Below are 57,671 nucleotides of genomic sequence, written 5' to 3'. Positions count from 1 at the left end.
CATCGGCCAGGCCCGCGCCGCCGCATCGTCGGCCGAAGAACGGGAAAAGACCGCGCAGATGGCTGGCTATGCCTTTACGGCGGTCGGCCGCTACGCCGAAGCCGCGGCCGCGCTGCAGGACGTGGGCGCGCCGTGCAACCAGTTGGCGCCGCTCTATTATCAGGCCGGGCAACTCGACAAGGCCGTCAGCATCGCCAAGAGCTGCGGCGGCGAAGGCATGCAGATCCTGGTGGCCCAGGCCTACACGCGGCAGGGCCGCCACAAGGATGCCATCGCATCGTACAACAAGCTGATTGCCAGCAACGGTGCCAAGGCGCTGTATCTGGAAAACCTGGCCGGCGCGCAGTACAAGTCAGGCGACAAGGCAGGCTATCTGGCCACCACGACCAAGCTGATCAAGGTCGATGCCTCGCCGGCGCGCTGGAAGGCGCTGTTGACCAATTTCCAGCAGACCAACATGCGTTCGGAATCGAAACTGGCGCTGTATCATCTGATGATGACCACCGGATCGCTGGATCGCGCCGCTGATTATCAGGATTTCGCCCGTCTCGCCCTTCTGAACGGCCAGGCCGCTGTCGCCAAGACCGCACTCGACAAGGCCGGTGGCGGCAGTGATGCCATGAGCCAGAAGCTCGCCGCAGCAGCAACCAAGGCCGTTGCCAGCGAAGGCGCGGAAGCGGCCAAATTGTCCACCGCGCCGGCCACCGCCTTCAAGGGCGGCAACGCCTGGCTTGGCTTGAACGAATATGCCAAGGCCATCGCCGCCTATGACAAATCGATTGGCGCAAATGGTCCCGAAGCCGATTATGCCCGCGTCTTCAAGGGCATCGCGGCAGTGAAGGCCGGCCAGAAATCCGTGGCCGTTGCCAGTTTCAAGGGCGTGCAGGACAAGAGCGGCATGAAGGACATCGCCGATCTGTGGAGCCTTTACGCCTCCAGCCGCGGCTGAGCCTGATTGCAGCATGATCCGGGCCGCCGTGGGACACCACGGCGGCCCGTTTCGTGTCGGTCACGCCGGATATTGCCAGCCTTCGTCATCGGCAATGGCAGCGGCAAATTGCGCTTCGGCGTGGCGCCAGTTGGCCAGATTGCCAATAAACGCCTTCAGGAACGCGCCGCGATCGTTGCGCCAATCGATATAATAGGCGTGTTCCCACACATCACACACCAGCAATGGCATCACCGGCTGTTCGACCCACACCGGCAGCGCATCGTGGGTGGAACAGATCGACAAGGCGCCATCAGCATCGCTGACCAGCCAGACCCAGCCCGATCCGAACTCGGCCTTGCCGGCCGCCACAAAGGCCTCGGCCATGGCATCAAACCCACCGAAATCCCGCGTGATCGCTTCGGCCAGCCCGCCGCCGGGCCGCGCATCGGACGGCATATCAGACGGGGGGGCCGCCAGGCTGGCCCAGAAAAACCCGTGATTCCACGCCTGCCCCGCGGCATCAAACAGCGCGACATGGTCGGCCTCGTCGGCATTGTCGATGATGGTTTCCAGATCGGCCGACGCATCATCGGTGCCGGCGATCAGTTCGCCCACCTTGGTGACATAGGCGGCGAAATGCTTGCCATGGTGATAGGCAAAGGTTTCGGCCGAGATGAGGGGAGCCAGCGCATCGGCGGCGAACGGCAGGGGCATCAGGCTGATCATGGTGGTTCCTTCCAGTTTACCCGCCACCAACAGCCGAGAAGCGATTTCGTGCCATCCTGCCGTCGGTGCCGACTTGATCGTCTGATCGTCTGCCCCTATGCCGGCGTCTGTGTCGTGCGTCCGCCTTAAATTCTGGCGCGTTTTGCCGATCATGCTGCTGTGCATGATGGCCAACGCGACCGCGCCCCGCGGCTATATGCCAAGCATGACCGCCGACGGGTTTCATCTGGTGCTGTGCGCCGGCGTGGTGGACGCAGCGACAATTGCGGCCATGGCGGATGAGCCGGCTGCTGCGGCCCTCGTCAATGCGCTGAAGCAGGCGCAGGATCAGCATGGCAGCGACGGCGACGAGGCGCCGACAGCCTGTCCGTTCGCTGGCGCCGCCATCGCCGATCTGCCGACCCTGGCCTCGGTTTCGGCGCCAATTGTTCATGCGCAAGCAGCGCTGCCGTTCCCGCCTGGCACGATCATCCGGGCGCGCCATCACGCGACGACACCCCCGGCGACGGGTCCTCCGCACCTGATCTGAACCTTTGCACCATCTGGCGGTCCTTGGCCGGCCAGATTCTCATGCTGTTCTGATTCAGGATCCATTCCATGTCTGTTTACACTGCTCGCGGGGCCATGCTGGCCACGGCCGCTGCTGCCCTGTTCCCAATTTCTGCCCGCGCCCAAGCCGAAGCCAGCCCCGCCTGGCGCACGCCGGAGATCGTCGTCACGGCCCAGCGCCCCGGCTATGCTGCCGCCACCACCACCGCCTTGCGCACCGATGTGCCGCTGATCGAGGTGCCGCAATCGGTGCAGGTGCTGAACGAAACCCTGATCCGTGAACAGGATCTGCGCACGCTGGCCGATGCCCTGCGCAATATTTCGGGCACCGTGCCGGCCCAGCCGGGCGAGGCGGTGCTGGCGAACCCGATTGTTCGCGGTTTTGGTGCGGATATCTTCATCGATGGCCTGCCGGCCTATGGCGCCACCGCCGTCATCGATCCGGCCAGCCTGGTCGCCTACAGCCGGATCGAGGTGGCCAAGGGGCCCACCGCCACATTGTTCGGCGGCGGGCTGGGCGCGCCGGTGGGCGGCCTGATCAATCTCGTCAGCAAGACCCCGACCGACACGGCCAGCTATCGCGCCCAGCTGCGCGGCGGGAGTTTCGATACGATCAGCGGCAATGTCGATCTCAACCAGCCGATTGCCGGCATCGGGGCTTTTCGGATCACCGCCGAGGTGCAGGACGAGGGCAGCTGGATTGCGGCGGTCAACGCCAACCGCATCGCCATCAACCCCAGCCTGCGGCTGGATCTGGGCGCAGACACCAGCCTGACCCTGATCGGCAGCTACAGCCTGGTGCGCCAGCTGGAATATGCCGGCCTGCCGCTTGGCCAGATCGACACGCCGGCGGTGGACCGCCGCCAGTTCGTTGGCGCGCCGGCCGGCCAGCCGCGCACCCGTGTCCGCAACAGCGTCGGCACCGCCAGCCTGGATCACCGCTTTTCCGATGCGGTGACCGCCAATATCCGGGTGCGCCATTTCGACAGCCGCTTCGACGAATATGGCAGCACCTTCTTTGCCGGCTTCTTTCCGCCCACCGGCACGCAATATCCGATCATCACCGCCTATCTGCCCACCGATGTGTCGGAAACCACTGTGGATGCCAGTCTCACCGCGAAGCTGGCGACCGGCCCGGTTGACCATGTGCTGGTGGCCGGCGTGCAATATGATCACACGCGTTATGATGCCGGTATCGGATTCAACTTCGTGCCGGTGGGCGTGCAGGATCTGGCCAACCCGGCGCAGCCGCCGCTGAATTTTGGCGCGGTGCCTGCCTTGGGCCCACGCCGCCAGACCGACCGCTATCGCACCACAGCCGCCTTCGTGCAGGATCAGGCCAGCATCGGCCCGGTGACGCTGCTGGCTTCGCTGCGCTGGACGGAATTTGCCTATCAGGAACGTGCGGGCGGCACGGTGGACAGGGCCTATCGCAAGGTGAACCCACGGCTGGGGGCGACGGTGAAGCTGGCCGAAGGGGTGGCGCTGTTCGGCGGCTGGGCCACCGGCTTTCGCGGCACCACCAATTTCTTCGGGCTCACCGCCCCGGTGCCGGAAACCTCACGCAGTTTCGAAGCCGGCGTGAAATTCGATGCCAAGGCCATCGGCCTGTCAGGCAGCATCGCCGCCTATGATCTGAGGCGACGCAATGTGCCCACCGCCGATCCCGCCAACCCCTTCCTGCAAATCCAGACCGGGGAGCAACTGGCGCAAGGCATCGAGGCCGATCTGATCTGGGAGCCAACACCGGCCTGGTCGGTGATCGCCAATTATGGCTTCACCGATGCACGGGTGACGCAGGACGGCGTGTTTGCCGCCGGTGCTCGCCTGGCCCGCGCGCCGCGCCATGCCGGGCGGCTGGCGCTGCGCTATCGGGTGACGGAGGGCAGCCTGAAGGGCCTGGGCGTGGGGGCTGGCATCAGCGCCGCCTCGTCCGCGCCGGCGGCACTGGGCGGCGCGCCGGTGCCGGGCTGGGCCACAGTGGATGCCCAGGCCAGCAAGCAGTTCGGCCCGGTGACGCTGGGCGTGAACATCACCAACCTGCTGAACCGCCGCTATGTGCTGCCCTGGCAGTATCTGGCGCAGGATGTGGTGATGCCGGGCGCGCCGCGGGCGGCCTTCGTCACGCTGGGCGTGGCGCTGTGAAGGGAGAAGACGCGATGACGAACCGACGCGACATATTGGCCGGCGGGCTGACGACGGCGGCGCTGCTGGCGCCATTCCTGGCTCTGGAAAAGGCGATAGCGGCGCAGCAGGGACAGGGGGCGGCCGCGCCGGCCAATCCCAGCGCTGCCGAGCAGAAGGCCATGGCCGACAATCATATGGGCGAAATGGAAAAAGTGCTCGGCCTTGGCCTGTGGGGCCAGGAGGAGGTGGGGATGATCCTCTACCCCGGCTTCACCGCGCTTGATCTGGTGGGGCCGCATTATTTCTTTGCCTGCATGTTCGGCGCCAAGGTGCATCTGATCACGCCGAACCAGGATCTGGCGCCGGTGGCGTCCGATCTCGGTCTCGCCATCCAGCCGACCATGACGATGGCGTCCGCCCCGCGCAATCTGGATGTGATCTTCATCCCCGGCGGCACCGATGGCACGCTGAAGCTGATGGCGGACACCGCCGCCATGGCCTTCATCCGCGACCGGGCGAGCCGCGCCAAGCACATCACCAGCGTGTGTACCGGTTCCATGGTGCTGGGCCGCGCCGGCCTGTTGAAGGGCAAGCGCGCCACCTCGCACTGGGCGGTGCGGCCGGTGCTGGCCGATTTTGGTGCCATCCCGGTTGATGAACGGGTGGTGCGCGACGGCAATGTGCTGACCGGGGCCGGCGTGACGGCGGGCATGGATTTTGCCATTGCACTGGTCGCCCAGCTTCGTGGGCCGGCCTATGCCAAGGCCTTGATGTTGCAAGCCGAATATGCGCCGGTGCCGCCCTACAATGCTGGCACCATGGCGACCGCGCCGGCCGACGTCGGCGGCATGATGGGCACGATGTTTGCGCCGCTGGCCGACAAGTTCCGGGCGCTGGCCTGAGGCTGCCGATCAATCGAAGCCGGCGGCGGTCACTCCCCCGCCGGCTTCGATTGCAGTTGGATATAATTGTGCAGCCCCATCTGGCTGATCATCGTCTGCTGCGTCTCGATGAAATCGACATGCTCTTCCTCGGCGCGCAGGATTTCGGCGAACAGGTCGCGCGACGGGTAATCGCGCACGGTTTCGCAATATTGGATCGCGTCGCGCAGCAGGGCGATGGCTTCATATTCCAGCGCCAGATCGGCGGCGAGCACTTCCTCCACCGTCTCGCCGACGCGCAGGCGGTTCAGCGCCTGCATGGCGGGGAAGCCGTCGAGGAAGAAGATGCGCTCGATCAACTTGTCGGCGTGCTGCATTTCCTCGATGGATTCGTGCCGCTCGTAATGGGCCAGACGCTTGATGCCGAGATTGTCGAGCAGGCGGTAATGCAACCAATATTGGTTGACCGCGGTCAATTCGCCCTTGAGCACGGCGTTGAGAAAATCGATGACCTTGGCGTCGCCCTTCATGGCGTGTCTCCTTCGTTGATGCCGGAGTGATGCCATCCGATTTGGCGCACGTCAAGAAAAAGCGTGGGATTTCTGATACTTGAAGGTGCAACGCACTCGCAGTAGCAGTGGGGAGCCGCCGTCAGGCGAACGGGCTGGCCTGGGCGACAACTTCGCGCGCAAACGGCAGGCACTGGCCGCATTTCACCTTTGCACCCAACTGGGCATAGGCCGCGCGCGGGCAGGATGTGCCGGCGGCGCGGGCGGCCTGCTTCACGTCACGTTCCTTAAGGGCATTGCAGACACAGACGTACACGCCAGTTCCCCACTCCGCCCGCTGATCATCCAGCGGCTGTTGCGAAGCGTTATCACCCAGGCGCACGGCAAATGCAAGTGGTTCGCAACAGCAAATGCGCGCTTCAGCGCCGCCCGAACAATTTTTCGATATCGGTCTTGGCCAGGCGCACCCAGGTCGGACGGCCGTGGTTGCACTGGCCTGAGTGCGGGGTGATTTCCATCTCGCGCAGCAAGGCGTTCATTTCGGCGACCGACAGGCTGCGCCCGGCGCGCACGCTGCCGTGGCAGGCCATGGTGGCAGCAACCGCATCCAGTCGTTCCTTCAACGACAGCGCCTTGCCGAAGGCGGCGAGATCATCGGCGAGATCGGTGATCAGCCCGCGCACATCGCAGGCGCCGAGCATCGCCGGGGTCGCACGCACCAGGATGGCGTTGGGGCCAAAGGCTTCGATGTCGAGGCCCAGTTCGGCCAATTCGGGCGCACGGGCGGCGATGCGGCCGGCCGCGATCTCGTCGAGCTCGACCACTTCGGGGACCAGCAGCGCCTGCGCCGGCACCGCGCCGCCGGCCAGCGCCTTGTTCATGCGCTCCAGCGTCAGCCGTTCATGGGCGGCGTGCTGATCGACGATGATCAGCGCGTCCGCGGTTTCGGCGACAATATAGGTGGCGGCGATCTGGCCGCGCGCCGCGCCCAAGGGATATTGTTGCGGAAACTGCCCAGATGGCGGCGCAGCCGGGGCTGGCATGTGCGCGGCGAAGGCCGGCGGGAAGGCTGGTGGCAGTTCGGTGAACAGGCGCGGCGGTTCGGCAAGCGCGGCGGCCGGAGCATGGGGCGCAGTAGCACCGAACGCCGGCAGCTGTGGTTCCGCCACGAACGCCGAGGCCACAGGCTCGGCGACGAACGCCGCCAGCGCCGATTGCGCCACCCGGCTGCTGGCGCGGATGCCGGCCTCGTCCAGCGCGCGCCGCAGCCCAGACACGATCATCCCGCGCACATGTGCCGCATCCTGAAACCGCACTTCCGTCTTGGCCGGGTGCACGTTCACATCGACGAAATCGTGCGGCACATCGAGGAACAAGGCCACCACCGGGTGGCGATCGCGGGCCAGCAGATCCTGATATGCGCCGCGCACCGCGCCGACCAGCAGGCGGTCGCGCACCGGGCGGCGATTGACGAACAGATATTGGTGATCGGCGACGCCGCGGTTCCAGGTCGGCAGCCCGGCGAGACCCGCCAGATGCAGGCCATCACGCGACAGATCGACCGCCACGGCATTGCTGGCAAAATCCGCGCCGATGATCGCTGCCAGCCGCGCCAGGCTGCTGGCCGGGGACTGGTCGGGCAGCGGCGGCAGATTGAGCAGGCGGCGGCCTTCATGTTCCAGCACAAATCCCACCTGCGGATTGGCCATCGCCAGCCGGCGGATGTGATCGTGGGCGGCCGCCAGCTCGCTGCGCGGCGATTTCAGGAACTTGGCCCGTGCCGGCACGTTTGCGAACAGGCCTTCGACGCGCGCCACCGTGCCGGGCGCAGCGCTGGCCGGGCCATCGGCGATGATGCGGCCGTTATCGACCACCAGTTCCCAGCCTTCACCGCCCGCAGCCCGGCTGGTCAGCGACAGCGTGGCGACCGAGCCGATCGACGGCAGCGCTTCGCCGCGAAAGCCCATGGTGGCGATGGCCGACAGATCGCCGTCGGGCAATTTGGAAGTGGCGTGACGCTCGATGGCCAGGCGCAATTGGTCGGGCGCCATGCCGCTGCCGTCGTCGGCGACCTCCAGGCCATCAATGCCACCATTCGACAGCACCACGCGGATATGGCGCGCGCCGGCATCCAGCGCATTTTCCACCAATTCCTTGGCGGCGCTGGCCGGGCGCTCCACCACCTCGCCGGCGGCGATACGGTTGATCAATGTTTCGGGGAGGCGGCGGATGGGCACGCGCCCATGTTTAGGCGCAAACCGCCCCAATGTCAGCCGCTGCGGACGCCCAAGGCTACGCTTCGCACGCCACATCGGTACAATCGGACGGAAATGATGCGATCATACGCACTTTTCAGTGGTTGACGGCCGGTGTTGACGCTTGCCGAATCGGACGTACAGGGCCAAAGCCGAGTCGGTTGTTCGCGAGCCCCCGCGACCCGTCTTGCTCATCCTCCTGCCTGCGGTTTCCTGTAGTATGTCGGTCTTTTCGCGCATGTTTTCGTTCCTTGCCCAGGACATGGCCATTGATTTGGGCACGGCCAACACGCTGGTCTATGTGCGTGGGCGCGGCATCGTGCTGAACGAACCCAGCGTGGTGGCGATCGAGACCATCCGCGGCAACAAGATCGTCAAGGCCGTCGGCAATGAAGCCAAGGTGATGATGGGCCGCACGCCGGGCAATGTCGAATGCATCCGCCCCTTGCGCGATGGCGTGATTGCCGACATCGATGTCGCCGAACAGATGATCAAGCACTTCATCAAGAAGGTGCAGACCAGCCGGTTCGGCCGTTACCCGGAAATCGTCATCTGCGTGCCATCGGGTTCGACCAGCGTCGAAAAGCGCGCCATTCGCGACGCCGCCAACAATGCCGGCGCCACCCAGGTCTATCTGATCGAAGAGCCGATGGCCGCGGCGATCGGCGCCGGCATGCCGGTGACCGAACCAATTGGATCGATGGTTGTCGATATCGGCGGCGGCACCACCGAAGTCGCCGTGCTGTCGCTGAAGGGCCTCGCCTATACCACCAGCGTGCGCGTTGGTGGGGACAAGATGGACGAAGCCATCGTCAACTATGTGCGGCGCAACCACAATCTGCTGATCGGCGAAATGACCGCCGAGCGCATCAAGAAGGAAGTCGGCACCGCCAAGCGGCCGGCCGACGGCATCGGCGTCACCATCGACATCAAGGGCCGCGACCTGATGAACGGCGTGCCCACCGAAATCCAGATCAACCAGGCCCAGATCGCCGAAGCCCTGGCCGAACCGGTGGCCACCATCGTCGAAGGCGTGCGCGCCGCGCTGGAAAACACCCAGCCCGAACTGGCGGCCGATATTGTCGATCAGGGCATTGTGCTCACCGGCGGTGGGGCGCTGCTGGCCAATCTGGATGTCGTGTTGCGTGAAGCCACGGGCTTGCCGGTGAGCGTTGCCGACGAACCCTTGACCTGCGTTGCCATCGGCACCGGCCGTGCGCTGGAAGATCCGATGTACCGCGGGGTGCTGATCACGGCGTAACCCACTATATTGCCAGCAACGGGGACCTGCCGGCACATGGATTGGACTCAGACACCGCGCCGTTCGAGCGCCATGCGCCGCGAGCAGAATCTTGCGCTGGTTTCGGCGGTGATGTCTGGCGCGGTGATCGCGGCCGGTCTGTTGCTGCTGTTGGTGGCGCGGGTGAACCCTGAAACCGCCAGCGGCATCCGAACGATAGCGACCGATCTGGTGACGCCAGTGTGGGGCGTGGCGCGCGCGCCCATCGATGGCATGGCCCGGCTGTTTGTCAGGATCGGCGATTATTTCGGGGCGGTGTCACGCGCCGAGGCGCTGGAAACCCAGCTTGATCTGGCCAATGCCCGACTGCGGCAATCCCGGGCGCAGGCGCGGGAACTGGTGCAATTGAAACGGCTGATGGCGGTGCGCGAACCAAATCGGCAGGTGATCGCCACCACCCGCATCGCCGCCGCCACGTCGGGCAGCGTGGTGCGCTTTGCCATGCTGGCCGTCGGCGCCGCCGGCGGGGTGGCGCGCGACATGCCGGTGATCGGCGCCGATGGCCTGGTGGGGCGCACGCAGGACGTTGGCCAGGTCAGCAGCCGCGTCCTCCTCATCACCGATCCGCTGAGCCGCGTGCCGGTGATCGTCGAGCGCACGGGCCAGGCCGGGCTCGCCGCCGGGCGCAACCAACCATCATTGGTGCTGATCGACCGCGTCGGCCCCGATTTGCCGCTGCGGGTGGGCGATCGCATCGTCACCTCCGGGGATGGCGGCGTTTACCCACCCGGCGTGCCGGTCGGCGTGGTGATCGAACTGCGCAGTGATGGCCCGGTGATCCGCCCGGCGCAACCGCCGCTGGGCGCCGGTTTTGTCACTGTGGAAACCGCCTGGCTGCCGATGCCGGCCGAAACCGCCCTTGGGCCGGTGTTCGATGCGCCGGTGCCGGTGGAGGCGCGCACCCGCGGCGCGCCAAAGCCGCGGCTGCGCAGTGCCGAACCGGGGGCCGAGCCCGCAGCGACTGCCACGCCGGTTGTGCCCCCAACTCTGCCCGTATCATGATTGCCTCCCCGCCGCCCCCTGCCCTGCTGATGACCCCGGCCGAGCGCCGGCGCTGGGTGCTGGCCAGTTGGCGCTATGCGGTGCCGGCGGTAACCAGCATTGTCATGCTGATGCTGATGCTGGCGCCGCTACCGCTGGTGGTGCCGATCATGCCGCATCTGGGCCTGCTGGCCGTGCTGGCCTGGGCCATGCTGCAACCCGGCCTGATGCCGCCCTGGGTGGCCTTCTTTGTCGGCGCGATTGCCGATCTCTTGTTCGGCCAGCCACTTGGGGTCAATGCCACGCTGTTTGCTGTGGCTGCCAGCGTCATGCGGCTGCTGGAACGGCGGGTCGGGCGCCATGGCCATGGCTTTGATTGGGCGCTGGCGACCATGATCATGCTGGGGGTGATGGCCGGCACCGGGCCGTTGATGGCGCTGGCCGGGCGACCGGTGCCGATGGCGCCGATGCTGTGGCAAGCGCCGGCCAGCCTGATGGCCTGGCCGCTGGTGGTACGCCTGGCAGCGGCCATCCAGTTGCGCCTGGTGGCGTCGATGCCTGGTTGGCGCCATGGATGATCCGGCCCGTCGCCTCGGGTTCTCGCGCCGCGCTTTGCTGCTGGGCGCTGGGATGGCTGGCACCGGCGCATTGCTGGCCGGGCGGCTGGCGTGGCTTTCGCTGTTCGAAGGCGAACATTATCAACTGAAGGCGCAGGAAAATCGCGTCCAGAACCGGCTGATCCCGCCGCGGCGGGGCTGGATTGTCGATCGCAACGGCAAGCCGCTCGCCATGAACCGCCCGGATTACCGGCTGGAACTGCGCCCGGCCGAGGTGGAAGATCTTGATGCCACATTGATCGCCATTCGGCAGGTGATCGATCTGGACATCGCCGACGAATATCGCATCCGCGACGATATCGGCAGCCAGCCCAGCTTCATGCCGGTGGTGGTGCGCCAGAATCTGACATGGCCGGAATTTTCCGCCTGCAACGTGCGGCTGGCGACCTTGCCCGGCGTGTCGGCGGTGCAAAGCTTCTCGCGCTATTATCCCGAAGGCGATCGCCTGGCGCATCTCCTCGGCTATGTCGGGGCGCCGACGCCTGAGCAATATCGGACAAGCCGCGATGCGCTGCTGATCTACCCCGGATTCCGCATCGGCAAGGATGGCATCGAACGCCATGAGGACAAGCAGCTGCGCGGCACCGCCGGCGCATCGCGCGTGGAGGTGACGGCGCGCGGCGAGCTGGTGCGCGAACTGGGCACCCGCGCCGACGATCCGGGTGACACGCTGAAGCTCACCATCGATCGCGAACTGCAAAGCTATACGGCGCGGCGGCTCGCCGACAATTCGGCCAGTGTCATCGTTATCGACTGCCAGACCGGCGACCTCCGGTGCATGGTCTCGATGCCGGCCTATGATCCCAATATCTTCTCCACCCGCGTGCCGGCCAGCCTGTGGAAGGCGCTGCAAGCCGATGATCATACCCCGCTGCTCAACAAGAGCGCCATGGGCCTGTACCCGCCCGGATCGACCTTCAAGCTGGTCACCACGCTGGCGGCGTTGGAGGCCGGGGTCGATCCCGACGAGATGATCGGCTGCAGCGGCGCCTATCGGCTGGGCACCAACACCTGGCATTGCCACGCCCGCCGCGGCCATGGCGGGGTCAATATGCACCGGGCGCTGCCGCTGTCGTGCGACACGTATTTCTATATCATGGGGCGGCGCATCGGCATCGATGCAATTGCCGCCATGGCGCGGCGGCTGGGGCTGGGCCAGGAATATGATCTGCCGGTGCCGGGCCAGGCCAGCGGCATCGTGCCCGACAAGGCGTGGAAACAGCGGCGATACGGGCCTGATCCAAAAAAAGGCGGCTGGCGCGAAGGCGAAACCCTGAATGCCGCCATCGGCCAAGGCTATATCATCACCAACCCGTTGCAATTGGCGGTAATGACGGCGCGGGTGGCCAGCGGCCGCGCCGTGTTGCCGCGCCTGATCGCCAATGGTCCCGCGCCCGAATTTCCCTCGCTGGGTATCCCCGAAGCGCATCTCGCGCTGGTGCGGCAGGGCATGATCGATGTTGTCAATGCCCGCATCGGCACGGCGCGGGCGGCGCGCAGCGCGGTGCCCGATGTGGTGATCGCCGGCAAGACCGGCACGGCCCAGGTGCGCCGCATCAGCATGGCCGAACGCCGCCGCGGCGTGATCCGCAACGAAGCCCTGCCGTGGAAACAGCGCGACCATGCGCTGTTCGTCGCCTTTGCCCCGGCCGGCGCCCCGCGCTATGCCGCTTCGGTGATCCTGGAACATGGCATTGCCGGCGGGCGCTATGCCGCGCCGATCGCACGCGATGTGCTGACCTACATGTTCGAACCGGAACGCGCGCTTGCGGTGCTGCCCGCCATCGAAGCCGATGCCGCCAAGCGCCGCGCCGAACGCCACATCAGCGAAACCGCCGCCAGCATCGCAATGGAACGCCGGCAGATGATGCCAAGCTGGCTGAAGATCGATCTGGCGCCGCCCGAATATGAAATCGCCGACGCCGACGCGCCGCAACCACCCAGAGACCCGGAATAATGGATCTGCTCAACGGCCCCTGGCGACGTGAGCTGGCGCGCCTGCCGTGGGGCATCGTGCTGCTGGTGGTCGCCATCGCCGGCTTTGGCCTGGTCGTGCTCTATTCGGCGGCCGGCGGCTCGCTCAATCCCTGGGCACTGAAGCAGGGCATCCGCTTTGCCATCCTGCTGGGTGCGGCGGTGGGGCTGGCGATGGTGCCGCCCGAACGCTGGCTGGCCTGGGCGTGGCCGATCTATTTCACTCTGCTGGCGGCCTTGCTGGGCGTCGAGCTGGTCGGCGCGGTGCGCGGCGGCAGCCAGCGCTGGCTCGATATCGGCATCATGCAATTCCAGCCATCGGAATTGATGAAACTGGGCATCATCCTGGCGCTTGCGCGCTATTATCATTATGTGCCAAAGGGTTATGAAAGCCGACCCGATGTGCTGCTGCCCGCGCTGGCGTTGATCGCCATGCCGGCCGGGCTGGTGATGCTGCAACCCGATCTGGGCACCGCGCTGGCCATCGTGTTCGGCGGGGTGGCCGTGCTGTTCCTGGCCGGGGTGCGGCTGTGGCTGTTCGGCGCGGCGGCAGCCGCCATGGCCGCCATGCTGCCGGTGGCGTGGTCGCTGCTGCATGAATATCAGCGCAACCGCGTGCTGATCTTCCTCGATCCCGAATCCGATCCGCGCGGCGCCGGCTATCACATCACCCAAAGCAAGATCGCCATCGGTTCGGGCGGGCTGACCGGAAAGGGGTTCCTCAACGGCACGCAAAGCCATCTCGATTATCTGCCGGAACTGCACACCGATTTCGCCTTTGCCACCATGGCCGAGGAATGGGGCCTGATCGGCGGCCTCTATGTGATCATCCTCTATGGCTGCGTGCTGGCGTGGGGCATCCGCACCGCAATGGACGCGAATAGCCAGTTCCAGCGCCTGATGTGCGTGGGCCTGGTGGCGACCCTGTTTTTCTATCTGGCGATCAACATGATGATGGTGATGGGCCTGGCGCCGGTGGTCGGCATTCCGCTGCCGCTGATCAGCTGGGGCGGCAGCGCGATGATGACGGTGATGATCCTGCTCGGCCTGGTCATGGGCATCGCCCGCGCCAACCGCCCTCGCGATTGATCAGCGGGCCGAACCTGTCAAAAACAGGTTTACAACCCCCCCCACCCCCTGCTATCCGCCCGCTCCCGATGGGTGCAACCACCCACCGTACCGCCCGCCAGAGGCGAGATGGACACATAGCTCAGTCGGTAGAGCAGCTGACTCTTAATCAGCGGGTCCTTGGTTCGAGCCCAAGTGTGTCCACCATCTTTCCCGATGACTTAACCTGAAAATCATTGGCGGATGTTCGAAATCCGATGTCCGCCGAAGAGTCGCCCGGCTGCAGGCGCTACCGTCCATTGGCTGCGCCATCCGTACCGGGATCAATTACCAGGTAGCGCCGGCAAATCCTTGGCCAGACGGTCGCGCAATTCGCGCCGCAGGAACTTGCCGCTGGCGTTGCGTGGCAGCGGGTCGTCCAGGAACCAGATGTGGCGGGGCACCTTGTAGCTGGCAATCAAGCTGCCGACGAACGCGCGCAGATGGGCTTCGTCAAGCCGCTCACCGGGCTTCAGCACGACCGCAACGGCCACTTCCTCGCCAAGCCGGTGATCAGGCACGCCGAACACGCAGCATTCGGCCACCGCGGGATGGCGGTAGATGGCGGCTTCGACCTCGGCGCAATAGACATTCTCGCCGCCGCGCAGCACCATGTCCTTCTTGCGATCGACGATGAAGATGAAGCCGTCCTCGTCGATCCGGGCGATGTCGCCGGTGTGCAGCCAGCCATCGGTGATCGCGGCCGCGGTCGCTTCGGGGCGGTTGATATAGCCCTTGATGACGGCGGCGCCCCGCACCCAGAGCTCACCGATCTCACCCGGCGCCACGCTGTTGCCGGCCTCATCGACGCATTTGGCTTCATAGCTGGGCATGGCCGGGCCGGCGCTGTCGGGCTTGTCGACAAAGAAGTCGCCGGAGACCGAAGTGATGATCCCGCAGGTTTCGGTCATGCCATAGCCCGTGCTGGGGCGCGCGCTGGCCACCCTGTCTTCGATCTTGTGCACGAGATCGGGCGGCACCTGGGCACCGCCGCCCGACATCGCGGTCAGGCTCGATACGTCGGTGGTGGCGAAATCCGGGTGGTTGATCAGTTCGCGCGCCATCACCGGCACGCCGCCGATCGAGGTCACCCGTTCCTTCGCGATGATGCGCAGCGCTTCGCCGGCGTCCCAGCGGTACATCAGCACGATGGTGCCGCCGGCGGCGGTGGTCGCATAGGCGCCGCAGTTGTTGGCAGTGACATGGAACAGCGGCGTCGTCAGCAGGGATACCGGCACCGGCGCGGCAGCCGGCGGCGCGGCACCGGTGGCGCGCTGCACCGCCAACGCTGTCGATGCGCCGGCATAGAGCATGTTGTACAAATTGGTGATGCAGCCGCGATGGGTGAGCTGCGCGCCCTTGGGAAAGCCGGTGGTGCCCGACGTGTAGAAGATACAGGCATCGGCATCGGGATCGATCGCCACGTCGGGCAAGTCACCCTCATGGGCGATGACGTCGGCGAAGGATGTCACGCCCGGCTCCGGTCCGCGCAGCTTCACGCCGACCAGCGCCAAGCCGGCCGGCGGCGCGGCGGTCTCGCGATAGCGGTCGAGCCGATCGGCATCGAGGAACATGGCCTTGGGCGCCGAATCCGCCAGCGCATAGGCCATTTCCTCGGCCGTCCACCAGGCGTTCATGCCGACGACGGCAATCCCGGAGCTCACGCAGGCCCAATAGATCAGCATCCATTCGGGATAGTTGCGCATGGCGATCGCCACCCGGTCGCCCGGGCTGATGCCCTGCGCCGCCAGCCAGGCCGCGATGGCATCGACGCGGGCGTGGGCTTCGGCATAGGTCAGCCGTTCGTCGCCATAGACGAGATAGGTCCGCTCGGCGAAGGCGCGCGTCGATTGCCACAAGGCCCGCACATCGGGCAGCGCGCGGGCATAGGCGCGCACGGTGATGCCATTGACGTTGATGGGAACAATCTCGAACGCGCCACCGGGGCCCGTCAATTCTTCCCGCGCCTTCGCCAGCTCCGCGTAGTGCATGAATCTCCCCAACCCCTTGTATCTTTCCAACGATCATACACGCGATCCGACGCCCGATAAGCTATCTAGAGCCATCGGATGGGACGCCGCCGCCCACCCTGAACGGCGCCGCAGGCTTGCCGCTCGATTGACCTTCGTCGCCAGAGCGGCAATGTTGGGCGCAAGGGCATCACCCGGGGCAAATCCGGCTGCACGGGCCGGGCCGGATATCCAAGTTTCGGAGTATCATCTTGAAACGACGTGAATTTCTGGCGTTATCCGGTGCTGCGGGCGGGTTGGCGATGGGCATGCCGTTCGGGCGGGCCATCGCTGAGGAGGCGCTTGGCGACCGCATCGATATCGCGATCAAGAAACGGCTGGCCGATGCCGCCCTCGGCGCTGCGACCGGTGCCGGCGCCAGCTATTGCGACGTGCGCGTCGGGCGCTATCTGCGCCAGTCGGTGATCACCCGCGAGACAAGGGTGGACAATATCGTCAACGCCGAATCGACCGGGATCGGCGTGCGGGTCATTGCCGATGGCGCCTGGGGCTTTGCCGCCACCAATGAGCTGACCGTCGATGCCGCCGCCAAGGCCGCGCGCGCGGCGACCGCCATCGCCAGGGCCAATGCGAAGACCCAGGAAGCGCCGGTGCAACTGGCGCCGGTGAAAGGCGTCGGCAGCGTCAGCTGGGCCACGCCCATCCAGCAGAATGGCTTGGCTGTGCCGATCAAGGAGAAGGTCGATCTGCTGATCGGCGTCAACGCCGCGGCGATGGCGGCCGGGGCCAATTTCATCAATTCGACCCTGTTCCTGATCAACGAGCAGAAATTTTTCGCCAGCACCGATGGTTCGTACATCGATCAGGATGTGCACCGCATCTGGGCGCCGTTCACCGCCACCGCCATCGACAAGGCGAGCGGCAAGTTCCGCAGCCGCAATGGCCTGTCGCAGCCGATGGGCATGGGATATGAATTCCTGCAGCCCAAACCCGCCGGGCGGCATGAATTGCCGGGCGGCGCGGTGGTGTACAGCACATCCTATGACATGCAGGCCGATGCTGTCGCCGCCGCCCGCGATGCGCGCACCAAGCTGACCGCGCCCTCGGTGAAGCCCGGCAAATATGATCTGGTGCTTGATCCCACCCACAGCTTTCTGACCATCCACGAATCCGTCGGCCATGCGCTCGAACTCGATCGTGTGCTTGGCTATGAAGCCAATCTGGCCGGCACCAGCTTTGCCACGCTCGACAAGCGCGACGCCGGGTTCCGCTATGGCAGCGAGATCGTCAATTTCACCGCCGACCGCACCGAGCCGACCAGCCTGGGCGCCATCGGCTATGACGACGAAGGCGTGAAGGCCAAGCGCTGGGACCTGGTTCGGAACGGCGTCCTGGTCGATTACCAGACCATCCGCGACCAGGCGCATATCCTGGGCAAGACTGAGTCCGATGGCTGCTGCTATGCCGACAATTGGTCGAGCGTGCAGTTCCAGCGCATGGCCAATGTCTCGCTGCAGCCCGGCAAGAGCCCGCTCACGCCCACACAGATGATCGCCGGCGTGGAGAACGGCATCTACATGCTCGGCCGCGGTTCCTATTCGATCGATCAGCAGCGCTACAACGCGCAGTTCGGCGGTCAGCTGTTTTTCGAGATCAGGAACGGCAAGGTCGGCGCCCAGATCGAGGATGTCGCCTATCAGATGCGCACCCCGGAATTCTGGAACGCCTGCACGGCCATCTGCGATGCCAGCGACTATCGGCTGGGCGGCACGTTCTTTGATGGCAAGGGCCAGCCGTCCCAGGTGTCGGCGGTCAGCCATGGCGCGGCGACGGCGCGGTTCAACGGGATCAATGTCATCAACACGGCACGCTCGCTGGGTTAGGCAAATACAACAGTTCGGTTGACCTTCGCCGTCAACATGGCAATGTTGTGCAGCGGGGGCTGGCCCCCGACACGACCATCAACGATCGGAGCACCACCTTGAAACGACGTGACTTTCTCGCCCTTACCGGGCTGGTCGGTGGCGGCTTCGTCGTGCCATCGGCGTTTGGTCGCCTGATCGCCGCCGAAGAATTGCAATCCAGTATCGATGTGGCGGTGAAAAAGGCGCTGTCGGTGGCGGCACTGGAGGCGGCGACATCCGCCGGGGCCAGCTATTGCGACGTGCGGGTCGGGCGTTATCTGCGCCAGTTCGTCATCACGCGCGAAAATCGCGTTGAAAATGTCGTCAACACCGAATCGACCGGTATCGGCGTGCGGGTGATTGCCAACGGCGCCTGGGGCTTTGCCGCCACCAACGAGATGACCGCCGATGCCGCCGCCAACGCCGCGCGCCAGGCCACCGCCATCGCCAAGGCCAATGCGACGACACAGACAGCGCCGGTGCAGTTCGCCCCGACCAAGGGCGTCGGCGAAGTCAGCTGGAAAACGCCGATCGTCAAGAATGCCATGACGGTGCCGGTGAAGGACAAGGCCGACATGCTGCTGGGCGTCAACGCCGCGGCGCTGGGGGCCGGGGCGGATTTCGTCAATTCGATCCTGTTCCTGGTGAATGAGCAGAAATATTTCGCCAGCACCGATGGCTCGTTCATCGATCAGGATGTCCACCGCATCTGGACCCCGATGACCGTGACCGCCATCGACAAGAGCACCGGCAAGTTCCGCACCCGTTCGGAACTGTCCACCCCGGCCGGGCGCGGCTTTGAATATCTCGATGGCAATGCCGCCGACAAGTTCGTCTCGCCCAACGGCGTCATCAACTATGGCAAGTCCTACGACATGAAGGAGGACGCCATTGCAGCGGCCAAGCAGGCGCGTGCCAAGCTGACGGCGCCGTCGGTGAAGCCCGGCAAATATGATCTGGTGCTCGATCCGTCGCACACCTGGCTGACCATCCATGAATCGGTCGGCCACCCGCTCGAGCTCGATCGCGTGCTGGGCTATGAAGCCAATTATGCCGGCACCAGCTTCGCCACGCTCGACAAGCGCGAGGCGGGGTTCCAGTACGGCAGCGACAAGGTGAACATCACCGCCGACAAGACCGAAGTCGGCAGCCTTGGCTATGTCGGCTATGACGATGAAGGCGTGCCTACCAAGAAGTGGGACCTGATCCGCAACGGCAAATTGGTGGATTATCAGGCGATCCGCGATCAGGCGCATATCCTGGGCAAGAAAGAGTCGGACGGCTGCTGCTATGCCGACAGCTGGTCGAGCGTGCAGTTCCAGCGCATGGCCAATGTCAGCCTGGAGCCCGGCAAGGCCAAGCTGAGCGTGGCCGACATGATCGCCGGCGTCGAAAACGGCATCTACATCATCGGCGACGGCAGTTTCTCGATCGATCAGCAGCGTTTCAACGCGCAGTTCGGCGGTCAGCTATTCTATGAAATCAAGAACGGCAAGCTGGGCGCGCAGATCGAGGATGTCGCCTATCAGATGCGCACGCCGGAATTCTGGAATGCCTGTGCCGGAGTGTGCGACGCCAGCGATTATCGCCTCGGCGGCTCGTTCTTCGATGGCAAAGGCCAGCCGGCGCAGGTCTCGGCGGTCAGCCATGGTTCGTCCACGGCGCGCTTCAACGGCATCAACGTCATCAACACCGCCCGTTCACTCGGTTGAGCGGCGCAGGAGGCACCATGAGCATCATGACCGAAGACCAGGCCCGCACCATCCTTGCCAAGGTGATCGCCCTGTCCAAGGCCGACGAGTGCACCGCGCAATTGGCCGGCAGCACCGAAGGCAATATCCGCTTCGCCCGCAACAATGTTTCAACGAGCGGCATCGTTTCCGACACCGAACTTTCCGTGCAGGTCGCCTTTGGCAAGCGCGTCGGTATCGCGACCATCAACGAATTTGATGATGCGGCGCTGGCCCGCGTCGTGCGCCGCGCCGAGGATCTGGCGAAACTGGCGCCGGAAAATCCGGAGTTCGTGCCGGCGGTGGACAAGCAGACCTATGCCAAGACCGACACGTTCAGCGCCGCGACGGCCGCGATCACGCCGGAATTCCGCGCCAAGGTTGCCGCCACGTCGATCGCGCCATGCAAGGCCGCCAATCTGGTCGCCGCCGGTTATCTCAGCGATCGCAACAGCTTCACCGCCACCGCCAACAGCCGCGGCAACATCGGTTATGCCACCGCCACCACGCTGGATTACACCTGCACGGTGCGCACCGCCGATGGCCGCGGTTCCGGCTGGGTCGGCCGCAATGTGCAGGATGCCGCCGATTTCGATGCGGCCACCGAAATCCAGACGGCGATGCGCAAGGCCAGTGCCTCGGCCGAAGCCCGGGCGCTGGAGCCTGGCAAATATACGGTGATCCTCGAACCGGCGGCGGCCGCCGGCCTGATCAGCTTCATGATGAACTTCTTCGATGCGCGCCAGGCCGATGAAGGCCGCAGCTTCCTTTCCAAGAAGGGCGGCGGCAACAAGATCGGTGAGCTGGTCTATGATCCGCGCGTCAACCTGACCGCCGATCCCGGCCACCCCGGCGCCGCAGTGCTGCCCTGGGATGGCGACGGCCTGCCGCGCGAAAAGATGGACATCGTCAAGGACGGCAAGATCGCCAATCTGCAATATTCGCGCTTCTGGGCGCAGAAGCAGGGCAAGCGCGTCATGGGCGATCCGGGCAATCTGATCATGGCCGGCGGCACCAAATCCACCGCCGATCTGGTGCGCAGCACGGCCAAGGGCATCCTCGTCACCCGCACCTGGTATATCCGCATGGTCGATCCGCAGACGGTGCTGCTGACTGGCCTGACCCGCGACGGCACCTTCTATATCGAAAATGGCCAGATCAAATATCCGCTGAAGAACTTCCGCTTCAACGAATCGCCGGTGATCATGCTCAACAACATCGATGAACTCGGCCGCCCGGTGCGGGTGGCGGGCGATGAAAGCAGCCTGGTGATGATGATTCCGCCGATGAAGCTGCGCGATTTCACCTTCACCTCGCTGTCGGACGCTGTCTGATCGTGCAGCGCGGGTGCCCGAATCTCACCCGCGCTGCCTTCCTGCGCCTCGCCCTCGCCGCGGCGCTGCTGCCAGCGGCGGGGCGCGCGGCGGCACGGGCAAATTCTGGCCCCCATGATTTCTGGTTCACCCGGCTGAAATACAACAGCGGCGACTGGGATGTGGACCAGCGCATGCCGAACAATGTGCTGACTTCGCTGATCGACTACACCAATCTGCGCGTCGATCCCAAGGAACGTGTCGTCGCCCTGTCCGATCCCGCCATGCTGGCCGCGCCCTTCTGCTATCTGGCCGGGCACAAATTGGTGGAGTTCGACCCCGCCGAACGCCGCAATTTTGCTGCGTATATCCGCAACGGCGGCTTCGTGCTGGTCGATGATTGCAACCATGACATCGACGGCCTGTTCGCCAAGAGTTTCGAAGCCGAAGTCGCCCGCAGCTTCGGATCGCGCGCGCTGCAGAAAATCCCGAAAACCCACAAACTCTATTCCAGCTTCTTCAAATTCGATGGCCCGCCGGCCACCGGGCTGGAGCTCAACGGCTGGGGCGATGATCTCGTCCATGATTATCTGAAGGGCGTCGTCATCGATGGCCGCCTCGGCCTGCTCTACAGCAACAAGGATTATGGCTGTGAGTGGGATTATGATTGGAAAAACAAACGCTTCCTGGCGGTGGACAACACCAGGTTCGCGGTCAACATCGTCATGTATGCGCTGAACAGTTGAGGGCCCGAATGGACGTTACCGAACGCGAGATCGAAGCCCGCCTGTCGCGGTTGGGCGACCTGCGCGCTGCCATCGCGCAGGCCATCGTCGGCCAACAGGATGTGGTCGAACAATTGCTGATCGGGCTCTTGGCCGGCGGCCACTGCCTGCTGGAAGGCGTGCCCGGCCTTGGCAAGACCTTGCTGGTGCGATCGCTGGGCGAAGCGCTCAAGCTGCAATTCCGCCGCGTGCAGTTCACCCCCGATCTGATGCCGAGCGACATTCTCGGCACCGAACTCCTCGAAGAAGACCATGGCACCGGCAAACGCCATTTCCGGTTCCAGCCCGGGCCGGTGTTCACCAACCTGCTGCTCGCCGACGAATTGAACCGCACCCCGCCCAAAACCCAGGCCGCGCTGCTGGAGGCGATGCAGGAAAAGACCGTCAGCTATGGCGGCGTCACCCACAATCTGCCGCGGCCATTCTTTGTGCTGGCCACGCAGAATCCGCTGGAACAGGCCGGCACATACCCGCTGCCCGAAGCCCAGCTCGATCGCTTCCTGCTGCTGGTGCGGGTGGAATACCCGACCGAATCCGAAGAACATGACATTATCGCCGCGACCACCGGCAACCGCGTCGCCAGCGTGCCGCAGGTGATGGATGCCGATGATGTGCTGGCGCTGCAGGGCTGGGTGCGCGACGTGCATCTGGGCGAGGATCTGCTGGGGTGGATCACGCGGCTGGTGCGCGCCAGCCGGCCAGGGCCGGCCGCGCCCGATATCGTCAATAATTATGTGCGCTGGGGCGCCGGCCCGCGCGCCGGCCAGTCGCTGGTGCTCGCCGCCAAGGCGCGGGCGCTGCTGCAAGGCCGGCTCGCCGTCACCCGCGACGACATCGCCGCCCTGGCCGCGCCGGTGATGCGCCACCGCCTGCTGCTGTCGTTCGCGGCTGAGGCCGAAAGCAAGAGCGCCGACGATGTGATTGCCGGCCTGCTGCGCGCCGTGCCGCCGCCGGCGGGATGAGCATTCAGCGTGCCGCCAACGTCACCTCTTCCCTTGCGGGAGAGGTCGGACTCGCGCCCTTGCGCGAGCCGGGAGAGGGGTGGCGACAGTGACCCTTATCCCCCCAGCCGTGCGCAACCGCCTTGCCGGCCTGCGTCTCACCGCGCGGCGTGCCGTCGATCTGCAAGGCCTGGGCCTGCATCACAGCCGCAGCCGGGGTGCCGGCCTCGAATTCGCCCAGTATCGCGCCTATGAACGCGGCGACGAACCGCGCGCCATCGATTGGAAGCTCTATGCCCGATCAGACCGGTTTTTCGTGCGCGAATCCGAACGCGAAAGCCCGTTGGCCCTGTGGCTGCTGATCGATGCCAGCGCCTCGATGGCGCAGGAGGACGAGACCGGCCCCGGCTGGTCGCGCCTTGCCGCAGCGCGCGGGCTGGCCGCCTGCATGGCCGAACTGGCGCTGCGCCAGGGCGACCGCTTCGGGCTGGTTGGCCTGTCCGCCGCTGGACTGCGGGTGCTCGATGCCGGCGGCGGCGCGCGCCAGCGCGACCGGCTGGCGCTTGATCTGCACGCGCTGGCCGCGGCGGGCAGCTTCCCGGCGTTGGCGCAGTTGATGCCGCTTTGGGATCGGATCGGCGCGCATGATCTGGTGGTGATGATCAGCGATTTCTTTGATCCGCAGGCGATGGACCTGGCCGCACGCCTCGCCGGCGCACGCCGCGAAGTGCTGGCCATCGAAGTGCTGACGTCAAGTGAACGCGATTTCGCCTACCCCGGCGGCCACCGTTTTCGCGATCCGGAAACCGGCGAAGAATTGCTCGGCGATGGCCCGGCCTTGCGCGCGGAATTTCTGGCGCGCTTTGGCGCTGCGCGTGCCGCCCGCCATGCCCGTTTCGACAGCATCGGCATCCGCCATGCGGCGCTGATGCTGGATGAACAGCTCGACGTGCCGCTGCGCGCGCTGTTCGGTGCCCATTCGGCCGGGGAATATGGCTGATGCCGGCGCTGCTGTTCCCTGCGGCACTCTTGGCGCTGCTGGCGCTGGCCCTGCCGCTGCTCATCCATCTGGCGCGGCGCAGCGAGGCCCGCCCGACCGATTTTGCCGCGCTTGAATGGCTGCGCGAAAAGCCACGGCCGAAATCCCGGCTGCGCTTCGATGAATTTCTCCTGCTGGCGCTGCGGCTCCTGCTGATCATGGTGATCGCGCTGTGGCTGGCGCGCCCGGTGCTGCCCAATAGCGCCGACCAGACGCCGGTGGTGGCTGCAGTGCCCGGCGTTGATGCCGGGCCGCCGGCTGCGGCCACGCGCAACATCTGGTTGGCCAGCGGCTTTCCGCCCGGCGACGAACCACAACCAAGCTGTCTGGCGCAGGCCTGTCCTTCGATTTTTTCCCTGATCCGCCAGCTCGATGCCGAACTGCCCCCCGGCGTGCCGCTCACCCTGATCGTGCCCGAAATCCTTGCCGGCGACGCCGAGCGCCCGCGCCTGTCGCGTGCCGTCACCTGGAAGATCGTCCCCGGCGCCATGCCTGCGCCAGCCTCTGCACAACCGCGCTTGCGCTTCACCCTGCCCGCCGGCAACGATCCGGCGTTGCGCTATGTGCGGGCGGCGGCGAGCGCGCTGGAAGCGCCGGGCACACCGACAGGGACCATCACTGTTCACCTCGCCCCCGGCCCCTTGCCGGATAATCTGCGCGCCGTGATCACCAATGGGGGCACTGTGCTCGCCGGATACGACGTCACCGCCCCCCACCCAACCACCCCCGTCTGGCACGATGACGACGGCCAGCCGCTGGCCACAGTGCAACGCATCGGGCGCGGGCAGCTGTTTCGCTTCACCCGACCGCTCGATCCGGCGGCGATGCCGATCCTGCTCGATCCCGATTTTCCCCGGCAGCTGGCCGCGATGCTGGCGCCGCCGCCGCCGCCAGGCCGCGCCATGGCCCGCGATATGGCCCCCACGACGGGCGCCGCCGCCTGGCCCGTGCCGGCGCGCGACTTGCAACCCTGGCTGGCGCTGGCCATCGCCGTGCTGTTCCTTGCCGAACGCTGGCTGGCGACCCGCCGCAGCCGCGCAGTGTCGCCATGACCGCTGCTGTTCCGGCCGCCGCCTTTGTCGCGAATTGGTCCCGCCCGGCCCGGTTGCGCAGCGCCGCAAATGATCTTGCCATCGCGCTGCCGCTGCTGATCGCTGCCGCCGCCCTGGCGGCGCGCTGGGGCGGATGGCCGGCGGCGGCTGGCAGTTTCGTTGCCGGTCTCGCCCTGGTGGCGGCCGTCGCCCATCTGCGCAGCCGCCGCTTCGACAAGGTCTGGCTCGTCCGCCAGCTCGACGCCGCCCACCCCGATCTGGAGGACAGCAGCGACCTGCTGGTGACGGGCGCCGCGCTCGGCCCGCTGCAACGCCTGCAACGCCAGCGCATCGCCGCGCGCCTTGCCGCCATCGATGCCGCCACGCTGCGCCCCGATTGGCAGACCAGGCCCATCGCCGCCGCCTGGCTGATCGGCCTCGCCCTCACGGCGGCAGCAATGCTGTGGCCCGCCGCCGATGGCAGTGCGCCGCTGCGCCCGCCTGCCCGTGCCGCCGCCCCGGCCGGCCCGCCGCGCCTGATCGCGCAGCGGCTGCGCATCACGCCGCCGGCCTATACCGGCTTGCCCGCCCGCGACGCGGCGCTCACCGCCCGCGCGCCCGCCGGCTCACGGCTGGCCTTTGCGCTGCGCTTTGCCCCGAACCCGGCCAGCGCCGCGCTGCAAGGCGTCGATGGCCGGCGCATCCCCCTCGCCCGCTCCGGCGACGATTGGCTGGCCAGCGCCACTCTCAATCGCTCGCTGCTCTACCGCGTCGTCGCGGCCGGCGCTGCGCCCGGCCCACTGCAGCGCATCGACGCCGTGCCCGACACACCGCCCGCCATCCGGGTGATCGAGCCTGAACGCACCCTCACGCCGCTGGCATTCGGCCAGACGCGCTGGCGGTTGCGGTTCGACGTCAGCGACGATCATGGCGTCGCCGCGACCGCCCGCCTGCGCCTGATCGTCACCAGCGGCGAAGGCGAGAATATCACATTCCGCGAAACCAGCCGCGCCCTCTCCGGCAGCGGTGATCGAACGCGCCGGCGTTTCGACACGAGCCTCGACATTCGCAGCCTTGGCCTGACCGCCGGCAACGACCTTGTTGCGCAGCTGATCGTGGCCGACAATCGTGTGCCGGAGGTGCAGATCAGCCGCAGCCCCAGCCTGATCCTGCGCTGGCCGCCGGATCTCGGCCAAGACGCGGGCGGACTGGACGGCATGGTGAAAACCGTGCTGCCGGCCTATTTCCGCAGCCAGCGCCAGATCATCATCGACACGCAAGCCCTGATCAAGCAGCGCCGGACCCTGATTCCGGCGCGTTTCCTGGCGCAATCAGACACGATCGGTGTCGATCAACGCACGCTGCGCCTGCGCTATGGCGGGCTGCTCGGCGACGAAACCAGCGAGGCCCCGGTGCTGCCGACCAGCGATGCGCCCGTCGCTGCCGAAAAGCCAAAGGACGCGACGCTGCCCAGCGGCCATGCCGCCGACGATGGCCACGACCATGGCGCCGCCAAGCCGGTGTTCGGCAGCGCCGAAGACGTGCTGGCCGATTATGGCCACGCCCACGCCGAAAGCGATGCCGCCACGCTGATGGACCCGGCCAGCAACAACCTGCTGCGCCAGGCGGTCGATGCCATGTGGCAATCCGAGCTGAACCTGCGCCAGGGTGCGCCGGAAAAGGCGCTGCCCTTTGCCTTTATCGCGCTCGCCCGCATCAAGGCGGTGCAGCAGGCCACCCGCATCTACCTGTCGCGCACCGGGCCGGAACTGCCGCCGATTGATCTGGACCGGCGGCTGAGCGGGAAGCGCACCGATATCACCGCGCCGGCCCTCGCCCCGGCACCACGCGCCAGCGATGGCGTGAATGCGGTGCCGGCGGCGGCCTGGCGCGCGCTGGCCGGCCCCGGCCCGATCAGGCTGGATGCGGTGCAGGCCTGGGCCGCCGCGCACCCGCCGGCAGATCCGCTGGCACTCGCCGCCGCCATCGATGCGGTGCAGCGCGACCAGGGCTGCACCGCCTGCCGCAAGGCGCTGCGCGGCCAGTTGTGGGCGGCGATGGCACAGCCGCCGGCGCAAGTGCTGCGCCGCGCCGCCGGGGACGCCGCCGGCAAGCGTTACCAGGCGGCGCTGCAATGACGGCGCTTGGCCTGATCTTGGCGCTGGCGGCGCTGATCGGCATCGCACGCCTGCTATGGTGGCAGCGCACCTCGCCGGCCCCGGCCACGCCGTGGCGGCTGGCGCTGCTGGCTGCGCTGCAACTGGCCAGCGCCGGCTTGCTGTGGTTGACGCTGGAACCGCCGCCGATCGCGGGCAGCGGCGGCACCTTGGTGGTCGCCACGGCCGGTACGCCGCGGCTGGCGGCACTGGCCACCGGGGATGCACTGGTCGCCCTGCCCGAAGCGCCCACCTTGCCCGGCGTGGAACGCGTGCCGGATCTGGCGACCGCGCTGCGCCGCCATCCCGGCACGCGTGCCCTGCGCATCATCGGCGCCGGCTTGCCGCCGCGCGACCAGCAGCCCGCCGGCCTACCGCTGGCCTTTGATCCAGCGCCGCTGCCGCGCGGGCTGGTGTCGCTCAACGCGCCGGCACCGGTGGCGCCGGGGGCGGCGTTTCGCGTCGGCGGCAGCGTCGATGGTGTGCCGGGTGGCCGCGCTACCCTGTTCGATCCGGCCGGGCGCAGTGTGGCGAGCGTGGCGCTTGGCCCGTCGGGCGATTTCACTCTGGCGGGGACGGCCGGTGCCGTTGGCGGGAGCGAATTCACCCTGCGCATCAGCGATTCCGCAGGACGGCCGGTCGAAACCGCCACCGTCCCGGTGGTCGCCGCCGAAGCTGCGCCGCTGCGCGCGTTGATCGTCGCCGGCGCGGCCGGCCCCGATCTCAAATATCTGCGGCGCTGGGCCACCGACGCTGGCCTCGCCGTCAGCGCCAGCATCGCCGCCGGCAACGGGCTCGACATCGGCGACGCGCCACCCCGGATTGATGCTGCCAGCCTGGCGAAGCTCGATCTGCTCGTTCTCGATGAGCGCAGCTGGGCCGCGATTGGCGCGGGCGGCCGGGCGCAAGTGCTGATCGCCGTGCGCGCCGGGCTGGGGCTGGTGCTGCGCATCACCGGGCCGCTGCCCGACGCGACCCGGCGGGAATGGGCGGTACTGGGCTTTGCCACCGACGATGCCATCACCCCGCTGCGCCTGCCCGGTGTGGGGCCGGTGCTGACGCAGATGGTCACACGCCCCGGCCGCGACATGGCGGGCAGGCTGGGCGGCGTCGCGGCGGCGCAGTGGCGCAATCTTGGCCGCGGCCGCATCGGGCTGTGGCCGGTGACCGATCTCTACACGCTGGTGCTGGCCGGCGAAGGCCTCCGCCACGGCGCAATCTGGAGCGAGATCGCTGCCACCCTCGCCCGCCCGCAAGCCGGTTTGCCGCCGCGCCTCAGCCCCGATGCCGCGCCGGGCGCGCGCCTGACGATCTGCAACCTCGGCCCCGCCGCCAGCGTTCGCCACCCCGATGGCGCGATCACCACACTGATCATCGATGCCGGCTGCGCCGCCTTCTGGCCGCGCCTCGTCGGCTGGCACGAACTGCGCACGCCGGCCGCCGCGCCATTCTTCGTCGCACCGCCCAGCCAAACGCGCACCGCCGCCCAGGCCCGCGCCGCGACGTTGGACCTCGTTCAGCCCGGCAGCGCCACGGCCGCCGCACCGCCGGCGCGCGGCCCTAGTTGGCCCTGGTTCATCGCCTGGCTTGCGGCATCAGCCTTGCTGTGGTGGTTTGAGCGCAGCCGCTTCGGCCGGGTCATGGCAGGTTAGGCCGCGAACGCCTAAATCTGGAATGACCGGAGTGGGGTGGGAAGCGGACAGACCGCGCTTGAGAAAAAAGCGAACATAGCTCACATCAAGTATCGATGGAGGCAGATACCTTTCAACAAGTCCCCGCTTATGGCGCTGCAATTCAACTGCCGGCGTTGCCAGCAGGCTGGCATGCCTTGCACTATCGCGTGCTCGCAACTGGTGAGCTTGCGGTCTTAATAGCTAACGTCGATTTTGTCTCCGAATGGGCACGCATCCGATCAGCAAATGGCCTCGTTCACCCTCCAAGCCGCATTCTTGAGATGGCCGACGCTGGCACCGCACGCTTACTTCTCTGGGCTGATGGCGAGTGGAATGAAGGACCGCTCTTCCCGCTCGAGTTCGCATTTCCACAATTTGATCGATTTGCGGACGGGCGCTGGCTCGTGGTGGGATCGCGGACAAACAACAAGTCGAATGCCCGAGTTATTGCTTCTGACGGCACCATCCTTGCTCGCTTCATGCTCGGCGACGGTATCGAGCATGTATCGGTCGATGGAGACGCCAACATCTGGGTCGGATGGTTCGACGAAGGCATCTACGGCAACCGTGATTGGCATGTCCCGGGAAACGAAGGGGCCCCCTCCGGACGCGGGATCGGCTGTTTCGACGACAGTGGTGCGATCTTGCCGCTGGCGGCGTTCCCACCCGAGGCAGGCATGATAGCGGATTGTTACGCGCTTACGGCAGTTGAGGATGGCGCTTGGGCATGTCCATATACTGACTTCCCAATCATGCGGCTTCGCCTTAACCGGCCCGCACTCTGGTGGCCAAATGATCTGGCCGGGCCAAAGGCGTTGGCAGTAGACGGTCGCCACATTCTTGCAGCGGGTGGCTACGGTGAGAAGGCAAACCGGCTAGTGTTGCTCGCGCTAGAGGATGCTGAGCAAAGCGGGCGCGCGCATACGTTAGGCGAGTGGGCTTTGCCGCTTAGTCGGCTGCCGTCCCAGGCGAATGATTGGTCGCCAGTTTGGAGCCATCCTACCCTTCTTGCGGCGTCTCGGGACACAATCCATCTGGTTAACGATGGCGTCTGGCAGCGCTGGCGGGTTGCAGAATTACTAGAATTGGCGAGCAGCGCTCATAACTGACTGCTTTCCTGCATGATGGCCCACGCATTAAACGGCCGAAACTGGGGCGGATTCAGTCCTTCCCCTTTAATGAGTTAATAAACTAGATTCCGTCACAATCGACCCTAATCCGCGTACCATCTGTGCTTTACGCCGCGATCCCACCAGAACACAGCCGCAGATGATTCCATCGTGCCACCATCGAAGCAATGTTTCTCAGCCACAGGGCATTCACTTGGTCGGCCCGACCCCTCAATATAGAAATTCGCCATCGCTTCGATGCTACCGGTCAAGAATGGCTCAGCTGCACAGTTGAACGTCGATCGATTGCCCTTGCAGAAGAAAATGCCGAACTGCCGTTTCCTGACATTCTTCATCATTTTGACGAGATCGGTAACGCCATCCCGATCCAGATCAAGCCTGTATGCGATATCAAGATCCTGCTAGTCCCGATACTCCAGATCACTCAGATCCTTGATATTGATATTGGACCAATCCGGATTTGGGGCCATACTGCAACAGAGCAGCAAGATCGAGAACATCAAGGCATTCCGCTTCATCGCCGGCTCCTTGGCGTAATTACTGGTGCGCAATCTAAAGCAGGCCCCGATTTCCGTCCATGGTGCAACCGTGCCGCGCCGCGCTTGCCAAGTGGCCGAGCCTCGGCCACGCTGTGCACATTCAGGGGGTTGGCACATGGGTCCGATGCACGCGCGCTGCGCCAGAGTTGGCGGTTCGATCCTCTTGATGTCACTGGCGATGGCTGCAACCGCCGCCCCGCGCCAGACCGACGCTGGCGCCTACACGCGCTATGAACTGCTCGCGCCGGCCACGCACAAGTTCCGCATCATCTATGACATCACCGCCACCACGCCCGGCGCCACTCATTATTACAACCCGATCCGTACCGGCAGCATCGCCAGCGACGAATCCGTCGTCGATGCCGCTACCGGCAAGCCGCTGGCCTTTGCCGAGGTGAGCGGCGAGGCCGCGAAGGCCGGCGGTGTGACCAGTGCGACGCCCGACAGCCAGTATATCGCGGTCATGCTGGCGCGGCCGGTTCCCGATGGCGGCGGCGCGCGCATCCGCATCGACAAGACTTATGAAGACGCCAAGACCTATTTTGCGGAGGGCGATGCGATCATTTTCGACCGCTCGCTGGGCATCAAGCGCAACATGGTGGTGTTGCCGCCCGGCTATCGCCTGGCATCGGTGAATGTGCCGGTGCAGGTGTTGCAGCAGGGTGATGGCCGCATCGCGGTGTCGTTCTGGAACGCAACACCGGCGCCCATGCCGCTGCGTATCCGGGCGCTGCCGATCGCCGGCGCGCTGGCCAAGGGTTCCAGCATGGCCGCAGCCTTGCGCGAGCGCGCGTCGCAAACCCGCGAGATCGTCTATTATCTGCAGCCGCCCGAAACCCACAGTTTCGATCTGACCCATGATTACACCGAGGAACGGGCGGGCGTGGGCGCCTATGTCAATGTCGTGCGTGCCGGCAGCACGGTGAGCAACCCATCGGCGCGCGATCTCGATACCGGCGCGGCGCTGACCACCGAACTGGTGCGCGGCGCGGCGATCACCGCCATCGATCCGCGTGAGACCAAGGTGACGCCCGACACCACGGCGGTGGTGTTCCGCTTCCCGCCGGTCACCGCCGGCACCAGCCGCCGCATCCGCATCGCCGAAACCTACACCGATGCCGTGCGCTACGCCCTTGTCGATGGCGAACTGGTCTGGCACCGCGCCTTTGGCCGCCCGGCCAATGCCGTCGTGCTGCCGGCCGGCTGGATGTTGACCAATTCGACCATCCCGGCGGCGATCAGCCTGACGGATGACGGGCGCACCCGCCTCGATTTCATCAACCCGCGTCCCGACGAGATCGACGTGGTGATCACCGCCCGCCGGGCAGGAGCAGCCAAATGACCAGCCAGCGCATCCTGATCTCCGCCCTGCTGCTCTGCCTGCCAGCCGTCGCCGCAGCGCAGACGGCGCCCAAGGACTTCTTCAAGCAAGCGCCCGGCAGCGATTATTTCCTCGCCAATTACAGCGAATATGAAGCCTATCTGAAGAAGCTGGCCGGCGAATCCGATCGCATGAAGCTGATCGATATCGGCAAGACCGCCGAAGGCCGCACCATGTGGGTGGCGATCGTGTCCACCCCGGCCAATCTGGCCAGGCTGGAGGATTATCGCAACATCGCCCAGCGGCTGGCCCGCGCGCGCGGCATCGACGAAGCCCAGGCGCGCAGCCTGGCGGCGCAGGGAAAGGCCATCGTGTGGATCGATGCCGGCCTGCACGCCTCCGAAACCGTCACCTCGCAAGGCCAGATCCAGGTGCTGCACCGGATGCTCACCCAGAATGATGCCGAAACCATGCGCCTGCTGGAGGACTGCATCATCCTGTTCGGCCACGACAATCCCGATGGCATGGAATTGGTGAGCAACTGGTACATGCGCAACGCCGACCCCAAGAAACGGGAATTCGCAACCCTGCCAAGGCTTTACCATAAATATATCGGCCACGACAATAATCGCGACAGCTACATGGCGCAGATGCCGGAGACGCAGAACGTCAACCGCGTGCTGTTCCGGCAATGGTATCCGCAGATCGTGTACAACCAGCACCAGACCGGGCCGGAAGGCATGGTGGTGTTCGTGCCGCCGTTCCGCGACCCGTTCAATTTCAACTATGATCCGATCGTCATGACCGAGCTGAACGAGGTTGGCGCGGCGATGCATTCGCGGCTGATCGCTGAAGGCAAGGCTGGCTCTGGCATGCGCAGTGCCGCGCGTTATTCCACCTGGCACAACGGCATGGAACGCTCGGTTGCCTATTTCCACAACAGCATCGGTTTGCTCACCGAAATCATCGGCGGCCCGACGCCCACCACCATCCCGCTGGTGCCGGCCACGCAACTGCCGCGCGGCGATGAAATGCTGCCCATCGCCCCACGCGCCTGGCATCTGCAGGACACGCTCGATTATCAGTGGACGCTCAACCGCGCGGTGCTGGATTATGCCTCGCGCAATCGCGAACGGCTGTTGTTCAATATCTGGCGCATGGGCGCCAACAGCATCGACAAAGGCAGCCGCGACAGCTGGACCATCACGCCAACCAAGGTGGAGCGACTGGCCGAGGCCGCGGCGCTGCCCGGCGGCGGCGCACGCAAGGTCGATCCCGCGCTCTATGGCAAGCTGCTGCAGGACCCTGCCGACCGCGATGCCCGCGCCTATATCATCCCTGCCGACCAGCGCGATCTGCCTACCGCCATCACCTTCCTGAACGCGCTGATCAAGAATGGCGTGGAGGTCGAGCGCGCCACCGCGCCGTTCAGCGTGGGCGGCAAACGCTATGCGGCCGGCAGTTTCATCGTGCGCACCGCGCAGGCCTATCGCCCGCACGTGCTCGACATGTTCGAGCCGCAGGACCATCCCAACGACGTGCCCTATCCGGGCGGCGCACCCACCGCGCCCTATGACGTGGCGGGTTACACCCTGGCCTATCAGATGGGCGTCAGCTTTGATCGCGTGCTCGATCCGGTGGCCGGCAATTTCACCGCTGTCGATGATCTGATGCGGCCGCCGCCGGGCCGCATCACTGGCACGGGCAAGGCCGGCTGGCTGATCGGCCACGAAACCAACAACAGCGCGATTCTGACCAACCGCCTGCTCAAGGCCGGGGTGCAGCCGGCCTGGGTGAAGGAGGCGGTGACGCTGGGCAATGATGAACTCGCGCCCGGCGCCATCTGGGTGCCCGCCTCTGGCGCGGCCGCCGGCATTGTCGGCAAGGCTGTGGCCGAACTTGGGCTGGTCGCCCACGCCGTCGCCCGGCAGCCCGCATCCGCCACCGTGAAGCTGCGGCCGGTGCGGCTGGGGCTCGTCGATCGCTATGGCGGCCTGATGACCGCGGGCTGGACCCGCTGGTTGCTGGAACAATATGAATTTCCGTTCGACATCATCTACCCGCAGCGGGTCGAGGCCGGCGGCCTGAAGCGCAATTTCGATGTGCTGCTGTTTGCCGATGGCGCCCTGCCTGGTGACGGTGCCTGGGGCAGCGAGCGGCCATCGCCGCAGCCCAAGCCGGAGGACACACCGGCCGAATGGAAAGCCGCGACCGGCACCCTGACGGACGCCAAGACCGTGCCGGCGCTGCGGGAGTTTTTCCGGGCCGGCGGCGCGGTGGTGGCGATCGGCGGCTCGGCACGGCTGGCCGAATTGTTCGGTGCCCCGCTGGCGCTGGCGCAAAGCCGCACGGTAAATGGCGAAACCCGCGCGCCCGACACCAAGGATTTCTTCATCCCGGGATCGGTGCTGCGGGCGCAGGTCGATAACCGGCAACCGCTGGCCTATGGCCTGCCGGCGCAAGTGGACATGTTCTTCAACCGCTCCCCCACGTTCGTGCCGGCCAGCGGCACCGGCGCGGCTACCCCCGTTTCTTGGTTCCAGGGCCGATCCTTGCTGCGCAGTGGCTGGGCCGTGGGGCAGGAGCAACTGGCCGGGACGATCGCGGTGGCGGACATCGACATGGAGCGCGGCAAATTGTTCCTGCTGGGGCCGGAAGTCGTCCAGCGCGCCCAGGCCTATGGCACGTTCAAACTGCTGTTCAACGCGATCCAATACGGCGGTGCCGACCGCTGAGGCGGCGTTGATCGATTTCCATCAAGGGGGGTGGGAAGGGCCGGGAACCCTTCCCTCGTCATCCGCTGGTCGGGGCGAGAGGAATCGAACCTCCGGCCTCTGCCTCCCGAAGACAGCGCTCTACCAGGCTGAGCTACGCCCCGACGCTGCGGAGTTGCGGCTATAACGGCGCATCGGTTCCCACGCAACCGCTGAAAGCCCGGCAAATGGCATTTTCGTCCCGGTCGGGCCCCGGTCAGGCCCCGGTCAGGCCAACGCCAATTCCACCAAGATGCGGTTGACCATGCCGGGGTGACGCGGCGGGGTTCCGGTGACGATCTGGCTGGCGAGCTTTCGCACCAAGGCAATGCCCAGGCCGCCTTCGGGCGCAGAATCAAGATTGACCAGCGGCGCCGGTGCGGCCCGCGCCAGCGGATCGAAGGGCGCGCCGTCGTCTTCGATGTCCAGCCGGATGGCGTGATCGAGCCGCTCCAGCCCGATCAGCAGCGACTGAGGTGATTGCGGCCGGAAACCATGTCGGATCGCATTGGACACCAGCTCCTCGAACACCACCTCCAGCCGGTTTCGCAACCGCGGTGACAATTGCTGGTCCGCGGCGAACTGCTGCAACGCCGGCAGCGACGCGGCGACAGCGGCGATATCATTGGCCAAGCGCAGATGCAGCGTGCCGGCAGGCGCGGGCAACGCCGTCACCAACCCGGTCACTGCTGGCAAGACCGCTTGCACCCGCGCTGCTCAACCGGCGACTGCGGCTCTGGCCGCCGCTTCGTCCGGCAACAACGGGATGATTTCATCCAGGCCCATTGTCGTCAGGATATCGGTCACTTCGGCGCCGGCCCCGAACATCACCAGCGCCCGGCCACCGCGCCCCCGTGATCGCGCCGTGGTGATCAGCATGCGCACCCCCAGCGACGCGATGAAATCCAGCGTGGTCAGATCGATCAGCACCGGCCGCAGTTCCGGCACCACCCGGGCGGTGAAGGCCAGTTCAACGCTGCTGACACCGGCTGTATCGAGCCGCCCCGACAGAAGCGCCAGCGCCACATCACCGCCATCAGCGAATTCGAACGTCATCGCGAATTTCCTTCATCCGGTTGTTTGGCGTGCCATCACGCGAAATGCAGCGCCAGCAAGGTGAAATCATCGTCAAACCGCCCCTGCGGTAGCTGTTGTTGCATATATTCATGATATTGGCGTGGCAGTCCCGTGACACGGCCCGGCCGCAGCAGCGCCACGAAATCCGCCAGCTGCCAGGCGCGGCCGGCGGAATCGACAATCTCGAACACGCCGTCGCTCATCACGAACAGGCTGGCGGCGGGCGGCAACACCGCTTGACCGGCCACGAACGGCCGGCTGATCGGGGTGCCGATCATGCGATTGCGCGTGCCGATCGGCTGCGGCGCCCATCCCGCCACGCAGCACCAGGCCGCATGATGGCCGGCCGCCGCATGCACCAGGCGACGGCTGGCCGGATCGAACACGCCATACCAGATGGTGAAATACATGTCGGCATGCGCCTCCATCGGAAACAGCATGTTCAGCCGTTGCAGCACCCCGGCCGGATCGCCGGGATCGGTGCTGCCCAGCGCTTCGGGGCGCAGCGCATTCATCACCGCCACCGCATGCATCGCCGCCCCGGCCCCATGGCCCGACACATCGATCAGATAGCAGCAGAACCGCCCATCTGGCAGGAAAAACGCGCCGAACGCATCACCACCCAGATCGGCACTGGGCACATAATGCCAGTCGATCTCCACCGGGCCGTGGGCCTGGCTCTGCGGCAGTCGCGCCCGCACATAGGCCAGCGCCGTGCCCAGATCGCGTTCGCGTTCATCATCGCGCCGCAATTGCGCATCACTGGCCAGATCGTGCTGCAGCACATACCCGCCCACCTGCAACAGGCTGCCCACCGGCCAGACCGCACGCCCGGCCACCTTTTGGCCGTCGATGAAGCTGCCGTTGGTGGAGCCGGTATCCGATACCAGCAACTGCCTGGCATCCCGATCGACGCGGCAGTGCAGGCGCGAAATCGCCGGATCGGGCAGGACGATGTCGGCTGGCGGACTGCGCCCGATGCTGAGACCCGCCGCCGGCAACGACCAGCGTGCGCCGGCCTGGCTGCCGTTCATCAGCACCAGCACATGCTGCCGATCGGTTGGCGCATTGCCCGACACCGGCAGGGCCACGAATTTCGTCCGCTCTTCCTGCAACCGCCAGCCCCCGTGCCTGCCACCATCTGCAACGGCTTCAATGCCCGCCAATCATGACATATCGGTGACAATCTGGCGACACTGTGGCCGCTGCCGGCCGCTGCCAAATCAGGGCGCAGTCAGGGCTGCCCCCGGCGTGTTGCCGCGCGCCAGCAGGCGATCGATCTCGGCCACCGCGGCGGCGAACCGCGCGCTGTCGTTGTCGCGATACTGGGCGACAAACCGCGCCTCGCTCATGCCTTCCGCCAGGCCCAGCACGCTGCGCGGCAACAGATCGACATTGCCGCGCCGTTGCAGATCGGCGCGCAAGGCGATCGCCTGATCCGGATTGGCCGCAGCCGATCCCAGCTTCAGCCCGGCCCGATCCGCCGCCAGATCGGCAAAGGAAAAACCTGATCCGCCGGCCATGCTGTCGGCCAGTTCCTTCCATTCGCCCAACAGCCGCCCGGTGCGCAGCCCGCCCACCGCGGCCAGGGCCGCCGAAATCGACCAATGCTTGGCCAGATCCGGCCGGCCCACCAGCAAGACTTGCAACGGCGGCACGGCGCAGGCATCGAGCGGTGATTGCGCGGAATCCACCAGGCGCAGCGCGCTCTTGCCCGCCACCAGCAGTGCCAACGCCACCAGCCCATCGCGATGTTCGGCGGCGGCCTGCGCCCCTGAACCGGCGCGCGTCGCGCCGATCATGCGCTGCACATGCACGGCCAGATCGGTTGATGGCTGCCGGCGCTGCTGATCCGCGAGCGTACAGAAAATCGCCTGCACGCGGCGCTGATCAATCTGCTGCCCGCCCAGGCCGATCAGGCCGCTGACCAACCCGGTCTGGCCGATACCCGGCCCCGGTTGCACGCGCAACCGCGTGGCGCTGACCTCCAGGCCCTTGATCATCTGATCCAGCGGTTGCAGCGGCAACCCGCGCCACACCAGCAGCTGGCGGGCCACCTGCACCACAAATCGCGCGGCGCCGCCGCTGATCACCAGATCACCGGCGCGCAATTCCAGCGGTGGAAACCCCTTTGTCGACGGCAGCGCCCGCACCGACAGGTTCAGCCACAGCCCGACCGGCAGATCGATGCTGATCGCCGCCACCGCCGCATCGGGGCTTATACTGGCCGTGGTGCGCGCCACACCCAATCCGCGTCCGATCAGCGCCGATATGCTGGCCACATCCTCGGCGGAAAAGCGCACCGGCAACTGGCCATCGCCTTCGATCACGGCGATGCGGAACCGGGTGAAGGCCAGGCGTCCCTGCGTCACCTGCGCCGGGCCGGGTGACGGCGCCGGTGGCACGCGCGGGCTGGTTTCCAGCACCAGCAGCGCCAGCCCGGCAGCCAGCCCGGCCGCGCCGCCCAGCAACCAGCGCCAGATACCGGCCCTGCCCGCTGCCATCAGATGGCCGCCAGCATGGCCGCAATGTCGGTGATCTTCTCGCGCGGCGCTCCGGGGCGGGCACCGGCGACTTCAGCGGCCTCGATACGCTGCCAGGCGGCGAAATCGGTGGGTGCCACGCCGCGCCCGCCGAGCAGTGCATCCAGCCCCTCGCCGCCGGCCTTGCCAGACGCCGTGATGCCATCGGCCACCATCGCCTCGATCACCGAGAACCCGTCCGGCCGGTTGGTGCCGATCGTGCCCGACGGCCCGCGCCGCGCCCAGCCGCTGGCATAGAGGCCGGGCGCAATCCGCCCCGCATCGTCGGTGGGGAAGCGGCCCAGCGCGTCGGACCAGTTGACGCCCGGAATCGCCTGCGTGCGATAACCGATGCAGGCGATCACCAGCCCGCACGGGATGGCGTGCAACTCGCCGGTGCCCTTGGCCTGCCCGTCCTCCAGCCGCGTCGTTTCCACGATCAGCCGCTCGGCCTTGTGCTGGCCCTCCACCGCCACCGGGCGGCGGAAGAATTCGAAATTGATGGTGACGGGCTTGTCGCCCAGAGTCTTTGGGCGCTCCAGCCCGGCAAAACCGCGCAGATGCGTCACCATCTTGCGGTGGCCCGGCTCCAGCGCCGCATCGGCTTCCAACGGCGGCAGATCGCCCGGCTTCACGATGGGGTGCGCGCGCGTCAGATGGCCCAGCTCGCCGGCTTCCTTGGTGGTGAAGCTGGCCTGATGCGGCCCGCGCCGCCCGACGATATGGATATCGCGCACCGCGCTGCGGCCCAGCACAGCCAGCGCATGACCCGCGATATCGGTGCCGGCCAGTTCATCCACCGTCTTGGCCAGAATCCGCGCGCAATCGATGGCGACATTGCCATTGCCGATGATCGCCGCGCCATGGTGCGACAGGTCCACCGGCAGCGCGGCATGATCGGGATGGCCATTGTACCAGCCAACAAACGCCGCCGAACCGACCACGCCGGGCAGATCATCGCCGGGAATGCCGATCGGCTTGTCCAGCGGCGCCCCCACCGACAGCACCACCGCATCATAGAGGCCCAGCAACTCATCGACGCTCACATCGCGGCCGACCATCACATTGCCGACCAGCCGCGTGTTCGGCGCCAGATTGGTCGCCTCGTATCGCTTGGTCACCGCCTTGATCGACTGGTGATCCGGCGCCACCCCGGCGCGGATCAGGCCATAAGGCGTCGGCAGGCGATCGATGATGTCGATGCGCACTTCCGCGCCCCACTGCTTCTGCGCGGCTTCGGCGGTGTAGTAACCGGCCGGGCCGGCCCCGATGATGGCAAGCTTCAGGGTCAAGTCTCGTCTCCGCTCTGCTGTGCCGTTCCGCTATGGCGCAGCCGCCCGCGGGTCAAGCCGGGTCGGCATTTGCTACGCTGGACGCGCACGCAACTATCCCTTAGCTTTCACTCGGGCTGGCTGAGGTGGTGGGTGGCAACCAATCTCCAATGTATGGAAAAGCTGGTGGCATTCGGCACGAATGTCGCCACGCTTGGCTTTATCAGCCAGGAACAAGCCGCCACAGCCATTGCCGGACTGACCTTGGCCGTTGGCCTGCGCGCCCAGGAAATGGCTGCCGACCCGGAAAGCCCTGCCGCGTTGGCGAAGATTCGCAAGGCGGTTCGCAAGGATTTCGACGCGTGGCAGGAAGGCGAGCGTTTTTCGGCAGCCGGGTACGAGATCAATGCCGCCGATATAGCGCTGTCGGAGGGGCTTGCGGAATTGTTTCTGGATCGAGACGAGCTTGCGGGCAGCGCATATGTTGGCGGCAAATTCCCGCAGGCTGCCACCGCTTTGATATTGAAGCGGCTGGCCGAGAAGAACGGCCTGTTCGCCCCACCCGCCAAAGAGAACGATCCCCCATCGGTTGCACGAGATTTCGCCGAAACCGTCGTTGCCTCTGCCCTGAAAGCGGCAATGAACGACGAAGCTTATTGGCGGAAATTTGCCCCCTATCTGGAATTGGCGGCAGCCGAAATTCTGGGCCGCGTTGATCGAACGACGCAGGAAATCAAAGCCGACACCGCCAAGTTAGCGGGCATTGAGTTGGGAGTGGCCGACGCAAACGCCAAGCTTGATCGGCTATTGGTCGAGCGCGCTCAAGAGGATTTTGATCCCGACGAGGTGAGAGCGCTGCAGGAGTTTTAATCGGCTGTCCTGCAACTGGCCCAGTTGGCGAACGAACGGGCTGACAATCCAGATTCAGCGCTGGCGGAGCTGCGCTCGATGCTGCGCGTCGTGCTCGCGCAACAGAGCGCCTCCCAGCAAGGCAGCAACTTGGGCCAATGGCTGGATATCATGATCAAGCAGGTTGTGGCGGAAAACCGGGCCGGGCGCTTCGAGGCGGGCGCCGAAATCATCGCCAGCACATGGGATGAACGCCGACGTCAACGGGCCGAACGCGCCGAAGCCGAGCGCGCCGCCGATCTGCAAATGTGCGATTACGCCATCGGCCAGCAACGGCTCGTACCGGGCGGCGCGCCGGCCACGGCCGATTGGTTGCGCCGCAAGATTGAAATTGAAACTGGCAGCAGCCCCGCCCCGCCCGACGCACTGGCCGCTGCCTTTGGCGAATGGCAGGAGCGCGGGCGCGACTTCGGTGTCAATTTTGATCTGGAGGTGGCGATTGCGCTGTGCAAGGCGACGCTGGTGGAGTTGGAAGCGTCAGCACAATCCCCTGCGAGTGAAGTTGGTCGCTGGCAGAATTTGCTTGGCGCTGCACTTGTAAACTTGGGAGCGCGACAAGACGATCGTGCCACGCTGGATGCGGCTATCATTGCTTATCGCGCAGCGCTGACAGTTTACACATTGGAGGCACTCCCCCTTGCTTGGGCGATGACCCAGACCAATCTTGGCGCTGCGCTTTGCACCCTCGGCACACGGCTAGCCGATCCATCGGCACTACACGACGCCGTCGCAGCCTATCGCGCCGCTCTCATCGTTCACACAAAGGCGGCGCAGCCGGAGGAGTGGGCGTGGACCCAGTATAATCTCGGCAACGCGCTCAGCACCCTTGGAGAACGTCAGAGTAATCCGTCCGCCATCCTCCAAGCCGTCGAGGCCTTTCAACAGTCGCTTCAGGTGCGCACCCGCGATGCCTTTCCAACCCAATGGGCCATGACCCAGAACAGCCTTGGGACTGCGCTGCGTGCCCTTGATGCACATGAGGAAAATCTAGTCGCGCTGAACCAAGCTATCGTCGCGTTTCGTGAAGCGCTTTGCGTACAAACCCAGGAAGCGCAGCCGCTGGAGTGGGCACAGACACAAAGCAATCTTGGCAATGCGCTGCGCGCCCTGGGCGACCGCAACAACGACCCGATCACGCTCAACAAGGCAATCGAAGCTTTTCATAACTCGCTAGCAGTGCGCACCCGAGAGCTATTGCCACTAGAATGGGCGACCACCCAAGTTAATCTCGGAAGTGCTCTCAGCTCTCTCGGCGCGCAACAGGATGGTATTGTTGTAATTGGCTTTGCTATCTCCTCATATCGCGCAGCGCTCACCGTCTTTACAAGTGCAGCAATGCCCGTGCGCTGGGCGGGAACATTTAACAATCTAGGCAATGCGTTGCGTGTGCAGGCGAAGTTGACGCGAGATGCCTCGCTTGCCAGCCAAGCTGTTTCGGCATTTCAAACGGCGCTAACTGTTTTTTCCCGACCGTCGCTAGAAGGCTATCGCGCCAAGGCCGAACTCGGTCTGGCGGAGGCTCAGGCCGTGCTTGCCGAACTCTCCCCTTGACCCCGCGACCGCGTGGCCAGCTATCCGCCCATTGCGTCACCTGCCCCGCCTGCTAAAGCCGGACGATGAGTGCAGACCAAAGCCGTATCCGCAATTTCTCGATCATTGCCCATATCGATCATGGCAAATCCACGCTGGCGGATCGCCTGATCCAGACCACGGGCGGCCTGGCGCTGCGCGAAATGTCCGAACAAGTGCTCGACAACATGGACATCGAAAAAGAGCGCGGCATCACCATCAAGGCGCAGACCGTCCGCCTCGATTACCGCGCCAAGGATGGCCTGGATTATATCCTCAACCTGATGGACACGCCCGGCCACGTCGATTTCGCCTATGAAGTGTCGCGCAGCCTCGCCGCCTGCGAAGGTGCGCTGCTGGTCGTCGATGCAGCGCAAGGCGTCGAAGCGCAGACGCTGGCCAACGTCTATCAGAGCATCGAGCATGACCACGAGATCGTGCCGGTGATCAACAAGATCGATCTGCCCTCGGCTGACCCTGAAAAGGTGAAGAAGGAAATCGAGGACATCATTGGCCTCGATGCGTCAGGCGCCGTGCTGGCGTCGGCCAAATCCGGCATCGGCATCGTCGAGGTGTTGGAAGCCATCGTCACCCGCATTCCGCCGCCCAAGGGCGATATCGACAAGCCGCTGAAGGCCATGCTGGTCGACAGCTGGTATGATCCCTACCTGGGCGTCGTCGTGCTGGTGCGCATCATCGATGGCGTCATCAAGAAAGGCCAGATGATCAAGTTCATGGCCGCCGACAGCACCCACCTGGTGGACCGCGTCGGCGCCTTCCGGCCCAAGATCGAACAATTCACCGAACTCGGCCCCGGCGAAGTCGGCTTCATCACCGCGCAGATCAAGGAAGTCGCCCAGGCGCGCGTGGGGGACACGATCACCGATGCCAAGCGCCCCGCCAACGAAGCCCTGCCCGGTTTCAAAGAGGTGCAGCCGGTCGTCTTCTGCGGCCTGTTCCCCACCGACGCCGCCGATTTCGAAAAATTGCGCGAATCCATCAGCCGCCTGCGCCTGAACGACGCCAGCTTCTCCTTCGAAATGGAAACCAGCGCCGCGCTGGGCTTCGGCTTCCGCTGCGGCTTCCTCGGCCTGCTCCACCTCGAAATCATCCAGGAACGGCTGACCCGCGAATATGATCTCGATCTGATCACCACCGCGCCATCGGTGGTCTATCACATCGTCCAACGCGACGGCACCGAGATCCAGCTGCACAACCCGGCCGACATGCCCGATCCGTCAACGATCCTGAAGATCGACGAACCCTGGATCGAAGCCACCATCTATGTGCCCGATGAACATCTCGGCAGCATCCTGAAACTCTGCCAGGATCGCCGCGGTATCCAGAAAAACCTCACCTACGTCGGCGGCCGCGCCCAGGTGGTCTACGAATTGCCGCTCAACGAAGTCGTCTTCGATTTCTACGACCGCCTCAAATCCATCTCACGCGGCTACGCCAGCTTTGACTATCACCAGATCGGCCACCGCGAAGGCGACCTCGTGAAAATGTCGATCATGGTCAACAACGAACCCGTTGATGCCCTCTCCATGATCGTCCACCGCGGCGCCGCCGAAGCCCGCGGCCGCCACATGTGCGAACGCATGAAAGACCTCATCCCCCGCCACCTGTTCAAAATCCCCATCCAGGCCGCCATCGGCGGCAAAGTCATCGCCCGCGAAACCATCGCCGCCCTGCGCAAGGACGTCACCGCCAAATGCTACGGCGGCGACGCCTCGCGCAAACGCAAGCTGCTGGACAAGCAGAAAGAGGGCAAGAAACGGATGCGCCAGTACGGGAATGTGGACATCCCGCAGGAAGCGTTCATTGCGGCCTTGCGGATGGGGGATGATAATTGAGCGAATCTCAAGGCTTCAGATCGCCGTCTATGCGGGAAATATAGCTCGCCCTTCTGTGATATTTATCAAACTGGGCAGTGCATATGCTGCCGGCATCCGCCCTGACCCCTCACGAATTCTTTTGATTATTCCACCCGCTTCTAATTGACGGAGCATATTGTTTGCCGTGACGCGGTTGGCGAATCCAGCTTTTTCTGCAAAATCTGTGCCCGATATAATAGGTTGTGCAAATAATGCATCGACAGCGCCAATCGCAAATTGCGAATGGGTAATTTCGACCACTTGCTTCTTCGTTTCTTCATATAAATCGCGAATATCTTTTACTTTTTTTAAATTTCTTTCTGCCTGAGTGGACATGGCATGGAGAAAAAAAACAATCCAACCATGCCAATCATTTTGATCTGTAATTGCCAGAAGTCGATCATAATATTCTGACCGATTATTTTCGAGATATTCTGACATATAAAACATTGGTCTTGACAGCGCTCCCCGCTGAAAAAGCAAGAGTGGGATTATCATCCTCCCAATTCGTCCATTTCCATCTTTAAATGGATGCAAAATCTCAAACTGGGCGTGTGCAAGCGCGACTTGCAATGCAGGATCTTCATTTTCATTCTGAATATAATTTTCCCAGTTGTCCAATGCCGAAAGCAAATTTACAGGCGAGGGCGGAATAAAACGGGCCTTTTCGATCGGATCGCCATACCGACCTATCCAATTTTGATCCGATCGGAATGCACCGGGAGTTTTATCTCGACCTCTAACGCCTTGCAGCAGTCGCTGGTGAATTTCTTTGATAAGTGAGCAGGAGACCGGCCTTTCGTGGAGAGCTCGTTCAGCAATTCTAACTGCGGCTCGGTAGTTGGAAATTTCTTCGATGTCGTCACGTCGGGCTTCGGACGTGATAAGACCGGCATCGGCCTCAAGCACTTCATCCAACGTAGCTTGAGTACCTTCTATTTTAGACGATAGGACGGCCTCGTTTACCGTTATGGGTGAAAGCAAAACGTTCGGATTTGGCAGCGTTTGCAACATACCATCGTAGCGCGCTAAACACGCATTTGCATGCCCGACCAAGGGCACAATCTCGCGCCATCTGAGATTTTCTAGAGGAAGCATGTCGGGGATGCAGGGAGGCATCCCCTATCTTTAGCAGAAAGCAATCTGACAGTCTACATTTCATAAGAGAGTTTGTGTAAGGCTGGCTTTGGCTAAGAGGCCTTTTGATTCCTGCGACTCGCAAATGTCTTTCACAACTCTCGCTTTAGAAGGCGTGCCTCTCACAAGCGCAGCTGTGGAAAGTAGGTAGCCCTATCGGCTAACACGAATTCAGGGCAGTTCCGGAGACACGGGCAATCCCGGGTACACGATCCGAAACTCGCCTTCAAAATCAGCACGCTACGCACCAAATCAGGTCGAACCCGTGTCGAGCACGGGGTGACGGATTTGGGTTTAGGGGGCTACCAAAAAACGAACGGGGGCAGGCCACTTAGCCCTGCCCGCCGGAGGCCGCTTCTTCCTTCTACGCCGCCACCTTCCACCCGCCGCCAGCCTGCTCCAACGTAATCCGCCCCTCCCCTTCCTCCAGATCGGCATCAATCAAGCGCTCGATCATCTCCTGGATATGGGCATTGCCTTCGTTCAACTCGCGGTAGATGGCACGGATGAAGCGGTCGGCGATGTTGGGTTGACTGCTGCGTTTTTCTTGACGGGCGATGGTTTGGGCTTCGTTGCCGAGCATGGCGGCGAGCTTGGCCTGGCTCAGGCCCATTTCCTGCCGCAGGAAGCGCAGTTCGGTGCCGGTCAGCTTGGCGGACTTGGTGACGAGGCCGTGGGCGATGGCGCGGTGCAGGCCGGGGAGATCGTGGATGGCGATGCCCGGCCCATAGGGGGTTTCCTGTTCATCATAGCCGTTGGCCAGCCAGACATTGCGCAGGCCGCATTCGCGATAATGATACATGCCTGCCTCCTTCTCACACCGGCTCAATCAAGGCCTATAGAGATTATAGGTAGAGAGCACTGGCAAGGTCTATTGCGCCGCCCCAGCGCCACCCCTCCGTCGCCTTCGGCGCCACCTCCCCTTGAAGGGGAGGATCAGGTTCGCGTGTTGAGGTTGTGGGCTGCCCCAAAACAAAGGGAACTATATACCTAGCTAGCCAAAAGGCGCTTGACGATTGCGCCAGATTTGGCTAGTTAAAGTGCATGAGCACGCAGCCCGAAACCGTTAGCCTCTACCAGTTCTTCCAGCGGTTTCCGAATGAGGAAGCGGCCCGCGCCTATTTCGAGCAGAACCGTTGGGCTGGCGAAGTGACTTGCCCCCATTGTGGCAGCCTGTCGGTTGCGGCGGTCAAGAGCATGAAGCCCATGCCCTATCGCTGCCGCGATTGCCGTCAGCATTTCAGCGTCCGCACCGGCACCGTTCTCGCTGAAAGCCGCCTGCCGCTGCACAAGTGGCTTATGGCGATCTACATGATGACCACGGCGCGCAAGGGCATCCCCTCGACGCAGATGGCGCGTGAACTTGGCATCACGCAGAAGTCGGCATGGTTTCTCGCCCAGCGCATCCGTGAAACGTGGCTGGCCAATTCGGGCAATGACATGGGCGGCACGGTCCAGGTTGACGAAACTTACATTGGCGGTTCGGAAAAAAACAAGCATTCCAGCAAGAAGCTTCGCGCTGGCCGTGGCACTGTCGGCAAAACCCCGGTTGTTGGCATCCGTGGCGACAGTCGCGAAGTTCGCGCCGTTCCGGTGGCTGACAACGCTGGCGTCACCCTAAAGGCCTTTGTCCGCGCTAACGCAAAGCCGGGCGCTACCGTGGTCACAGATCAGCACGGCGGCTACATTGGCTTGGCCGCCCAAGGATATGACCACGTTCGCATCAATCACTCGATTGGCGAATATGTCCGCGAACGCGCCCACACAAACGGCATTGAAAGCTTCTGGGCGCTTCTGAAGCGCGGCCATTATGGTATCTATCATTACATGAGCGCCAAGCACCTTCATCGCTATGTCAATGAGTTCGCCTTCCGGCATAACACTGCACAGGCCGGCACCATGAAGTTCATTGAAATGACGGTTGGCCGGATGATCGGCAAGCGCCTCACCTACAAGGGCCTTATCCATGCCTGATGACAAGAAGATCATTGAACCCATCAATGCAGACTTTGACGACGTGGCGAAGGCGATGACGGGCAGCGCGCCTGCCGTTGATATGGCCAAGTTTCTAGCCAGAGTTAAAAAGGCTCGTGAGGCAGCAAACGAGCTATCCTCGCAGATCGAGTTGGAGCTGGTTCGGTTTGACGGGGAGAACGCGCCCGTCGATCTGAATTTCGATTGGTCGCAGGAGACCGTTTGGGCCAGTCAGCGGCAGATTGCCGATCTCTTTGGCATTGATAACACTGTTGTTTCTCGCCACCTGAAAAACGTTTTTGACGACGGCGAACTGGAGCGGGCGGCAACTGTTGCAAATTTTGCAACAGTTCGATTGGAAGGCGGCCGGAGCGTTGAAAGGGAGGTAGAGCACTACAACCTGGATGCAATCCTGTCTGTCGGCTATCGCGTTAGCTCGGCAAAGGCGACAGCGTTCAGAAAGTGGGCAACGCAGACGCTGCGGCGCTATATCACCGATGGCTTCGCACTGAATGAGTCTCGGCTGCGTTCCGACCCCCACGCGCTTCGCGACCTTGCGGCGCAAGTTCGGGCGCTTCGGAGCGAGGAACGGACCATTTATGAGGCGGTGCGCGACTGCTTTAAGGTGGCTTCAGTTGACTATGACAAAGACTCTCCAAAAGTCAGGTCGTTCTACGCCAAGCTACAGGATAAGTTTCTTTTCGCGATTACTGGCAAGACCGCTTCAGAACTAATTCTGGAGCGCGCCGATGCTGCAAAACACAATATGGGACTGACAAGTACGAAAGGTGCCTTGCCCGCTAAGGGCGACACTACAGTAGGAAAAAATTATCTATATCGGGATGAAATCTATGTGTTGCACATACTGTGCGAGCAATTTCTGCTTTACGCGGAATCCAGGGCCATTCGTGGCAAATCAATGACGATGGACGACTTGGCAAGCAAGCTGGACGATTTGCTTAAGGCAAACGATTATGCTGTTTTCACGGGTTATCGGGATTTCTTGAAAGACCGCGCTATGGAGCACGCGGAAACTGAGTGGAAGCGGTTTCAGAAGATGCTGGCTGACGGCACGCATTTGCCTGCCGCCCAGAGTTAGCGGCTGCCAAAAATGTCCACCATTCGATAAGCCGATTCAAGGCTTGCTAATACAGCAAGCACTCTGATGCCGCCTCCGAGCGGGCTGTCATCGGTTTCGTAAAGATAGAACCCGGAAGACTCGGAATTGATTCCATTTTCTGCTAGTGTTCGGGACGAAAGATCAGAAATGTAAAGGTTCGTGCCTTTATTGGTAGTCCCAACTAGGAGCAAATCTTCCATGGCCCGTCCCCCAGCAGTCCGCGTCCAGCCAAGGCTTTCTGCGGCTCAGTTGGCTGACTATCTTGTTTCTCCCACTCCCGTAGGCCAGCTAGGAATCCTTCGGCAAGCAAAAAATCCAGGGCCGAACCGGCCCCTTATCATCCAATACGCCCATGCGCGCCGTGCGATTGCTGCATGCCTAGGCCGTGTTGACAAAAGGGATTCCCAAGGGACTCGGTTTCTGATTCAAGGCTGCTTTTTGGGGAGCAGCTGTGGTTCGCGGGGATCTGACGGACGAGGAATGGGCAGTGGTTGGGGCGCTGCTGCCGCCTGAGCGCGGTCGTTGGGCACGGCCTGCCGGGGATAACCGGCGCTTTTTGAACGGGATGCTGCACGTGCTGCGGGTCGGCTGCCCCTGGCGGGACATGCATGAGCGTTACGGCAAGTGGAACTCGGTTTATGTTCGGTTCCGGCGCTGGGCCGAACAGGGCGTGTGGGATGCTTTGCTGCAAACGCTGGTCGACCTCGGGCTCACCGACGACTGGCAGCACATGATCGACAGCACCACAGTTCGCGGCCACGTCTCGGCAGCGGGCGGAAAAGGGGGGCCTGTGCGAACGCTTTTGGTCGATCACGCGGCGGCTTTACGAGCAAAGTCCACGCCCGGTCAGACAATCAAGGACGCCCTCTCGGCTTCATCCTGACCGGCGGCGAAGCGTCGGACTATGCCGCGGCCGACGCGCTGATGACGATCCCCGTGGCGAAGCCGAAGGCGCTCCTGGCCGACAAGGGCTACGATGGCGACGCCTTCCGGCAGAACCTCCTGATGCACGGCATTTTGCCCGTCATCCCGCCGCGTTCCAACCGCAAGGCGCCCGAACATCCCGACTATCGTCGCTACCGGGATCGCAATCGCATCGAGCGAATGTTCGGCAAGCTGAAACAACAGCGCCGCATCGCCACCAGATATGACAAGACCGCACTCTCGTTCGCCAGCTTCCTCAACCTCGCCGCCGCAAGGCTATGGCTGAAGTCTTTTGTCAACGCGGCCTAAGGGATAGGGGATCGATAAACCGGATCGTTGCCGCCTCAATCATTGAGCTTGAAAGGCGACGTGACGATGACGCCAATGGCCCGCTGGTGCGCGACGATGCTCAGCGGTCGATTGATGTGATTACCCAGTTCCAAGGGGCGGCAAATGCGCTCGATCTGTGGGGCGCGCAATACATTGAACCTAGGCTACCTTCCACGGTTCTGAACATCGCAGGCGTTGAGATTTCTGTTGCGCCCGACCTGATCGTCACATCCCCGTCGCGGACCGGCGTTCGGGTGGGACAGGCATTTATTCGCTGCACCATTGGCTTGGCTGGGGATGCGGCAGAGAATCGAAGGGCCGAAGCGAATGGCCATCTTGCTACCATTGCCCACCTTCATGCAGCAGCATATTTAGCAGACATCGGAACAGCCCATCCGCCAACGTCAATTGTGCTAGACGTTTCACGCGAAGCGGTGGTGCGAGGGCCGGTCAATTCGGCGCGTCGAATTGCAAACATAGAAGCGGCATGCGCCATGATTGCCGCGATCTGGCCAACAGTCTAAAATGGCTAGTTAGGTATATAGTTCCCAAAACAAATGGGTGCAGGGATGAGTCCCTGCCCGCCGGAGGCACTTCTTGTCCCTTCATGCCTCCCCTGCCCCGCTGTCCTACATCGCCGAAGCCTGTCATCATGGCGCTGCCCGGTGTTCCTGCCCGGGCGGCGCATTTTTCAGGAAAGCCAGTGATTTCAACGCTGATTCCCGAAGGATCGGTTCAATGTGGCAAAACTGGGTGGCGTTGGTGATTCGGGTGTTGGTGGTGGATTGATGGGGGAACAGGCAGCTTGCGCGTTCACGGCCTTGCGGCAGAACGGCGCCAAATCGTGGTTACGAGAATTCAAGCACTTAAGGCGCGGAAAACCGCGAAAAGCGTCACCTTTGTAACCTTGTAAATAACAATTTGGCGGTCCTCAGGGCTGGCGTTCATACACCACGCGGCCCTGGAACAGGGTCAGGTCGGCCTTCATGTCCTTGATGGCGGCGGTGGGGACTTTGGTGGGGTCGCGGTCCCACACGGCGATGTCGGCGGCTTTGCCCACGGCCAGCGTGCCGGAATTGTCGGCGCGGATAAGGGGCGCGGCCCAGCGTGTGTAGCTGTTGAGTGCGGTGGGGACGTCGATGGCCTCAAGGGTGCCGAACGGGGTTTTGCCCCAGGTGCCGCCGGATGGTTCACGTGCCGTCGAGGCCCACAGGCCAAGCCGCGCGGGAAAGGGGGTGACGCCGGTGTCGGAGCCGCCGCCCCAGATGATGCCGTTCTTCACATAGGTGGCATAGGGGTTGAGCCGCTGGCTGCGGGCGGGGCCGAGGTTGGCGGCGTAGATGTCGCCGATCCACCAGGCGAAGGTCCCCTGCGTTTCGGGATAGCCGGAGCCGTAATCGCGTTGCAGCGCGGCCATGGTGGCGATGGCGTGATCGGTGGGGGTGTTGGCGTGGATGATGGAGAGGCGCAGATCCTTCACCGGGTGGGCCTTCAGCGCGTCGGCATAGCCATCGACCACCCAGTCGATCGCCTTGTCGCCGATGGCGTGGGTGCCGATGCCGATATCGGCATTGATGAACATGGCGATCATCTGGCGATATTCATTGGGCTCGATCTGGGGATAGCCGCTGTTGCCTTTGGCGATTTCGGTGCGGTGGTGGTTCCAGTCTTCGTACATCCAGGCGGTCGGCGCGGCGCCGCTGCCGTCCATGAAGAGTTTGACGCCGCAGACGGAGAGTGAGCTGCCGGGCACGCCGGCGATTTCGGTGTTGGCACGGCGGATTTCGGCGAGCGCCTTGGTGGCCGTGGCCATGGAGCGGCCGCCGGAGAAGAGCACGCAGGCGTTGATCGGGAACTGCCCGGCCTTCACCAGCCCCAGATAGGCCTCCCAATCGGCGCGGCCGATGCTGGGGTCCTTGAAACCGGTCATGCCTTCTTCGTGCAGGCGGCGGATCATGTGGGACAGCGCGGCGGCGCGCTGTGCGGCGCTGGCGGGTGGGATCAGGCGGGTGATCAAATCCTGCGCGGTTTCCTTCATCACGCCGGCCGGGCGGCCATCGGGCAGCCGTTCGATGGTGCCGGCGGTGGGGGTGGCGGTGGCGGCAGTGACATTGCCGAGTTTGAGCGCGGCGGAATTGGCGACGCCATAATGGCCGGTGGTGTTTTCCAGCCAGACCGGATTGTCGGGCGACACGGCATCGAGATCGGCAGCGGTGGGATATTTGCCGTCGGCGAACTTGCCTTCGTCCCAGCCGACGCCGGCAATCCATTCGCCCTTGGGCGTCTTGGCGACCCGGGCGGCTACGCGTTTGACGATTTCGGCGACTGAACGGGCATCGCCGAGCGGGATTTCATACAGCTCCCCCAGCCCGGTGGAGAGGATATGGGCGTGGGTGTCGATCAGGCCAGGGGTGGCGGTGCGCCCCTTCAGATCGATGATTTTCGTCTTCGGCCCGGCCAGCTTGGCGATATCGGCATCGCTGCCCAGCGCGCTGACCTTGCCGCCGCTGATGGCGAGGGCCTGCACAACGCTGCCCTTGGCGTCGGCGGTGAGGATGTGGCCGTGCAGGAGCAGGGTTTCGGGCGGCGCTGCCAAGGCTGGCGATGCCAGCAGCGCGAATGCGGCAAGGGCCTTGGTGATCTGCATGTGGCTTCCCCCGGTTATGGGGACAGTCTGGCAGCGGCGGCAGCAGCGTCAAGCCGGGCGTTAGAGATAGCGGCGCGACACCGCCGTCAGATCGTCGGCCAGTTCATAAACCATCGGTTGGCCGGTGGGGATTTCCTCGTGCAGTATGTCTTCATCCGACACGTTGGACAAATGCTTGACCAGGGCGCGCAGGCTGTTGCCGTGGGCGGCGATGATCACGCGCTTGCCGGCCTTCAGCTGCGGCGCGATGCTGGCTTCAAAATAGGGCAGAACGCGGGCAATCGTGTCCTTCAGGCTTTCCGCGGTCGGGATGGCGATGCCATCATAGCGGCGGTCGCTGGCCAGATCGAACGCGCCGCCAGGCGCCAGCGGCGGGGGCGGCACGTCAAAGCTGCGGCGCCAGATCAGCACTTGATCCTCACCATGCTGGGCGGCGGTTTCCGCCTTGTTGAGCCCGGTGAGGCCGCCATAATGGCGCTCGTTCAGGTGCCAATCCTTGGTGACGGGCAGCCACAGCCGGTTCATGGCTTCCAGCGCGAGGTTCAGCGTCTTGATGGCGCGGCTTTGCACGCTGGTGAAGGCGGTATCGAAATCCAGGCCGGCAGCGGCCATGCGGCGGCCGGCATCACTGGCTTCGGCGATGCCCTTCTCGGTCAGGCCGACATCCCACCAGCCGGTGAAGCGATTTTCAAGGTTCCACTGGCTCTGGCCGTGGCGAAGCAAGACAAGCGTAGGCATGGCGGTCTCTTAGCGCAGTCGGGCCGCCATGCCAGCCCGTTATTGCAGATCAGCGCCGGGCCGCCATCACAGCGCGGTTTCGTTCAACTCACCGGTGCGGATGCGCGTGGCCTGGCCAATGCCGGACAGGAAAATCTTGCCGTCGCCGGTGATGCCGGTGTGCGCGGCCTGCAAAATGCAATCAACCAGCCGGGCGGCATCATCATCATCCACCACAATTTCAATCTTCAGCTTGGGAACGAGGTTGAAGCCGTGCTGGGCACTGCGCTCGGCTTCGGCGAGCCCCATCTGGTGGCCACACCCACGCACTTCGGTCACGGTCATGCCTTGCACGCCGCTGGCCATCAGGGCCTCGCGCACGTCTTCCAATTTGAACGGCTTGATGATCGCCGTGATCAGCTTCATCTGCACTTGCGCCTCTTTGCTTGTGGCGCAACCTGCAACAGGGCTCTGGTTCCCGATATGGGTTGTTTGCCGGTGCGGAACCGTTGCGCCGGCCGCGATCAGACGGGGCGGGCCAATTCCGCCCGGGCCACGGCTTCATCATCGGTATCAACCATGACGCGGATGCCGGACACACCGGGCCCGATCAAGCTGGCGATGCCGGCATCGAACAATATGGCGATGATGCCGGCGGCGGCCAGCCGGCTGCGGACGATCTCGGCCTCCACCGGCGAGAACAGCGTGTCGATGCAGGCCAGCGCCATCCCGATCAATCGTAGGGCAGGAAAGCGGGCGCGCGCACTGGCAGGCCATCGATGGAGGCGCTGCGTTCCTGATATTTTGCCAGGCGCGCTACCGGATCATCCTGCACATGATACTTGCGCAGCGTCTGGCGCTCGGCGACAAGAGCCATGCGTGGCACCGCCCAACCGCAGCTGGTCTGGGTGCTTTCCACCGCGATGCGGAAAATCTGACGCACGCCGCGTTCAATGGTGAAATGGCGGGCCAGATCGGTCCAGGCCGCATCCTGCGGCAGCACGGCATGGCCATGGCCATAGATGCGATAGATCAATGCCGGCTGATCAAAGGCGCAGATCATGATGGTGATGCGGCCATCGGCGGCCAGATGCGCGTGGGTTTCATTGCCGCTGCCGCCATAATCCAGATAGGCGCAGGCCCGCCCACCATCGAGCACGCGGAAGCTGTCGAGGCCCTTGGGGCTGAGATTGATGCGGGCTTGCGGCGCGGCGGTGGCGACAAAGAACACCGGCTGACGCGCGATGAAATCGGCATGTTCGGGGGTGATGTGATCGAAAAATTCCGACATGCCGTGTTCCCTCCCTCGTCAGGCGGCGGTGCCGCCCACGGTCAACCCATCGATCAGCAGGGTCGGCTGGCCAACCCCGGCCGGCACGCTTTGCCCGCCCTTGCCGCAGATGCCGACACCTTCGTCCAGCGCCATGTCGTTGCCCATGGCCTTCACACGGGTCAGCACATCGGGGCCGTTGCCGATCAGCGTGGCGCCCTTCAGCGGCCGGCCCAGCTTGCCATTCTCGATCTCATAGGCCTCCGTGCAGGTGAACACGAACTTGCCGCTGGTGATATCGACTTGGCCACCGCCGAAGCTCTTGGCATAAATGCCCTTTTTCACGCTGGACAGGATGTTGCCGGGATCTTCCTGGCCGCCCAGCATGAAGGTGTTGGTCATCCGCGGCATCGGGGCATGCGCAAAGGATTCGCGGCGGCCGTTGCCGGTGGGCGCCACGCCCATCAGCCGGGCGTTCAAGCGATCCTGCATATAGCCTTTCAAGATGCCATCCTCGATCAGCACGGTCCGGCCGGTGGGCGTGCCTTCATCGTCGACGGTCAGGCTGCCACGACGCTGATCGATGCTGCCATCGTCCACCACCGTCACGCCCGGCGCCGCCACGCGCTCCCCGATGCGACCCGAAAAGGCGCTGGTGCCCTTGCGATTGAAATCGCCTTCCAGGCCGTGGCCGATGGCTTCGTGCAGCAATATGCCGGGCCAGCCGGGGCCGAGCACCACGGTCATCTGCCCGGCCGGGGCGTCGATGGCATCGAGGTTGGTCAGCGCCTGCGCCAGCGCGATATCGATGGCGCCTTCCCAGGACGCATCCTCGAACAGGCTGTCGTACAAATACCGACCGCCAAGGCCATGGAAGCCGGTCTCGCGGCGGCCGTTCTTCTCGGCGACGATCTGCACGTTCAGCCGCACCAGCGGCCGCACATCACGCACCCGGCTGCCGTCGCCACGCAGGATCTCCACCACGCTCCAGCTGCCGAGCAGGCTGGCCGACACTTGCACCACCTGGGGATTGCGGGCGCGCGCCGCCGCATCGATGCGCTGCATCAACGCGACCTTGGCGGAAAAATCGATGCCCGCAAGGGGGTTCATGTCGGTGTAGCGGCGGGCGTTGGTCGGGCGCGGCGCCAGCGCCAGCGTGCCGCCATGGCCATCGCGCACTTGCCTGATCGTATCGGCTGCGCGCAGGATCGCGGCTTCCGAAAGCTCGTTGGCATGGGCAAAGGCGGTCATCTCGCCGGCGACACCGCGCAGGCCAAAGCCCTTCTGCGTATCGAAGCTGGCGGCCTTCAGGCGGCCATCGTCGAAGGCGAAGCTTTCGGACACGGCATACTGCATATAGAGTTCGCCGTCGTCGCAGCCGTGCAGCGTTTCGGAAACCAGCCGCGCCGTGCGGTCGGGATCAAGGCCGGTATCGGCATAGAAGAGCGTGTTGGCGTCGGGGGTGCTGGTCATGCCCGAGATATGGGCCAGAGCCGCGAAAAACAAAAGGGGTGTGGCGGTTCGTCAGCCAAACTTGCAGGTCAGCACCCAACGCTCGCCGGCGCGGTCAAAGCTGATCCGGCTGCAATCATCGAGCACGTCGCGGCCGATCAGGATCCATGGGTCGCGGCCGCGCTTCTTCCGGTTGCGGTCGGCCGAAACGGTGATCGTGTCCTCATCGTCGGTATCGGTGGAGGTGCCGCGCGCGGCGGCATCGATGGCGCGCGCTTCGGATTCGGAAATGCGCACCCCCATCTGGCGCATCGGCAGGCCGGCGATCGTCAAGCCGGTCTTGGGCGTCAGGATCTGGGTGGGCAGGGCCACGCCCGGTATGGGCCGCCAATAGCCGAGGCTCGGCGTGCGCCGCACCAGCCCGGCCTTCACCAGCGCTTCGCCGGCGCGGGCGTTCATCACCGTGGTCGGGATGTTGAGTTCGAGGCTGATGGTCACAGGCTCATCGCCGATCCGCGTCTTGATCATCGCCTCCCCCTTGCCCTTTTTGGGGATGATGAGGGTCTGGCTGGCCGGCAGCGTGTCGCGCAGGATCACATCGATGCGATCGGCGGCCAGTTCCCCGATCGGCAAGATGCCCTCCGCATCGCCGGCCATCGGCGTTTCCAGCCACACCACTGGCACCTTGCGCGCCGGCAGCGCCTGCGGGGTGATCGTCGCCAGATTGAAGCGCAGCACGGACTTGCCACTGCCGAACGCACTGTTGTTGAAGCTGAACTTGCCGATCAACGGAAACGGCTTGATGCCAGCGCGCTGCACGGCCGCCGGATTGAGCACCAGGCCCTGATCATAGCTGAGCGCGATGCGGATCTTGAGCGTCGCCTGCTTCACGGCCACGTTCAGGTAAGGATTGCCGTTGTCGGCCACATTCAGGGTGAGCAGTGGCGGGGGCGCCTGCTTGGCTGCACTGGCCGGCACCGCGAGCAGGGCCAGCGCCAGCAGGAGGGGCGATTTCATCGTTTGTCGGCCGGGCCGCCGGCCAGAATGAACCGCCGATCGCAATAGCCGCAATCGGCAAAGCCCGTCGCATCGATCTGGATCCAGACGCGCGGATGGCCATCACCGGCCTGCTCATCGCCATCGCACCAGACACGGGCGGTTTGCGTCACATAGGTTTCGGGCGCCGGCAGGGCGTGTTTCTGGATGGCGGGCATGGCCAAGCCTTACCAGTGCCGGCCGGCAAAGTCACCATGTCGCAGCCTGCTGCAACAATGATGTCATGGCTTTGCCATCGCGCTGCAACGTCCACAGGCCAAAAGCCAGCGCGTGTTGCAGCGCACCATTTTCGCGCGCTGCCGATCACAAAAGGGATCAAGACGATGCGCCGTTTCCTGTTGCTGGCCAATGTGAGCCTGCTTGCCAGCCTGTTCGCCAGCCTGCCCGCCACGGCCCAGCAAGCCGATGAACAGATTGCCGAAACCATCGGTGAAGAGCTGGTGGTGACCGCCCAGCGCAGTGCGCAAAAGCAGAATGACGTGCCGATCACCATCACCGCCTACAGCGGGCGCTCGCTGCGCGAGATCGGCGTTACCCAGTTCGACCAGCTCGCCGCCTATGTCCCCGGCCTCAACGTGCAGGAACAATCGCCCAACAATCCCGGCTTCGTCATTCGCGGCATCACCTCCGACAGCGGCTCGTCGCAGGGCGCGCCGGCGGTCACTGTCTATCTGAACGGGATCGATGTCTCGCGTTCGCGCGGCTCCTATTTCGATCTCTATGATCTTGAGCGCGTCGAAGTGGTGAAGGGCCCGCAGGCGACCTTGTTCGGCACAGCCGCAGCCGTGGGCGTGGTCTCGGTGATCACCGCCAAGCCGAAAGCGGGCATGTCGGGCGAAGTGCGCGTTGGCTATGGCAATTATGATCAGCGCCGCATCGATGGCCACGTCAACATCGGCAACGACATGATCGCGCTGCGCGTCGCCGGCGCCATCAAGCTGCGCGACGGCGTGGTGGAAAACATCGCTGGCCGGCCCGGTTCGCAAACGCCGAATGGCCCGCGCATCGACGATCTGAACGGCCAGGGCCAATATGGCGCGCGAGTCTCGCTGCGCTACACGCCGAACGCTGATCTGACCGTCGATCTGGTCGGCACCTATGATGGCCAGCGCGCGCCGGGCACGGCCTTTTCGTCGGGCACGTTCGCGCCAACCGGCGGCACCACCAGCCCCTATACATTCAAGGAAGCCGCCGGTTCGCCGTTCAGCCGGCAGGCGCTCGGCGCCGATCAACCGAGCCTGACTCGCAATGTCTATGATGTGAACCTGACCAGCAGCTACAAGCTGGACGACGCCTGGAGCGTGACGGCAGTTGCCGGCTGGCGCAATTTCGACAGCAATGAAGTGTTCGATGCCGACGGCACCCAGGCCTGGTATCTGGAATTCGCCGAAGATGCCCGCGGCGAGCAGCTGAGCTTCGAAGCGCGCACCAATTACACCAGCGACACGTTCCGCGCCTTCTTTGGCGCAAATTATTTCTGGGAAACCGGCTTCCAGCGCGTGCCGTTCAGTTCCGAAGAAGGCATTTTCCTTCAGTGCGCCGCGCGACTGGTGCCGGGCCTGGCCTGCATCAACAAT

49 protein-coding genes, 2 tRNA genes and 1 pseudogene (2 of these 52 running past the window's edge) are annotated in these 57,671 nt (G+C 64.4%); 31 read left to right on the top strand and 21 right to left on the bottom strand.

Going from position 1 to position 57,671, the window contains the following annotated elements:
- Positions 1–949: the 3' portion of a tetratricopeptide repeat protein gene (locus tag AC6UUM_RS06635; RefSeq protein ID WP_500804542.1), read on the top strand. The gene continues 149 nt to the left of window position 1, outside the view; only the last 949 of its 1,098 coding nucleotides appear in the window; its start codon lies off the left edge, out of view; its stop codon occupies positions 947–949.
- A gap of 60 nt (positions 950–1,009) precedes the next feature.
- Here AC6UUM_RS06635 and AC6UUM_RS06630 read toward each other — a convergent pair whose 3' ends face one another.
- Positions 1,010–1,657, bottom strand: a complete 648-nt coding sequence (locus AC6UUM_RS06630) for a superoxide dismutase (protein ID WP_500804541.1) — start codon at positions 1,655–1,657, stop codon at positions 1,010–1,012.
- A gap of 163 nt (positions 1,658–1,820) precedes the next feature.
- Here AC6UUM_RS06630 and AC6UUM_RS06625 point away from each other — a divergent pair, with 163 nt between their 5' ends.
- The 3 genes from AC6UUM_RS06625 to AC6UUM_RS06615 all read left to right on the top strand — a co-directional run bounded on the left by AC6UUM_RS06625 (position 1,821) and on the right by AC6UUM_RS06615 (position 5,235).
- Positions 1,821–2,186, top strand: coding sequence for a hypothetical protein (locus tag AC6UUM_RS06625; RefSeq protein ID WP_500804540.1), 366 nt, complete (start codon positions 1,821–1,823; stop codon positions 2,184–2,186).
- A 68-nt stretch (positions 2,187–2,254) separates the two neighbouring features.
- Positions 2,255–4,351, top strand: a complete 2,097-nt coding sequence (locus AC6UUM_RS06620) for a TonB-dependent siderophore receptor (RefSeq protein WP_500804539.1) — start codon at positions 2,255–2,257, stop codon at positions 4,349–4,351.
- Positions 4,352–4,365: 14 nt separating this feature from the next.
- The gene (locus AC6UUM_RS06615) at positions 4,366–5,235 is read left to right on the top strand and encodes a DJ-1/PfpI family protein (protein WP_500804538.1); all 870 of its coding nucleotides are present in this window, start codon (positions 4,366–4,368) and stop codon (positions 5,233–5,235) included.
- Between the two features lie 29 nt (positions 5,236–5,264).
- On the opposite strand, the gene bfr is transcribed toward AC6UUM_RS06615, so the two are convergent.
- The 3 genes from bfr to mutL form a co-directional block, all read right to left on the bottom strand.
- Entirely contained in the window at positions 5,265–5,744 is a 480-nt protein-coding gene (bfr, locus tag AC6UUM_RS06610) for a bacterioferritin (RefSeq protein ID WP_500804537.1), read from the bottom strand.
- 121 nt (positions 5,745–5,865) lie between these two features.
- The gene (locus AC6UUM_RS06605) at positions 5,866–6,039 is read right to left on the bottom strand and encodes a (2Fe-2S)-binding protein (RefSeq protein ID WP_500804922.1); all 174 of its coding nucleotides are present in this window, start codon (positions 6,037–6,039) and stop codon (positions 5,866–5,868) included.
- Between the two features lie 103 nt (positions 6,040–6,142).
- Positions 6,143–7,960: a DNA mismatch repair endonuclease MutL gene (mutL, locus tag AC6UUM_RS06600; RefSeq protein ID WP_500804536.1), complete on the bottom strand. Its 1,818-nt coding sequence runs from the start codon at positions 7,958–7,960 to the stop codon at positions 6,143–6,145.
- Between the two features lie 238 nt (positions 7,961–8,198).
- Here mutL and AC6UUM_RS06595 point away from each other — a divergent pair, with 238 nt between their 5' ends.
- The 6 genes from AC6UUM_RS06595 (at position 8,199) to AC6UUM_RS06570 (ending at position 14,125) form a co-directional block, all read left to right on the top strand.
- Entirely contained in the window at positions 8,199–9,239 is a 1,041-nt protein-coding gene (locus AC6UUM_RS06595) for a rod shape-determining protein (protein ID WP_500804535.1), read from the top strand.
- A gap of 36 nt (positions 9,240–9,275) precedes the next feature.
- On the top strand, positions 9,276–10,280 hold the full coding sequence (gene mreC, locus AC6UUM_RS06590; RefSeq protein ID WP_500804534.1) for a rod shape-determining protein MreC: 1,005 nt from the start codon (positions 9,276–9,278) through the stop codon (positions 10,278–10,280).
- A complete protein-coding gene (gene mreD / locus AC6UUM_RS06585; protein ID WP_500804533.1) occupies positions 10,277–10,837 on the top strand; it encodes a rod shape-determining protein MreD in 561 nt (186 codons plus the stop codon). The genes mreC and mreD overlap by 4 nt, the downstream gene beginning before the upstream one ends.
- Positions 10,830–12,833, top strand: a complete 2,004-nt coding sequence (mrdA, locus tag AC6UUM_RS06580; RefSeq protein WP_500804532.1) for a penicillin-binding protein 2 — start codon at positions 10,830–10,832, stop codon at positions 12,831–12,833. Before mreD ends, mrdA begins: the two co-directional genes overlap by 8 nt.
- Positions 12,833–13,939 (top strand): rod shape-determining protein RodA, encoded by a 1,107-nt coding sequence (gene rodA, locus AC6UUM_RS06575; RefSeq protein ID WP_500804531.1) that lies wholly within the window; start codon positions 12,833–12,835, stop codon positions 13,937–13,939. Before mrdA ends, rodA begins: the two co-directional genes overlap by 1 nt.
- A 110-nt stretch (positions 13,940–14,049) precedes the next feature.
- Positions 14,050–14,125 (top strand) — tRNA-Lys (locus tag AC6UUM_RS06570).
- Positions 14,126–14,241: 116 nt separating this feature from the next.
- Here AC6UUM_RS06570 and AC6UUM_RS06565 read toward each other — a convergent pair.
- Positions 14,242–15,948, bottom strand: a complete 1,707-nt coding sequence (locus AC6UUM_RS06565) for a class I adenylate-forming enzyme family protein (protein ID WP_500804530.1) — start codon at positions 15,946–15,948, stop codon at positions 14,242–14,244.
- A 230-nt stretch (positions 15,949–16,178) separates the two neighbouring features.
- Between AC6UUM_RS06565 and AC6UUM_RS06560 the strand changes: the two genes are divergently transcribed.
- From AC6UUM_RS06560 to AC6UUM_RS06500, 13 genes are all read left to right on the top strand, one after another.
- On the top strand, positions 16,179–17,810 hold the full coding sequence (locus AC6UUM_RS06560; protein ID WP_500804529.1) for a TldD/PmbA family protein: 1,632 nt from the start codon (positions 16,179–16,181) through the stop codon (positions 17,808–17,810).
- Between the two features lie 98 nt (positions 17,811–17,908).
- The gene (locus AC6UUM_RS06555) at positions 17,909–19,543 is read left to right on the top strand and encodes a TldD/PmbA family protein (RefSeq protein WP_500804528.1); all 1,635 of its coding nucleotides are present in this window, start codon (positions 17,909–17,911) and stop codon (positions 19,541–19,543) included.
- A gap of 17 nt (positions 19,544–19,560) precedes the next feature.
- A complete protein-coding gene (locus tag AC6UUM_RS06550; protein ID WP_500804527.1) occupies positions 19,561–20,895 on the top strand; it encodes a TldD/PmbA family protein in 1,335 nt (444 codons plus the stop codon).
- 2 nt (positions 20,896–20,897) lie between these two features.
- The gene (locus AC6UUM_RS06545; RefSeq protein ID WP_500804526.1) at positions 20,898–21,620 is read left to right on the top strand and encodes a DUF4159 domain-containing protein; all 723 of its coding nucleotides are present in this window, start codon (positions 20,898–20,900) and stop codon (positions 21,618–21,620) included.
- A gap of 8 nt (positions 21,621–21,628) precedes the next feature.
- Positions 21,629–22,621, top strand: a complete 993-nt coding sequence (locus AC6UUM_RS06540) for an AAA family ATPase (protein WP_500804525.1) — start codon at positions 21,629–21,631, stop codon at positions 22,619–22,621.
- Positions 22,622–22,709: 88 nt separating this feature from the next.
- Positions 22,710–23,600 (top strand): DUF58 domain-containing protein, encoded by an 891-nt coding sequence (locus AC6UUM_RS06535; RefSeq protein ID WP_500804524.1) that lies wholly within the window; start codon positions 22,710–22,712, stop codon positions 23,598–23,600.
- Positions 23,600–24,691: a BatA domain-containing protein gene (locus tag AC6UUM_RS06530; protein ID WP_500804523.1), complete on the top strand. Its 1,092-nt coding sequence runs from the start codon at positions 23,600–23,602 to the stop codon at positions 24,689–24,691. The genes AC6UUM_RS06535 and AC6UUM_RS06530 overlap by 1 nt, the downstream gene beginning before the upstream one ends.
- A complete protein-coding gene (locus AC6UUM_RS06525) occupies positions 24,688–26,808 on the top strand; it encodes a DUF4175 domain-containing protein (protein ID WP_500804522.1) in 2,121 nt (706 codons plus the stop codon). Before AC6UUM_RS06530 ends, AC6UUM_RS06525 begins: the two co-directional genes overlap by 4 nt.
- The gene (locus tag AC6UUM_RS06520; protein ID WP_500804521.1) at positions 26,805–28,478 is read left to right on the top strand and encodes a carboxypeptidase regulatory-like domain-containing protein; all 1,674 of its coding nucleotides are present in this window, start codon (positions 26,805–26,807) and stop codon (positions 28,476–28,478) included. Before AC6UUM_RS06525 ends, AC6UUM_RS06520 begins: the two co-directional genes overlap by 4 nt.
- Positions 28,479–28,573: 95 nt before the next feature.
- Complete coding sequence (locus tag AC6UUM_RS06515) at positions 28,574–29,608, top strand: hypothetical protein (RefSeq protein ID WP_500804520.1); 1,035 nt, start codon at positions 28,574–28,576, stop codon at positions 29,606–29,608.
- A gap of 188 nt (positions 29,609–29,796) precedes the next feature.
- Entirely contained in the window at positions 29,797–30,402 is a 606-nt protein-coding gene (locus tag AC6UUM_RS06510) for a hypothetical protein (RefSeq protein ID WP_500804519.1), read from the top strand.
- On the top strand, positions 30,347–31,510 hold the full coding sequence (locus tag AC6UUM_RS06505; protein ID WP_500804518.1) for a hypothetical protein: 1,164 nt from the start codon (positions 30,347–30,349) through the stop codon (positions 31,508–31,510). The genes AC6UUM_RS06510 and AC6UUM_RS06505 overlap by 56 nt, the downstream gene beginning before the upstream one ends.
- Positions 31,507–34,224 carry a M14 family metallopeptidase gene (locus tag AC6UUM_RS06500; RefSeq protein ID WP_500804517.1) on the top strand — a complete coding sequence of 906 codons (2,718 nt, stop codon included), beginning with the start codon at positions 31,507–31,509 and terminating at the stop codon, positions 34,222–34,224. The genes AC6UUM_RS06505 and AC6UUM_RS06500 overlap by 4 nt, the downstream gene beginning before the upstream one ends.
- Before the next feature lie 66 nt (positions 34,225–34,290).
- Here AC6UUM_RS06500 and AC6UUM_RS06495 read toward each other — a convergent pair.
- The 6 genes from AC6UUM_RS06495 to AC6UUM_RS06470 all read right to left on the bottom strand — a co-directional run bounded on the left by AC6UUM_RS06495 (position 34,291) and on the right by AC6UUM_RS06470 (position 39,133).
- A tRNA-Pro gene (locus AC6UUM_RS06495) sits at positions 34,291–34,367 on the bottom strand.
- Positions 34,368–34,470: 103 nt separating this feature from the next.
- On the bottom strand, positions 34,471–34,929 hold the full coding sequence (locus AC6UUM_RS06490; RefSeq protein WP_500804516.1) for an ATP-binding protein: 459 nt from the start codon (positions 34,927–34,929) through the stop codon (positions 34,471–34,473).
- Between the two features lie 30 nt (positions 34,930–34,959).
- The gene (locus AC6UUM_RS06485; RefSeq protein WP_500804515.1) at positions 34,960–35,298 is read right to left on the bottom strand and encodes an STAS domain-containing protein; all 339 of its coding nucleotides are present in this window, start codon (positions 35,296–35,298) and stop codon (positions 34,960–34,962) included.
- 35 nt (positions 35,299–35,333) lie between these two features.
- Complete coding sequence (locus AC6UUM_RS06480) at positions 35,334–36,485, bottom strand: PP2C family protein-serine/threonine phosphatase (RefSeq protein ID WP_500804514.1); 1,152 nt, start codon at positions 36,483–36,485, stop codon at positions 35,334–35,336.
- A 57-nt stretch (positions 36,486–36,542) separates the two neighbouring features.
- The gene (locus tag AC6UUM_RS06475; protein WP_500804513.1) at positions 36,543–37,823 is read right to left on the bottom strand and encodes a hypothetical protein; all 1,281 of its coding nucleotides are present in this window, start codon (positions 37,821–37,823) and stop codon (positions 36,543–36,545) included.
- Positions 37,823–39,133, bottom strand: a complete 1,311-nt coding sequence (locus tag AC6UUM_RS06470) for an FAD-dependent oxidoreductase (RefSeq protein WP_500804512.1) — start codon at positions 39,131–39,133, stop codon at positions 37,823–37,825. The genes AC6UUM_RS06475 and AC6UUM_RS06470 overlap by 1 nt, the downstream gene beginning before the upstream one ends.
- Before the next feature lie 153 nt (positions 39,134–39,286).
- Here AC6UUM_RS06470 and AC6UUM_RS06465 point away from each other — a divergent pair, with 153 nt between their 5' ends.
- The 3 genes from AC6UUM_RS06465 (at position 39,287) to lepA (ending at position 43,446) form a co-directional block, all read left to right on the top strand.
- The gene (locus AC6UUM_RS06465; RefSeq protein WP_500804511.1) at positions 39,287–39,982 is read left to right on the top strand and encodes a hypothetical protein; all 696 of its coding nucleotides are present in this window, start codon (positions 39,287–39,289) and stop codon (positions 39,980–39,982) included.
- Between the two features lie 24 nt (positions 39,983–40,006).
- Entirely contained in the window at positions 40,007–41,572 is a 1,566-nt protein-coding gene (locus AC6UUM_RS06460; RefSeq protein WP_500804510.1) for a hypothetical protein, read from the top strand.
- A gap of 65 nt (positions 41,573–41,637) precedes the next feature.
- Positions 41,638–43,446, top strand: coding sequence for a translation elongation factor 4 (gene lepA, locus AC6UUM_RS06455; protein WP_500804509.1), 1,809 nt, complete (start codon positions 41,638–41,640; stop codon positions 43,444–43,446).
- A 27-nt stretch (positions 43,447–43,473) separates the two neighbouring features.
- On the opposite strand, the gene AC6UUM_RS06450 is transcribed toward lepA, so the two are convergent.
- Both AC6UUM_RS06450 and AC6UUM_RS06445 read right to left on the bottom strand, forming a co-directional pair.
- Entirely contained in the window at positions 43,474–44,565 is a 1,092-nt protein-coding gene (locus AC6UUM_RS06450; protein WP_500804508.1) for a Fic family protein, read from the bottom strand.
- 403 nt (positions 44,566–44,968) lie between these two features.
- Positions 44,969–45,406, bottom strand: a complete 438-nt coding sequence (locus tag AC6UUM_RS06445; protein ID WP_500804507.1) for a helix-turn-helix domain-containing protein — start codon at positions 45,404–45,406, stop codon at positions 44,969–44,971.
- A gap of 242 nt (positions 45,407–45,648) precedes the next feature.
- Here AC6UUM_RS06445 and AC6UUM_RS06440 point away from each other — a divergent pair, with 242 nt between their 5' ends.
- The 4 genes and pseudogenes from AC6UUM_RS06440 to AC6UUM_RS06425 all read left to right on the top strand — a co-directional run bounded on the left by AC6UUM_RS06440 (position 45,649) and on the right by AC6UUM_RS06425 (position 49,476).
- Entirely contained in the window at positions 45,649–46,578 is a 930-nt protein-coding gene (locus AC6UUM_RS06440) for an IS1595 family transposase (protein ID WP_500804506.1), read from the top strand.
- Positions 46,571–47,677, top strand: coding sequence for a RhuM family protein (rhuM, locus tag AC6UUM_RS06435; protein WP_500804505.1), 1,107 nt, complete (start codon positions 46,571–46,573; stop codon positions 47,675–47,677). Before AC6UUM_RS06440 ends, rhuM begins: the two co-directional genes overlap by 8 nt.
- A 472-nt stretch (positions 47,678–48,149) precedes the next feature.
- A pseudogene (locus AC6UUM_RS06430) lies at positions 48,150–48,931 on the top strand (IS5 family transposase).
- Complete coding sequence (locus AC6UUM_RS06425; protein WP_500804504.1) at positions 48,901–49,476, top strand: hypothetical protein; 576 nt, start codon at positions 48,901–48,903, stop codon at positions 49,474–49,476. Before AC6UUM_RS06430 ends, AC6UUM_RS06425 begins: the two are co-directional and overlap by 31 nt.
- A 407-nt stretch (positions 49,477–49,883) precedes the next feature.
- Here AC6UUM_RS06425 and AC6UUM_RS06420 read toward each other — a convergent pair whose 3' ends face one another.
- The 8 genes from AC6UUM_RS06420 to AC6UUM_RS06385 all read right to left on the bottom strand — a co-directional run bounded on the left by AC6UUM_RS06420 (position 49,884) and on the right by AC6UUM_RS06385 (position 56,252).
- The gene (locus AC6UUM_RS06420; protein WP_500804503.1) at positions 49,884–51,599 is read right to left on the bottom strand and encodes an amidohydrolase; all 1,716 of its coding nucleotides are present in this window, start codon (positions 51,597–51,599) and stop codon (positions 49,884–49,886) included.
- Between the two features lie 60 nt (positions 51,600–51,659).
- Positions 51,660–52,337: a 2,3-diphosphoglycerate-dependent phosphoglycerate mutase gene (gene gpmA / locus AC6UUM_RS06415; protein WP_500804502.1), complete on the bottom strand. Its 678-nt coding sequence runs from the start codon at positions 52,335–52,337 to the stop codon at positions 51,660–51,662.
- A 66-nt stretch (positions 52,338–52,403) separates the two neighbouring features.
- A complete protein-coding gene (locus AC6UUM_RS06410) occupies positions 52,404–52,742 on the bottom strand; it encodes a P-II family nitrogen regulator (RefSeq protein WP_500804501.1) in 339 nt (112 codons plus the stop codon).
- 98 nt (positions 52,743–52,840) lie between these two features.
- Positions 52,841–53,044, bottom strand: coding sequence for a putative signal transducing protein (locus tag AC6UUM_RS06405; RefSeq protein ID WP_500804921.1), 204 nt, complete (start codon positions 53,042–53,044; stop codon positions 52,841–52,843).
- Between the two features lie 5 nt (positions 53,045–53,049).
- Positions 53,050–53,607 carry a pyridoxamine 5'-phosphate oxidase family protein gene (locus AC6UUM_RS06400; protein ID WP_500804500.1) on the bottom strand — a complete coding sequence of 186 codons (558 nt, stop codon included), beginning with the start codon at positions 53,605–53,607 and terminating at the stop codon, positions 53,050–53,052.
- An 18-nt stretch (positions 53,608–53,625) separates the two neighbouring features.
- Positions 53,626–55,059: a metalloprotease TldD gene (gene tldD / locus AC6UUM_RS06395; protein ID WP_500804499.1), complete on the bottom strand. Its 1,434-nt coding sequence runs from the start codon at positions 55,057–55,059 to the stop codon at positions 53,626–53,628.
- 51 nt (positions 55,060–55,110) lie between these two features.
- Complete coding sequence (locus AC6UUM_RS06390; RefSeq protein ID WP_500804498.1) at positions 55,111–56,055, bottom strand: hypothetical protein; 945 nt, start codon at positions 56,053–56,055, stop codon at positions 55,111–55,113.
- Complete coding sequence (locus AC6UUM_RS06385) at positions 56,052–56,252, bottom strand: zinc-finger domain-containing protein (RefSeq protein ID WP_500804497.1); 201 nt, start codon at positions 56,250–56,252, stop codon at positions 56,052–56,054. Before AC6UUM_RS06385 ends, AC6UUM_RS06390 begins: the two co-directional genes overlap by 4 nt.
- A 165-nt stretch (positions 56,253–56,417) precedes the next feature.
- Here AC6UUM_RS06385 and AC6UUM_RS06380 point away from each other — a divergent pair, with 165 nt between their 5' ends.
- On the top strand, positions 56,418–57,671 hold the 5' portion of the coding sequence (locus tag AC6UUM_RS06380) for a TonB-dependent receptor (protein ID WP_500804496.1). It continues 1,080 nt past the right edge of the window; the window shows 1,254 of its 2,334 coding nt (coding positions 1–1,254); it begins with the start codon at positions 56,418–56,420; its stop codon lies off the right edge, out of view.

It is taken from the genome of Sandarakinorhabdus sp., assembly GCF_987265915.1.
Note: the sequence above shows the minus strand (reverse complement) of the source record. Positions and strands in the feature narration are given on the sequence as shown.

Coding starts and splice junctions, on each gene's coding strand:
- AC6UUM_RS06505 (WP_500804518.1), top strand. CDS start 30,347: ATGGCTGCAACCGCCGCCCCGCGCCAGACCGACGCTGGCGCCTACACG.
- AC6UUM_RS06510 (WP_500804519.1), top strand. CDS start 29,797: ATGTTTCTCAGCCACAGGGCATTCACTTGGTCGGCCCGACCCCTCAAT.
- AC6UUM_RS06620 (WP_500804539.1), top strand. CDS start 2,255: ATGTCTGTTTACACTGCTCGCGGGGCCATGCTGGCCACGGCCGCTGCT.
- mrdA (WP_500804532.1), top strand. CDS start 10,830: ATGGATGATCCGGCCCGTCGCCTCGGGTTCTCGCGCCGCGCTTTGCTG.
- AC6UUM_RS06540 (WP_500804525.1), top strand. CDS start 21,629: ATGGACGTTACCGAACGCGAGATCGAAGCCCGCCTGTCGCGGTTGGGC.
- AC6UUM_RS06410 (WP_500804501.1), bottom strand. CDS start 52,742: ATGAAGCTGATCACGGCGATCATCAAGCCGTTCAAATTGGAAGACGTG.
- AC6UUM_RS06475 (WP_500804513.1), bottom strand. CDS start 37,823: ATGGCAGCGGGCAGGGCCGGTATCTGGCGCTGGTTGCTGGGCGGCGCG.
- gpmA (WP_500804502.1), bottom strand. CDS start 52,337: ATGCCTACGCTTGTCTTGCTTCGCCACGGCCAGAGCCAGTGGAACCTT.
- AC6UUM_RS06525 (WP_500804522.1), top strand. CDS start 24,688: ATGACCGCTGCTGTTCCGGCCGCCGCCTTTGTCGCGAATTGGTCCCGC.
- AC6UUM_RS06625 (WP_500804540.1), top strand. CDS start 1,821: ATGATGGCCAACGCGACCGCGCCCCGCGGCTATATGCCAAGCATGACC.
- AC6UUM_RS06500 (WP_500804517.1), top strand. CDS start 31,507: ATGACCAGCCAGCGCATCCTGATCTCCGCCCTGCTGCTCTGCCTGCCA.
- AC6UUM_RS06450 (WP_500804508.1), bottom strand. CDS start 44,565: ATGCTTCCTCTAGAAAATCTCAGATGGCGCGAGATTGTGCCCTTGGTC.
- AC6UUM_RS06440 (WP_500804506.1), top strand. CDS start 45,649: ATGAGCACGCAGCCCGAAACCGTTAGCCTCTACCAGTTCTTCCAGCGG.
- AC6UUM_RS06520 (WP_500804521.1), top strand. CDS start 26,805: ATGACGGCGCTTGGCCTGATCTTGGCGCTGGCGGCGCTGATCGGCATC.
- rodA (WP_500804531.1), top strand. CDS start 12,833: ATGGATCTGCTCAACGGCCCCTGGCGACGTGAGCTGGCGCGCCTGCCG.
- AC6UUM_RS06550 (WP_500804527.1), top strand. CDS start 19,561: ATGAGCATCATGACCGAAGACCAGGCCCGCACCATCCTTGCCAAGGTG.
- AC6UUM_RS06385 (WP_500804497.1), bottom strand. CDS start 56,252: ATGCCCGCCATCCAGAAACACGCCCTGCCGGCGCCCGAAACCTATGTG.
- AC6UUM_RS06595 (WP_500804535.1), top strand. CDS start 8,199: ATGTCGGTCTTTTCGCGCATGTTTTCGTTCCTTGCCCAGGACATGGCC.
- AC6UUM_RS06445 (WP_500804507.1), bottom strand. CDS start 45,406: ATGTATCATTATCGCGAATGCGGCCTGCGCAATGTCTGGCTGGCCAAC.
- tldD (WP_500804499.1), bottom strand. CDS start 55,059: ATGACCAGCACCCCCGACGCCAACACGCTCTTCTATGCCGATACCGGC.
- AC6UUM_RS06420 (WP_500804503.1), bottom strand. CDS start 51,599: ATGCAGATCACCAAGGCCCTTGCCGCATTCGCGCTGCTGGCATCGCCA.
- rhuM (WP_500804505.1), top strand. CDS start 46,571: ATGCCTGATGACAAGAAGATCATTGAACCCATCAATGCAGACTTTGAC.
- AC6UUM_RS06515 (WP_500804520.1), top strand. CDS start 28,574: ATGGAGGCAGATACCTTTCAACAAGTCCCCGCTTATGGCGCTGCAATT.
- AC6UUM_RS06630 (WP_500804541.1), bottom strand. CDS start 1,657: ATGATCAGCCTGATGCCCCTGCCGTTCGCCGCCGATGCGCTGGCTCCC.
- mreC (WP_500804534.1), top strand. CDS start 9,276: ATGGATTGGACTCAGACACCGCGCCGTTCGAGCGCCATGCGCCGCGAG.
- bfr (WP_500804537.1), bottom strand. CDS start 5,744: ATGAAGGGCGACGCCAAGGTCATCGATTTTCTCAACGCCGTGCTCAAG.
- AC6UUM_RS06390 (WP_500804498.1), bottom strand. CDS start 56,055: ATGAAATCGCCCCTCCTGCTGGCGCTGGCCCTGCTCGCGGTGCCGGCC.
- AC6UUM_RS06400 (WP_500804500.1), bottom strand. CDS start 53,607: ATGTCGGAATTTTTCGATCACATCACCCCCGAACATGCCGATTTCATC.
- lepA (WP_500804509.1), top strand. CDS start 41,638: ATGAGTGCAGACCAAAGCCGTATCCGCAATTTCTCGATCATTGCCCAT.
- mreD (WP_500804533.1), top strand. CDS start 10,277: ATGATTGCCTCCCCGCCGCCCCCTGCCCTGCTGATGACCCCGGCCGAG.
- AC6UUM_RS06465 (WP_500804511.1), top strand. CDS start 39,287: ATGGAAAAGCTGGTGGCATTCGGCACGAATGTCGCCACGCTTGGCTTT.
- AC6UUM_RS06530 (WP_500804523.1), top strand. CDS start 23,600: ATGCCGGCGCTGCTGTTCCCTGCGGCACTCTTGGCGCTGCTGGCGCTG.
- AC6UUM_RS06425 (WP_500804504.1), top strand. CDS start 48,901: ATGGCTGAAGTCTTTTGTCAACGCGGCCTAAGGGATAGGGGATCGATA.
- AC6UUM_RS06405 (WP_500804921.1), bottom strand. CDS start 53,044: ATGGCGCTGGCCTGCATCGACACGCTGTTCTCGCCGGTGGAGGCCGAG.
- AC6UUM_RS06485 (WP_500804515.1), bottom strand. CDS start 35,298: ATGACGTTCGAATTCGCTGATGGCGGTGATGTGGCGCTGGCGCTTCTG.
- AC6UUM_RS06615 (WP_500804538.1), top strand. CDS start 4,366: ATGACGAACCGACGCGACATATTGGCCGGCGGGCTGACGACGGCGGCG.
- AC6UUM_RS06565 (WP_500804530.1), bottom strand. CDS start 15,948: ATGCACTACGCGGAGCTGGCGAAGGCGCGGGAAGAATTGACGGGCCCC.